59 protein-coding genes (1 of these 59 cut by a window edge) are annotated in these 55576 nt (G+C 60.7%); 50 read left to right on the top strand and 9 right to left on the bottom strand.

Features of this window, described 5'->3' with window-relative positions; all coding sequences use genetic code 11:
* The 21 genes from HZS63_RS11725 to HZS63_RS11625 all read left to right on the top strand — a co-directional run.
* Positions 1-950 carry the 3' portion of a nucleotide sugar dehydrogenase gene (locus HZS63_RS11725; protein WP_180684208.1) on the top strand. It extends 220 nt beyond the left edge of the window, so only the last 950 of its 1170 coding nucleotides appear in the window; the start codon falls outside the window, past its left edge; its stop codon occupies positions 948-950.
* A gap of 15 nt (positions 951-965) precedes the next feature.
* A complete protein-coding gene (locus HZS63_RS11720) occupies positions 966-2411 on the top strand; it encodes a mannose-1-phosphate guanylyltransferase/mannose-6-phosphate isomerase (RefSeq protein WP_180684207.1) in 1446 nt (481 codons plus the stop codon).
* Positions 2398-3234, top strand: a complete 837-nt coding sequence (locus tag HZS63_RS11715) for an ABC transporter permease (protein ID WP_180684206.1) — start codon at positions 2398-2400, stop codon at positions 3232-3234. Before HZS63_RS11720 ends, HZS63_RS11715 begins: the two co-directional genes overlap by 14 nt.
* A 3-nt stretch (positions 3235-3237) precedes the next feature.
* On the top strand, positions 3238-3978 hold the full coding sequence (locus HZS63_RS11710; protein WP_180684205.1) for an ABC transporter ATP-binding protein: 741 nt from the start codon (positions 3238-3240) through the stop codon (positions 3976-3978).
* Entirely contained in the window at positions 3975-4673 is a 699-nt protein-coding gene (locus HZS63_RS11705) for an O-methyltransferase (protein ID WP_180684204.1), read from the top strand. Before HZS63_RS11710 ends, HZS63_RS11705 begins: the two co-directional genes overlap by 4 nt.
* Positions 4673-6043, top strand: coding sequence for a phenylacetate--CoA ligase family protein (locus HZS63_RS11700; protein ID WP_180684220.1), 1371 nt, complete (start codon positions 4673-4675; stop codon positions 6041-6043). The genes HZS63_RS11705 and HZS63_RS11700 overlap by 1 nt, the downstream gene beginning before the upstream one ends.
* The gene (locus HZS63_RS11695) at positions 6040-7602 is read left to right on the top strand and encodes a polysaccharide deacetylase family protein (RefSeq protein WP_219339174.1); all 1563 of its coding nucleotides are present in this window, start codon (positions 6040-6042) and stop codon (positions 7600-7602) included. The genes HZS63_RS11700 and HZS63_RS11695 overlap by 4 nt, the downstream gene beginning before the upstream one ends.
* Positions 7599-8726: a non-hydrolyzing UDP-N-acetylglucosamine 2-epimerase gene (gene wecB / locus HZS63_RS11690; protein ID WP_180684203.1), complete on the top strand. Its 1128-nt coding sequence runs from the start codon at positions 7599-7601 to the stop codon at positions 8724-8726. The genes HZS63_RS11695 and wecB overlap by 4 nt, the downstream gene beginning before the upstream one ends.
* Complete coding sequence (locus tag HZS63_RS11685) at positions 8719-9927, top strand: glycosyltransferase (protein ID WP_180684202.1); 1209 nt, start codon at positions 8719-8721, stop codon at positions 9925-9927. Before wecB ends, HZS63_RS11685 begins: the two co-directional genes overlap by 8 nt.
* A complete protein-coding gene (locus HZS63_RS11680) occupies positions 9924-10928 on the top strand; it encodes a glycosyltransferase family 4 protein (RefSeq protein ID WP_180684201.1) in 1005 nt (334 codons plus the stop codon). The genes HZS63_RS11685 and HZS63_RS11680 overlap by 4 nt, the downstream gene beginning before the upstream one ends.
* Complete coding sequence (locus HZS63_RS11675; RefSeq protein WP_180684200.1) at positions 10925-12337, top strand: class I SAM-dependent methyltransferase; 1413 nt, start codon at positions 10925-10927, stop codon at positions 12335-12337. Before HZS63_RS11680 ends, HZS63_RS11675 begins: the two co-directional genes overlap by 4 nt.
* A gap of 12 nt (positions 12338-12349) precedes the next feature.
* A complete protein-coding gene (locus HZS63_RS11670) occupies positions 12350-13141 on the top strand; it encodes a class I SAM-dependent methyltransferase (protein ID WP_180684199.1) in 792 nt (263 codons plus the stop codon).
* A 221-nt stretch (positions 13142-13362) separates the two neighbouring features.
* Entirely contained in the window at positions 13363-15495 is a 2133-nt protein-coding gene (locus HZS63_RS11665; RefSeq protein ID WP_180684198.1) for a glycosyltransferase, read from the top strand.
* Positions 15492-17072, top strand: coding sequence for a glycosyltransferase (locus tag HZS63_RS11660; RefSeq protein ID WP_180684197.1), 1581 nt, complete (start codon positions 15492-15494; stop codon positions 17070-17072). Before HZS63_RS11665 ends, HZS63_RS11660 begins: the two co-directional genes overlap by 4 nt.
* A gap of 124 nt (positions 17073-17196) precedes the next feature.
* A complete protein-coding gene (locus HZS63_RS11655; protein WP_180684196.1) occupies positions 17197-18330 on the top strand; it encodes a glycosyltransferase in 1134 nt (377 codons plus the stop codon).
* The gene (locus HZS63_RS11650; RefSeq protein ID WP_180684195.1) at positions 18327-19757 is read left to right on the top strand and encodes a phosphomannomutase; all 1431 of its coding nucleotides are present in this window, start codon (positions 18327-18329) and stop codon (positions 19755-19757) included. The genes HZS63_RS11655 and HZS63_RS11650 overlap by 4 nt, the downstream gene beginning before the upstream one ends.
* On the top strand, positions 19754-20563 hold the full coding sequence (locus HZS63_RS11645; protein WP_180684194.1) for an aldose epimerase family protein: 810 nt from the start codon (positions 19754-19756) through the stop codon (positions 20561-20563). Before HZS63_RS11650 ends, HZS63_RS11645 begins: the two co-directional genes overlap by 4 nt.
* Positions 20560-21504: an NAD-dependent epimerase/dehydratase family protein gene (locus HZS63_RS11640; RefSeq protein ID WP_180684193.1), complete on the top strand. Its 945-nt coding sequence runs from the start codon at positions 20560-20562 to the stop codon at positions 21502-21504. Before HZS63_RS11645 ends, HZS63_RS11640 begins: the two co-directional genes overlap by 4 nt.
* Complete coding sequence (locus tag HZS63_RS11635) at positions 21504-22058, top strand: sugar transferase (RefSeq protein ID WP_180684192.1); 555 nt, start codon at positions 21504-21506, stop codon at positions 22056-22058. Before HZS63_RS11640 ends, HZS63_RS11635 begins: the two co-directional genes overlap by 1 nt.
* Before the next feature lie 2 nt (positions 22059-22060).
* Positions 22061-24055: a polysaccharide biosynthesis protein gene (locus tag HZS63_RS11630; RefSeq protein ID WP_180684190.1), complete on the top strand. Its 1995-nt coding sequence runs from the start codon at positions 22061-22063 to the stop codon at positions 24053-24055.
* Complete coding sequence (locus HZS63_RS11625) at positions 24052-24645, top strand: hypothetical protein (protein WP_180684189.1); 594 nt, start codon at positions 24052-24054, stop codon at positions 24643-24645. The genes HZS63_RS11630 and HZS63_RS11625 overlap by 4 nt, the downstream gene beginning before the upstream one ends.
* A gap of 86 nt (positions 24646-24731) precedes the next feature.
* On the opposite strand, the gene HZS63_RS11620 is transcribed toward HZS63_RS11625, so the two are convergent.
* Together HZS63_RS11620 and HZS63_RS14180 are read right to left on the bottom strand one after the other, a co-directional pair.
* Positions 24732-25025, bottom strand: coding sequence for a helix-turn-helix transcriptional regulator (locus tag HZS63_RS11620; RefSeq protein WP_180684188.1), 294 nt, complete (start codon positions 25023-25025; stop codon positions 24732-24734).
* A 75-nt stretch (positions 25026-25100) separates the two neighbouring features.
* Positions 25101-25412, bottom strand: coding sequence for a helix-turn-helix transcriptional regulator (locus tag HZS63_RS14180; RefSeq protein WP_343039988.1), 312 nt, complete (start codon positions 25410-25412; stop codon positions 25101-25103).
* Positions 25413-25587: 175 nt separating this feature from the next.
* Here HZS63_RS14180 and HZS63_RS11610 point away from each other — a divergent pair, with 175 nt between their 5' ends.
* Both HZS63_RS11610 and HZS63_RS11605 read left to right on the top strand, forming a co-directional pair.
* Positions 25588-25869, top strand: coding sequence for a type II toxin-antitoxin system ParD family antitoxin (locus tag HZS63_RS11610; RefSeq protein ID WP_180684187.1), 282 nt, complete (start codon positions 25588-25590; stop codon positions 25867-25869).
* Complete coding sequence (locus HZS63_RS11605) at positions 25866-26219, top strand: type II toxin-antitoxin system RelE/ParE family toxin (protein WP_180684185.1); 354 nt, start codon at positions 25866-25868, stop codon at positions 26217-26219. The genes HZS63_RS11610 and HZS63_RS11605 overlap by 4 nt, the downstream gene beginning before the upstream one ends.
* Before the next feature lie 361 nt (positions 26220-26580).
* Here HZS63_RS11605 and HZS63_RS11600 read toward each other — a convergent pair whose 3' ends face one another.
* Together HZS63_RS11600 and HZS63_RS11595 are read right to left on the bottom strand one after the other, a co-directional pair.
* Positions 26581-27543, bottom strand: coding sequence for a hypothetical protein (locus tag HZS63_RS11600; protein ID WP_180684184.1), 963 nt, complete (start codon positions 27541-27543; stop codon positions 26581-26583).
* 3 nt (positions 27544-27546) lie between these two features.
* Entirely contained in the window at positions 27547-28800 is a 1254-nt protein-coding gene (locus HZS63_RS11595; protein WP_180684183.1) for a hypothetical protein, read from the bottom strand.
* A gap of 244 nt (positions 28801-29044) precedes the next feature.
* Here HZS63_RS11595 and HZS63_RS11590 point away from each other — a divergent pair, with 244 nt between their 5' ends.
* The 5 genes from HZS63_RS11590 (at position 29045) to HZS63_RS11570 (ending at position 33000) form a co-directional block, all read left to right on the top strand.
* Positions 29045-29386, top strand: coding sequence for a helix-turn-helix domain-containing protein (locus tag HZS63_RS11590; protein ID WP_180684182.1), 342 nt, complete (start codon positions 29045-29047; stop codon positions 29384-29386).
* A 4-nt stretch (positions 29387-29390) separates the two neighbouring features.
* Positions 29391-30317 carry an ImmA/IrrE family metallo-endopeptidase gene (locus tag HZS63_RS11585; RefSeq protein WP_246316332.1) on the top strand — a complete coding sequence of 309 codons (927 nt, stop codon included), beginning with the start codon at positions 29391-29393 and terminating at the stop codon, positions 30315-30317.
* Positions 30318-30635: 318 nt separating this feature from the next.
* Positions 30636-31109, top strand: a complete 474-nt coding sequence (locus HZS63_RS11580; RefSeq protein WP_180684181.1) for a DUF2924 domain-containing protein — start codon at positions 30636-30638, stop codon at positions 31107-31109.
* Between the two features lie 29 nt (positions 31110-31138).
* Positions 31139-32536, top strand: a complete 1398-nt coding sequence (locus tag HZS63_RS11575) for a recombinase family protein (protein ID WP_246316338.1) — start codon at positions 31139-31141, stop codon at positions 32534-32536.
* Positions 32533-33000: a hypothetical protein gene (locus HZS63_RS11570; protein WP_104302172.1), complete on the top strand. Its 468-nt coding sequence runs from the start codon at positions 32533-32535 to the stop codon at positions 32998-33000. Before HZS63_RS11575 ends, HZS63_RS11570 begins: the two co-directional genes overlap by 4 nt.
* A gap of 9 nt (positions 33001-33009) precedes the next feature.
* Here the strand turns inward: HZS63_RS11570 and HZS63_RS14155 are convergent, their stop codons facing one another.
* The 3 genes from HZS63_RS14155 to merT are packed head-to-tail and all read right to left on the bottom strand — an operon-like array spanning position 33010 to position 33907.
* Positions 33010-33231: a GDCCVxC domain-containing (seleno)protein gene (locus tag HZS63_RS14155; protein ID WP_082371571.1), complete on the bottom strand. Its 222-nt coding sequence runs from the start codon at positions 33229-33231 to the stop codon at positions 33010-33012.
* Positions 33228-33521 (bottom strand): mercury resistance system periplasmic binding protein MerP, encoded by a 294-nt coding sequence (merP, locus tag HZS63_RS11565; RefSeq protein ID WP_053822775.1) that lies wholly within the window; start codon positions 33519-33521, stop codon positions 33228-33230. Before merP ends, HZS63_RS14155 begins: the two co-directional genes overlap by 4 nt.
* Positions 33522-33532: 11 nt before the next feature.
* On the bottom strand, positions 33533-33907 hold the full coding sequence (merT, locus tag HZS63_RS11560) for a mercuric ion transporter MerT (RefSeq protein ID WP_053822774.1): 375 nt from the start codon (positions 33905-33907) through the stop codon (positions 33533-33535).
* Between the two features lie 41 nt (positions 33908-33948).
* Between merT and merR the strand changes: the two genes are divergently transcribed.
* The 15 genes from merR (at position 33949) to HZS63_RS11485 (ending at position 43256) form a co-directional block, all read left to right on the top strand.
* Positions 33949-34362 (top strand): mercury resistance transcriptional regulator MerR, encoded by a 414-nt coding sequence (gene merR / locus HZS63_RS11555; RefSeq protein ID WP_053822773.1) that lies wholly within the window; start codon positions 33949-33951, stop codon positions 34360-34362.
* A gap of 182 nt (positions 34363-34544) precedes the next feature.
* Complete coding sequence (locus HZS63_RS11550; RefSeq protein WP_028769813.1) at positions 34545-34808, top strand: helix-turn-helix transcriptional regulator; 264 nt, start codon at positions 34545-34547, stop codon at positions 34806-34808.
* A gap of 10 nt (positions 34809-34818) precedes the next feature.
* Positions 34819-35298 (top strand): hypothetical protein, encoded by a 480-nt coding sequence (locus HZS63_RS11545; RefSeq protein WP_180684179.1) that lies wholly within the window; start codon positions 34819-34821, stop codon positions 35296-35298.
* Positions 35299-35301: 3 nt separating this feature from the next.
* Complete coding sequence (locus HZS63_RS11540; RefSeq protein WP_053822770.1) at positions 35302-36075, top strand: BRO-N domain-containing protein; 774 nt, start codon at positions 35302-35304, stop codon at positions 36073-36075.
* Positions 36075-36905 carry an ATP-binding protein gene (locus HZS63_RS11535; RefSeq protein WP_180684178.1) on the top strand — a complete coding sequence of 277 codons (831 nt, stop codon included), beginning with the start codon at positions 36075-36077 and terminating at the stop codon, positions 36903-36905. The genes HZS63_RS11540 and HZS63_RS11535 overlap by 1 nt, the downstream gene beginning before the upstream one ends.
* Before the next feature lie 3 nt (positions 36906-36908).
* Positions 36909-37538 (top strand): hypothetical protein, encoded by a 630-nt coding sequence (locus HZS63_RS11530; protein WP_180684177.1) that lies wholly within the window; start codon positions 36909-36911, stop codon positions 37536-37538.
* 10 nt (positions 37539-37548) lie between these two features.
* Positions 37549-38064, top strand: coding sequence for a DUF6511 domain-containing protein (locus HZS63_RS11525; RefSeq protein ID WP_180684176.1), 516 nt, complete (start codon positions 37549-37551; stop codon positions 38062-38064).
* Positions 38061-38807 carry a hypothetical protein gene (locus HZS63_RS11520; RefSeq protein ID WP_180684175.1) on the top strand — a complete coding sequence of 249 codons (747 nt, stop codon included), beginning with the start codon at positions 38061-38063 and terminating at the stop codon, positions 38805-38807. The genes HZS63_RS11525 and HZS63_RS11520 overlap by 4 nt, the downstream gene beginning before the upstream one ends.
* Complete coding sequence (locus tag HZS63_RS11515; RefSeq protein WP_054284959.1) at positions 38804-39058, top strand: helix-turn-helix domain-containing protein; 255 nt, start codon at positions 38804-38806, stop codon at positions 39056-39058. The genes HZS63_RS11520 and HZS63_RS11515 overlap by 4 nt, the downstream gene beginning before the upstream one ends.
* Complete coding sequence (locus HZS63_RS11510; protein WP_180684174.1) at positions 39042-41324, top strand: phage/plasmid primase, P4 family; 2283 nt, start codon at positions 39042-39044, stop codon at positions 41322-41324. Before HZS63_RS11515 ends, HZS63_RS11510 begins: the two co-directional genes overlap by 17 nt.
* 142 nt (positions 41325-41466) lie before the next feature.
* Positions 41467-41943, top strand: a complete 477-nt coding sequence (locus HZS63_RS11505) for a crossover junction endodeoxyribonuclease RuvC (RefSeq protein ID WP_180684173.1) — start codon at positions 41467-41469, stop codon at positions 41941-41943.
* Between the two features lies 1 nt (position 41944).
* On the top strand, positions 41945-42154 hold the full coding sequence (locus HZS63_RS11500) for a hypothetical protein (RefSeq protein ID WP_054284883.1): 210 nt from the start codon (positions 41945-41947) through the stop codon (positions 42152-42154).
* Positions 42147-42566, top strand: coding sequence for a DUF6362 family protein (locus HZS63_RS11495; protein ID WP_055424140.1), 420 nt, complete (start codon positions 42147-42149; stop codon positions 42564-42566). The genes HZS63_RS11500 and HZS63_RS11495 overlap by 8 nt, the downstream gene beginning before the upstream one ends.
* Positions 42566-42949: a type II toxin-antitoxin system RelE/ParE family toxin gene (locus tag HZS63_RS11490; RefSeq protein WP_180684172.1), complete on the top strand. Its 384-nt coding sequence runs from the start codon at positions 42566-42568 to the stop codon at positions 42947-42949. Before HZS63_RS11495 ends, HZS63_RS11490 begins: the two co-directional genes overlap by 1 nt.
* Positions 42933-43256 (top strand): helix-turn-helix domain-containing protein, encoded by a 324-nt coding sequence (locus HZS63_RS11485; RefSeq protein WP_144327724.1) that lies wholly within the window; start codon positions 42933-42935, stop codon positions 43254-43256. The genes HZS63_RS11490 and HZS63_RS11485 overlap by 17 nt, the downstream gene beginning before the upstream one ends.
* A 389-nt stretch (positions 43257-43645) precedes the next feature.
* Here the strand turns inward: HZS63_RS11485 and HZS63_RS11480 are convergent, their stop codons facing one another.
* Positions 43646-44146 (bottom strand): DUF3489 domain-containing protein, encoded by a 501-nt coding sequence (locus HZS63_RS11480; RefSeq protein ID WP_180684171.1) that lies wholly within the window; start codon positions 44144-44146, stop codon positions 43646-43648.
* Positions 44143-44346 (bottom strand): hypothetical protein, encoded by a 204-nt coding sequence (locus HZS63_RS11475; protein WP_180684170.1) that lies wholly within the window; start codon positions 44344-44346, stop codon positions 44143-44145. Before HZS63_RS11475 ends, HZS63_RS11480 begins: the two co-directional genes overlap by 4 nt.
* A gap of 182 nt (positions 44347-44528) precedes the next feature.
* Between HZS63_RS11475 and HZS63_RS11470 the strand changes: the two genes are divergently transcribed.
* From HZS63_RS11470 to HZS63_RS11440, 7 genes are all read left to right on the top strand, one after another.
* Positions 44529-44735, top strand: a complete 207-nt coding sequence (locus tag HZS63_RS11470) for a helix-turn-helix domain-containing protein (RefSeq protein WP_180684169.1) — start codon at positions 44529-44531, stop codon at positions 44733-44735.
* Between the two features lie 76 nt (positions 44736-44811).
* Positions 44812-47349 carry a site-specific DNA-methyltransferase gene (locus HZS63_RS11465; protein ID WP_180684168.1) on the top strand — a complete coding sequence of 846 codons (2538 nt, stop codon included), beginning with the start codon at positions 44812-44814 and terminating at the stop codon, positions 47347-47349.
* Positions 47346-49868, top strand: a complete 2523-nt coding sequence (locus tag HZS63_RS11460; RefSeq protein ID WP_180684167.1) for a DEAD/DEAH box helicase — start codon at positions 47346-47348, stop codon at positions 49866-49868. Before HZS63_RS11465 ends, HZS63_RS11460 begins: the two co-directional genes overlap by 4 nt.
* Before the next feature lie 15 nt (positions 49869-49883).
* Entirely contained in the window at positions 49884-51608 is a 1725-nt protein-coding gene (locus tag HZS63_RS11455) for a DUF262 domain-containing protein (protein WP_180684166.1), read from the top strand.
* A gap of 109 nt (positions 51609-51717) precedes the next feature.
* On the top strand, positions 51718-52305 hold the full coding sequence (locus HZS63_RS11450; RefSeq protein WP_180684165.1) for a hypothetical protein: 588 nt from the start codon (positions 51718-51720) through the stop codon (positions 52303-52305).
* Positions 52277-53032 carry an AlbA family DNA-binding domain-containing protein gene (locus tag HZS63_RS11445; RefSeq protein ID WP_219339173.1) on the top strand — a complete coding sequence of 252 codons (756 nt, stop codon included), beginning with the start codon at positions 52277-52279 and terminating at the stop codon, positions 53030-53032. Before HZS63_RS11450 ends, HZS63_RS11445 begins: the two co-directional genes overlap by 29 nt.
* 35 nt (positions 53033-53067) lie before the next feature.
* Positions 53068-55434, top strand: a complete 2367-nt coding sequence (locus HZS63_RS11440) for a TOTE conflict system archaeo-eukaryotic primase domain-containing protein (RefSeq protein ID WP_246316330.1) — start codon at positions 53068-53070, stop codon at positions 55432-55434.
* Positions 55435-55576: the final 142 nt, after the last annotated feature.

Raw genomic sequence — 55576 nt, 5'->3', positions numbered from 1 at the left:
CCGAGTTCGTCGTCATCGCCACCCCCACCGACTACGACCCCGAGACCAACACCTTCAACACGAAGTCCGTTGAGGCCGTGGTGCGCGACGTGCTGGCCATCAATCCACAGGCGGTGATGGTGATCAAGTCCACCGTGCCGGTGGGCTATACGGCAAAGCTCAAGGCCGAGCTCGGTTGCGACAAACTCATCTTTTCGCCCGAATTCCTCCGCGAAGGCCGAGCGCTTTACGACAACCTGCACCCCTCGCGCATCATCGTCGGCGAACGCTCGGACCGCGCCGAAACCTTTGCCCATCTGCTCCAGGAAGGCGCGATCAAGCAAGACATCCCCATGCTGTTCACCGACAGCACTGAGGCTGAGGCGATAAAGCTCTTCGCCAACACCTACCTCGCCATGCGCGTGGCCTACTTCAACGAACTCGACACCTACGCCGCCACCCACGGCCTGGATACGCGCCAGATCATCGACGGCGTCTGCCTCGACCCCCGCATCGGTGCCCACTACAACAACCCAAGCTTCGGCTATGGCGGCTACTGCCTACCGAAGGACACCAAGCAGCTTCTCGCCAACTACCGCGATGTGCCGCAAAACCTCATCAACGCCATTGTGGAGGCCAATGCCACTCGCAAAGACTTCATTGCGGACGAGATTCTGCGTCAAAAACCGAAAGTGGTTGGTATCTATCGATTGGTCATGAAAGCCGGTTCTGACAACTATCGCTCCTCTAGCATTCAAGGGGTCATGAAACGTCTCAAGGCCAAAGGTGTTGAAGTTATTGTGTATGAGCCTGTACTTAATGAATCTTGGTTTTTCGGCTCTCGGGTGCAGAATAATTTAGTTCAATTTAAGAATGTGGCAGATCTGATTGTTGCCAATCGAGGCTCTACTGAGTTGAGCGATGTGGCGGGTAAAGTTTTTACTCGCGATGTTTTTGGTTTCGATGAATAGTTCAACGGTAAACTCATGTTAATTCCTGTAATTCTTTCTGGCGGTGCCGGCACTCGCCTTTGGCCGGTATCGCGTGAAGGCCATCCCAAACCCTTCATGAAACTCGCCGACGGTGAGAGCCTGCTGCTCAAAACCTACCAACGCGCAGCCTCCGCTGTAGATGCTTTGGGCAGCGAGAAAGGTGAGTTGATTACTGTCACTAACCGTGACTACTATTTCATGAGCAAAGATGAGCTGGCTGCAGCCCAGTTGGGTGAGCGCCGCCCGGGCATGTTTTTGCTCGAACCTGTTGGCCGTAACACTGCCCCCGCAGTGGCACTGGCCGCTCAACACATAGCGAATAAGTACGGCCCAGATGCATTGATGCTGGTGTTAGCGGCAGACCATCTCATTCAAGACCAGAGCGCATTCAATGCTGCTGTGGCCGATGCCGCAACTTTGGCCCAACATGGCTATTTGGTTACTTTTGGCATCGTGCCTAGTGGCCCAGAGACGGGGTTTGGCTATATCGAAGCTGGTGAAACCATGCAACACGGCCGAAAGGCCATTCGTTTCGTTGAGAAGCCGTCCTTCGAAAAGGCGCAAGCCTACTTGGCAAGCGGCAATTTTTACTGGAATTCCGGCATGTTCTGCTTCCAGGCAGGCCGCCTACTGGAAGAAATAACTCAGCATGCTCCTGACGTGGCTTCCGCTATTGAGGCTTGCTGGCAAGCCGTTACTGCCCAACCCAATGCCGCTGATCAAATGATTGATATCCCGACCCAGATGTTCGCTCAGGTGCCGGATATATCGATTGACTATGCCGTCATGGAGCGGTCCAGCCAAGTGGCTGTTGTTCCTTCTGATTTCGGCTGGAGTGACATCGGTTCCTGGACCGCAGTAAAAGATTTGGTACACCCTGATGACAATCAAAACCGTGCGCTGGGAGAGGTCATCTTTGTCGATAGCCGCAACACCTTTGTGCAGAGCGAAGACAGGCTGGTCGCCACCGTTGGGGTGGACAACCTCATGATCATTGATACGCCCGATGCCTTGCTGGTGGCGCATCCAGATAAATCACAAGACGTAAAAAAGGTGGTAGCCCAGCTGAAATCCAAACTGCACGAAGCCTACAAATTGCATCGCACTGTAGCCCGGCCTTGGGGCACTTATACCGTGCTGGAAGAGGGGCCTCATTTCAAAATCAAGCGCATTGAGGTCAAGCCCGGTGCCAGCCTTAGCTTGCAAATGCACCATCACCGCAGCGAGCATTGGATTGTGGTGAGAGGCATGGCCAAAGTCGTTAATGGCGAACGTGAAATCATGGTGAGCACTAATGAGTCCACATACATCCCGGCAGGCCACAAGCATCGACTCGAAAATCCTGGTGTACTTGATCTGGTAATGATCGAAGTGCAAAGCGGTGAATATCTTGGTGAGGATGACATTGTGCGCTTTCAGGACAATTATGGCCGCGTCTGATATTTCGCGCTCAGATGTTGAGGATCAAAGTGAATCTTGGCATAACCATTCTGGGAAATCGGACATCACGGTTGGGCTGAAAGCAACACATGTCTGGCTTGCCCTTGGCTGGCACGATATACGTCAGCGCTATCGTAGATCGGTCATCGGACCTTTTTGGTTTACGCTGAGCACCCTTATTATGGTGGGTGTCTTGGGTATTCTCTATTCAACGCTGCTTGGACAAGAAATCCACCACTACCTTCCCTACCTTGGCGTAGGACTGGTGGTTTGGCAATACATCAGCACCGTTGTCAATGAAGGTGCAAACACCTTTATTGGTTCCGCCTATCTCATCAAACAGATACGGATGCCGCTCACGATTCACGTGGCGCGTGTAGTGTGGCGCAATTTCGTCGTGCTGATGCATAGCTTGCCCGTTGTATTTTTATTTTTGCTTGCTTTCGGCCACCGTCCTGGGATCAAATTATTTTTGGTCATTCCCGGTCTATTCTTGCTGCTATTGCACGGAGCGTGGATCGGCATTGTGCTTGGCATTCTTTGCGCGCGCTATCGTGATGTTTACCCGATAGTTGGCAACTTGATTCAAGTGGCTTTTTTCTTTACGCCCGTCATGTGGCAAGTGAGTTTACTCAAAGATAAAGCGTGGTTGGCTGAACTAAATCCGCTATATCACATGATCGAAATAGTGCGTGCTCCAATGATCAATTCACACCTAGAACTTGCCTCCTGGCTATGGAGTATCGGCCTGCTGTTAGTCGGTTTTGCTCTCGCTCAATACCTTATGCAGCGCGCGCGCAACCGTGTTCCCTATTGGGTGTAAGTCATGAATGCATTCATTGATTCACGGAGCGTGACAGTCGAGTTCCCTATCTACGAGAACTCCCATCGCTCATTGAAGAAGAAGGTGCTCAACTTGACCACTGGAGGCAAGATCGGCAGCGATGCAGGAAAGCATCCGGTGGTGCGGGCGCTTGACCAGATCACTTTCACCTTTGAGCATGGCGAACGCGTCGGCCTAACTGGGCACAATGGTTCAGGGAAAACTACGCTGTTACGCGTACTTTCAGGAGTATACGCACCAGTTCATGGTTCGCTTGATGTGCGTGGAAAGATTGCCTCTTTACTTGATGTTTCAATGGGCCTTGATCCTGACGCTACTGGTTTTGAGAATATCTATTTACGCGGAATCATGGATGGTCTTAAGCCCTCTGTAATTCGCGACAAGATTGACGACATTGCTGACTTCACTGAATTGGACGAGTATCTTAATCTGCCTGTTCGAACTTATTCTAGTGGCATGATGTTGCGACTGGCCTTTGCCATATCCACAAGTGTGGAGGCCGATATTTTGATTATGGATGAATGGTTGAGCGTTGGTGACGCCCAGTTCAGTGCAAAGGCTGCCGTGCGACTGGAGAAGCTTGTCAGTAAAGCGGGAATTCTAGTTATTGCCTCTCACGATCCTAAGCTCATTGAGCGCGTATGCACCAGAAGAATCCATCTTGAACACGGCAAAATCATGAGTGACGAGAAGGTTGTGCGAGAGGAAGTCGCTGTCGAATGAAGAATATTTTACGGAAAATTCTTCCCAGGCGATTGATATCAGCGGCTCGTATTCTCTTGATCATGCATAGAGAGCATGGTCATGTAAATCGACGCGATGGATTTCCAGTGAACGGTCGTGGCGAGTATCAACCTTGGCTGACTTATCCATTGATTGAATACCTTAAAGGCTTTGATTTTAGTCAGAAGCGTATATTTGAGTTTGGTGCGGGTTCATCTACACTTTTCTGGGCCAGCCGTGCCAAGCACGTAGAAAGCGTCGAGCTCGATCGGCGATGGTTTGATAGCCTTGTCAAAATTGTTCCAGACAATGTGGTGCTCAATCACCAGTCGGATGGAATCTCTTACGCTCAAAAGATTATTGAAGCTGATGGTCAATTCGATGTGATTGTGGTCGATGGTGCTGAGCGCTACCGCTCGGCCGAAGCCGCACTTAAAAAACTGATTCCTGGTGGAATGATTATTCTGGATAACGCTGAGTGGTACCCGAACACGGCGGAGTTGCTTCGAGGTGCTGGTCTGATCGAGGTACGTTTCAGTGGATTTTCTCCAGTGAATGCCTTTACATCGACATCCAGCGTCTTTTTGCATCGCGATTTTTCCTTCCCGCTGGTCACAGATGCGCGACAGCCGCCGGTCGGAGGGGTATCCATCAAAGGGGGTACCCTAGATGATGGCCCCAGGAGTGGCAAATGATTCGTGCAGATCATCCGCTGCTCGAGGTCGCAGAGCACGCCTTTGCCCGGCAGCCTCTACGCATCGTAAAGGGGCTCGTCAGTGCCTATATGGCCTATCCATTGGCCGAGCATCTCGAAAAGCGCAGTGTGCGGCCCAGGCTCGCGCTAATCCGCCATCACTATCGTCTGCCGCTCGAACAGCGAATGGCGGTGGCCAAGGGTCGTCTAGCCGACATACTCCACCATGCCGGTCAGAAGGTTCCGTATTACCGAGATCTGTTTGCCAGCCTAAACTTCGATCCTGAAAAGGTACGGCGCGATCCTGCTTACCTGAACGACCTGCCATACCTAACGAAGGACATCATCCGCGAGCAAGGCGAGCGCATGCTCTCGCAACCCCTGACTCAGGTCCGACATCACGCATGCAAGACAGGCGGATCGACCGGGGTGTCGACGGTCATTTACTACGACCAGCCGGCGGCCGACTACTCTGCGGCGGTTACCTTGTATGCCCGTGAGCGAATCGGAAAGAAGAAATTCAAAACAGAACTGCACTGCGCCTGTCGGTTCCCCGATGTCGCCGTTGCGCAGTGGCCTAGCCGAGAAGACTTCAAATGCTTCGCCATGAACCGTAGCAATGTCTTCTTCGACCGCGTCGACGAAGCGGGGCTCGAAGAGATCTGGCGCACGATCAAGCGCCGTCAGCCCTACCTGTTGCACGAACACCCCTCCACCATTTATGCGCTGGCCTGCCATGTGGAACGCAAGTATGGCGGTGGTAAAGCATTCGAAGTGTTCGAATCTAGCGGAGAACTGCTTCAGCCATACATGCGTGAAAAAATCGAGCAGGTTTTGCGATGCAGGGTGGTGGATCGCTATGGACTCGCCGAGTTTGGCGTCATGGCCTACGAGCTCAATGGCCCACAAGGGGGGCTACAGGTTTTCGAATCAGAAGGATGGCCAGAGCACCGAAGTATCGACGACGGCAACGAGCTCGTGTTCACCGGCTTTCGCAACCAACTGATGCCGCTCATCCGCTATGCCACCGGTGACCGAGCCCGTGTCACCAAGGGGGCAAACGGATTCGTGCTCTCCGATGTAATCGGTCGAATCCATGACGTGGTGCCCATCAATGGCGTGGCGCACCTGACCCACCACATCATGGACATTCTCGATCATCGGGTTGGCGGAATACAGGAATTCCAGATCGACCTTCGCTCGTTGAAACCGATCCTGCGCATCGTTCAGGAGCCGTCGGCCGATACGGAAGAGATACGCCGCCGAATCGAGCATCATTGGCCAAACGCCTTCACGATCGAGTTCGTGACCTTGGCCGACCTGGTGAAGGTTGGGGTCCGTTCTAAGTTTCGTCATGTGGTGACTGCATGATTCATCTAATTGCGAATGCTACTGACGCCCCAACTGTCGCGCTTGTACTGGCAGCGTTGAGACGCTCGGTCAGCCACGGTCTGGCAATTCAAGCATCGCATGCTTCGCTCGATAACGCGTCGATCGTTGTCTGTGTCAATGCCGACGATCGTCTTGGTAATGCGCTTATCGATTGGTTGTATGCCAAGCCGCGCAAGCTGATTGTGTTTGGCAGACTGCCCGCTGCCTTGCATCAGGCATGTGGCGCATCATCTGTATCCTGGCCAGCCAATGCTTCCAGTTGGGCGCGTAGTCCGTCGGCAACTGCTGGCGGATGGGCCCAGAGTGATGGAGAGATTCGCTACCGTGACGCTGCTGCAGGCCTTGGCGCGGCAGGATGGACTAGACCGCTCGAACGATACGATTTCGCCGACGAGTGGAACAACTTGGGCTATGGTGCGATTCGTGCCGATGGGAGCGTTTGGGCGTTGGCCGAGCCTATTCTCTTGCCAGATGCTTCTGTGCTGGCCGACCTACATGTGAACGGCGCGGCTTTACTGACTTACTGTGCACAGTTCGGTGTCGGTGATTCCTCGGTACTCTGGTACAACCGTCCGGTTGGCCCAATCGATTCTTTTGAGTGGCGCCTGGTAGAACGTTTCCTTAGTAACTGGCGTAGCGAAAACTTGCCTTGCTGTCCTGTTATTAGCGAGATTCCCTGGGGCTACGATTCAGCGATTACTACGCGGCTAGATTGTGACGAAGATATCACCTCGGCGCGAGCGTTGTGGGAAGCCTATAGCGAATGGGGCGTTCCCTTGTCGCTGGCAATCCATACCAGCAATCTGGCCGATGACACCCATCAATCCTTCCTGCACGAGTTCTGCGCCAATGGCGGCGCATTGCTCTCACATACGGCAACGCATGCACCCAACTGGGGCGGTAGCTATGAGGCGGCACTAAAGGAAGGGAGTGATTCTCTCGATTTGATCCGAACTGCCACCGGCGTATCGGTTCGCTATGCCGTATCGCCTTTTCATCAGTCCCCTCCTTATGCACTGGCCGGGCTGTGTGATGCCGGCTACTGCGGTTGTATTGGCGGCATCATCCGAAATGACCCAGAGTTTCTTATGGCTCGCGGTGGCGAACTGGCAAATATGCCTAGGGGCTTTATCGGTCACAGCCAGCAGACCATGCTGCACGGCGATTGCATGCTAATCGAGGGCGACCCCCTGCGCATCTTCAAGGCTGCTTACGACCGGGCCTACGAAACCCAAACCCTCTTCGGTTATCTGGACCATCCATTCTCCCCTCGCTATCAGTACGGCTGGATTGACGAAGCCCAGCGGATTGAGGCGCACCGCGGCTTGATTGGCCATATCCGTGCCCGGGCCAATAAGCCCTTGTTCCTGGACGAGATTCAGGCGCTCGATTTTTTGCGGGAGCGAGCCGCCATTCAAATGGCCACGGATGATACGGGTTATCTGTGCCATCGAGGCGAGGCCTCGCGTGGTTTGGTCTTTGGTGTGGAATACAAAGGGCGCTGTGAGCCCCTACTGAGCGGAAAGAGGTTGGGATGAAAGTTCTGGTTGCGTTGGGCACCCGCCCCGAAGTCATCAAGCTGGCCCCGGTCATCGCTGCCCTGCAGCAGCGGGTGGAGGTGAAAGTCTGCGCCAGCGGTCAGCACAGGGAAATGCTCCAACAGGCCCTGGATGCATTTGGTCTGCGCCCCAACCATATGCTCGACACCATGAGCCCGGGGCGTTCCCTAAACATCCTTGCGGCCCGCCTGCTGGAGGGCATGGATGCTGTGCTCGAGCAGGAGCGCCCCGACTGGGTGCTGGTTCAAGGCGATACGACCACGGCCTTCTGCGCGGGGCTCGCCGCTTTCCAGCGTCAGATCCGGGTTGGGCATGTAGAGGCGGGGCTGCGCACCGGCGACTTGAACAGCCCTTTCCCGGAAGAAGCCAATCGCACTTTGTTGGCGCGCATCGCCAGCCTCCACTTTGCACCTACCCGCCTCGCGGCCCGCGCCTTGCGTACAGAAGGGGTGGAGGAATCACGGATACGTGTAACCGGAAATACTGTAGTTGATGCAATCCAGCAGGCGCAGGCTGCTTGGCCCGCTGGCATTCCATCCTCAGTCCCAGCTGAAATCAGGGCTCGGCTTGAGGCCGGGCCAGCAGTGCTGGTCACCTGTCACCGGCGTGAGAACTTCGGCGCCGTGATGGAAGCTTTCTGCAACATGCTGGCCCGTCTCAGTGAGCGTTATTCCGAGCTGCAATGGATCTTCCCCGTGCACCTCAATCCGGCCGTTCGAGAGCCAGTACATCGCCTGCTGGGGGGGCGCCCCAACCTGTTCCTAACCGATCCGGTGGACTACCACACCAGCCTCTACCTCATCCGCCATGCCCAGCTGGTACTCAGTGATTCTGGGGGTATCCAGGAAGAGGCTCCGACCTTCGGTACGCCGGTAGTGGTGATGCGCCAGCACACAGAGCGCATGGAGGGTGTTCATGCTGGCTTTGCCACCCTTGCAGGTCAAGATACTCTGGCTATCGAGGAGGCTGTTAATACTTGGTTAGGGGATGAGCATCACCGCAATAGTCTTCGTGCTAAAGCGAACCCCTATGGCGATGGTCAGGCCTCCGGCCGCATCCTCGCCGCCCTGTTGGGCAAGTCCGTCGAGGAGTTCCATGGCTGAGACCTTGCAGGTACCTCAGAGCTGCATCCTTTTTGCGACCGCGGACTGGGATGAGCCGTACTGGACCAATAAGCAACATTGTGCAAAATCGCTAGCCAAATTGGGCTCACGCGTGCTTTACATTGAGAGTGTGGGACTGCGCAAACCAAGGCCAGGCAGCGGACGCGACTGGCACCGCTTGCTCGACCGCCTTCGCAAGGGGCTGTCATCGCTCGTATTTGGTGCCCCCGAGCGTTCGCCGGGTGTGTTCATTCTCTCGCCCTTGGTGGTGCCCGCCGGTTACCGTCATCCGCTGCTCAGGCGTCTGAACGGTAGCTTGCTTCGGCTGGCGATCCGGCGATCGATGAAACAGCTTGAGCTGGGCAAACCGGTCGTATGGACCTATCACCCCTTCATGCTCGATGCTATCGAGGGCTTGAGCGAGGGTGGCTTGCTGTATCACTGCGTGGATGATCTGGCTGCGGTGCCGGGCGTCGATGCTAAGGCCTATCGCGCTGCCGAGGTCCAACTGCTCAAGCGTGCCAACGTGGTCTTTGTTACGGCCAAGACGCTGATCGAGAAATGTCGCGAGCACAATTCAGATGCGCATTATCTCCCCAATGTTGTCGATGCAGAACACTTCGGCAGGGCCTTTCAGGACGCTCCGCTACCCGCCGATTTGGCAAACATACCCGAGCCGAGGCTTGTCTATCACGGGGTTCTGTCAGACTTCAAGATCGATTTTGAATTGCTATTTGCTTGTGCGCGCAGTCGACCAGCATGGCAGTGGGTGCTCATTGGCGAAGAGCGCGAAGGGCAGCGCAGCGCGTTGGTCGCTGAACTTGCCGCGTTACCTAACGTTCACTTTCTGGGCTATATGCCCTACGAGGTCCTCCCGAACTACCTGCGTGGTATGCAGGTTGGCCTTTTGCCTTCGAAACTGAACGAGTACACACGTGGCATGTTTCCCATGAAGTATTTTGAGTATCTAGCGGCCGGCCTGCCGGTGGTCTCCACCCGCCTGGCCTTTACCGAAAATACCTCGCAGGGACTGGCAATCGGCGATGGCCCCGAGGGATTTGTGCGGGCGATCGAAGCACAACTGGCGGCTGGCAGGCTAACGATGCAGCAGTCGCGCGAGTTCGTAGGTGAGAACACCTGGCAAAGTCGAACACGGAAGATGCTCGAAACTTTGCTCTCTAGACGAAACGCTCAAAAATGAAAGTGCTGTTCGCAACTTATCCGATGGCGTTTCACACCCCCGGTGGCGGTGAAGTTCAGCTACTGGCTTATCGCAAGCACCTGCCTCGCTACGGGGTTGATGTGTCATTGTTTGATCCTTGGGCTCCAAAATTCATGGAGCACGATATCGTCCACTTCTTCTCGTGCGTTGGCGGCTCTGTCCATTTCTGCCGGTTCGTCAAGCAACTCGGGCTCCCTTTGGTGGTTTCATCCAGCCTTTGGATTACAGAACAGACCAGGCATCTGTACCCTATTGACGAGATCTGCGCACAACTGGCCTTGGCGGACCGGATCGTCGCAAACTCTGACATGGAGTGCGAAACTCTCTCCGCGGTCCTCGGATTGCCAAGGGAAAAATTTTCAACGGTTTACAACGGTGTCGAATCATCCTTCTTTGAGGCATCTGATCCAAGACTCTTTCGTGAACATTTCAATATCAACAATCGATTTATTCTGAATGTTGGCAACATCGAGCCCAGAAAAAACCAGTTGGGGCTTGTGCATGCTATGAAAGCTTTCCCGGAGCGGCGACTCGTCTTGATTGGCCATCCGAGAAGCCCTGAATACCTTAAGCAGGTGCTTTCCGAAGGTGGAGAGCAAGTCGTTTACCTTGGACCGCTTGCCCATGATTCACCGTTATTGCGGTCTGCGTACAAGGCGTGCGAATTATTTGTATTGCCCAGTACGCTAGAAACACCGGGTTTGGCCGCGTTAGAAGCCCTCGGACAGAACGCCCGTTTGGTCGTTACGCGCGAGGGCTCTTGCGCAGAGTACTTTGGTGACCGAGCGATCTACATCGATCCAATCTCTGTCAAATCAATTGAGCAGGGAATCAGGCAGGCGCTTGAAGCCAAGCATTTGCATGATGGTGACTGTGTGGACGAGAGGTATAGCTGGGTCAATGTCGTGGAACGCCTAGACGGCGTGTATCGATCTGTATTGGCGAAGGCAAGTTTAAGAACCGAGGTAATCCAAGAATGAATGACATTAACTACGCGACTGGTGCATACGACCCCGAACGAGATCATGAAGGTGAATTCCGCTGGCTTGCAAAACGGGTCGAGATTCAGGTCGCTGGTCTTGAAGGCGTCCTAGTTCTTACTGGCGAATCACCCGTTGCTGGTCTTGCGGTGGTTCAGACTCCGCAAGCGACGATCAATGTTCGGCTGAATCCGGGTCCGATGACTATTCCCATACCAGTCCGCACAAATGGGCATCCTCAAACCGTAATTATTGAGTTTACTCAAGCACTTCATGCACCAGAAGATCCGCGTACATTGAGTTTCAAAGCTCGCACATTGTCCTTCCGACGCCCGGGCCGACAGCCTGATGGTGGTGGCGATGCGGCATTGGTTTCGGGAAAAGGTATCTACGCCGGAGCCGTATCCACAACCTTCGCCCAAGGCTGGCTGAGAATGCATGCGACGATGGCGCAGGATCGACAGTTGAGAATATCGGGCATTCTGGTGCCGCCTATTAACCGACGCGAGCCTGCAGCGCTGACAGCGAACGGTGAAGTGCTGGACAAGATCAGTTATGGTCTCTTCAATCCCGACTATGCTTATCTCGGTAATGTGGCGTTTGAAGGGATTGTCGACCTGACCCGCTTCGAGGGGCAGGAAGGTATCCGTTTCGGCTCGGTCTTCGCAATTGATGGACTGCGTGCAACGCCCGCACATCAGGACTGGTATTGGCCGCTATCCGGTGTCGATGCACCTGTTCCTCAAGCGGAAAACATGCAAAGAATCGGCTCGACTGAGCGCGACTGGTTTCTCTTCTCGGGCGCATCATTTGTAGAGAAACTCGATGAAGTCTTCGGTATCCCGAACCGAAAAAACGTCCATGTGCTGGACTGGGGGTGTGGATGCGGTCGCCTCACTCGACATCTCATTAGCAAAGGCTATGGCCGCATCACGGGCATCGACATCGACCCTGTGAATGCGAATTGGTGTCAAGCTAACCTCCCCGGAGCCGATTTCTCCCTGGTCAGTACCGATATTCCGACGCCACTTCCATCGGGCAGCGTCGACCTCGTTATCGGCCACTCGGTATTTACTCATCTGACAGAAGCGGACCAGTTCCTCTGGCTGTCCGAATTGAACCGCCTCCTCAAGCCGGGGGGGCACGCGCTCGTGACAGTCATGACCAACTTTTCCTCTGCGATCGAGCCGTTCGATGTTGATGCCTACATGGCCTTTCAGCGCGATGGCTTCTTGGATGTGGGCTGGCAGGAGGACGGTGTCGATAGCCAGAAACCGGGGTTCTACCGGCGAATCTTCCATACGGTCGACTATGTATTGCGCCACTGGTCAGCGTACTTCGAAGTGTGTGCAACCCTTGAGGGGTATTCGGATCACCAAAATGCAATCGTATTAAGAAAGTTGCAATGATGCCAAATTGTCATGGATTTTTTTAAACAAGAGGTTTATGAAATGAGAGATACCGATAAAGACTGGAACGAAATTGCTAAAACGGCACCATATTGGGGCGTTCTATCTCACGATGAATTTAGGGAGCCCGATGCTGCTGCATTGGAACGTTTCTTCAAGACAGGTGAAGATGACGTAAATTATTCTTGGCATATTTTTAACAAAATATTTGGTGAATTTTGTCCGAATTCAGCTCTTGATTTTGGGTGTGGCGTAGGGCGATTAATGGTTGCTATGCAAAAGCGCATTGAAAGACTTGTCGGAGTTGATGTGGCAGACGAAATGAGAAGAATTTGCTCTGATAATATGATTGCTGCTGGGGCAACTAATTTTGAGGTGTTAAAAGATATTCCTGAGGATCAAAAGTTTGATTGGGTTAATTCGGTGATTGTTCTTCAACACATCCCGGCCATCCGCGGCTATGAGTTGATAAAAAAACTGTGGGGTCCGACAAAGGAGGGAGGGAGTTTAAGTATTCAGTTTTCTATTTATCATGATTCGACCCATATAAACAAGCTTTTAGAGAAGTCGACTTACTTTACTCACGATGGCGAAAAGGTGAGCATGAATCTCGACTTGGCAAAATTTGATGCGGGTACGATGATGATGTTTGACTATGATCTTGGCTATGTTATGTCTCTGCTAGACCTTGAAGATCGGGCGCCACTTTACATAGAGCATACTAATCATGGTGGTCATCGTGGTGTTTGGTTGTTTGTTCGAAAGCCAGCACCTCATATAACTGTCGAAGAATGCTCACAATAATTCTTGTGCTTGTCATCGCAAGATTAAAGCTTTTGTGCGGCGAACGCTTAACCAAGATTGTATTGGGCCCATGAACATAACTTGTCTTGTGCTCCTTGTATGAGCGGTATTATATTTTTGTTATCTGTGGAAGATTAGATGAGTTATCGAATATGAAAATAATTTCAATGAAAAGACTTCCTCGCGATGATGATGTGCCCGTGTTTGGTTAGGTGAATTGTATGGATTTAGCAATTGTTATTCCATTTATAGAAAAATATGGTGGCGCTGAACGCTACCTGATCGAATGTGTGCGTGTTTGGCAGTCACGCCACGACATTACGATCTACGCTACGAGGATTTCGGAAAAGCTGCTTGCCGAGCACGGCATCGGCCCCGGGGTGAAACGTTGCGAACTGAGCCCATATTTCGAAGGCGAGCATTCGATGTTGCTTAATGCCGTTCTGCTGCCGAAGATTTGGCGGGAGGAGATCGGTCGCCATGATTTGTACCACATGCATCTTTGGCCAACCCACTTGGTAGATCTGCACCCGATGGTCTGGTACCCCCACGAGCCCCTGCGTGTGCTCCACGATCTGCGTTATGAGCAGAATGTCGAACAGGTGGGAAATGATGCGGCACGCAACATCCATATCTATCCCAAATATAACTACGATCGTATCGGTGACTCGCTCTACGAGGCTTACCTGAACTCCATTGATGCCATGGATAAGTCGGTGAGACCTGAACGCATCGTCGCCAACAGCCGCTATACCGCTGACTACTTGGAGGAGGTATACGGTGTCCCGGTGCACGATGTGGTTTATCCCGGCGTTGAGCCAGAGAGCTTCATCGAGTTGCCGACCGACCGGAACCTCTTTGTCACGATTAGTCAGTTGTGGCCGCACAAGCGGGTCAACCTGCTAGTGGAAGCAATTGCTCTGACGGATGACGCGCAATTGTTGGTTATCGGTTCGGGGCCGGAAAAGGAGCGCCTTCAGGAAATTGCAGTCAAGCTCGGTGTTGATGATCGGGTTTTCTTCCTCTCCGGGCTGAGCAATCGTGAGCTTGGGTTGGTGCTGGCTCGCGCCTGCGCATTCCTGTTCTCCCCGATCAAGGAGCCCTTCGGCATCGTGGTCCTCGAGGCCATGGCCGCTGGTTTGCCTGTCATCGCAGTTGATGAGGGCGGGTACGTTGAGGCATGCAAACCGGAGTATTCCTTCCTGGTTCGGCCTTATCCATCCTTGTTCGCCGAAAAGATCCGATACCTGCAGAGTCACCCGGAGGTGGCCAGGAAGATGGGTGAGGCCGGCCGGAAGGCAGCGCCGGAATTTACCTGGAAGCGGGCTGCCGACGAACTTGAAGTTATTCTGATCGACGCCTGGAGCAAGTCGCGCGAGGGCAGGGTTGAGCGCCCCGTGTCTGGTGGTCAGACGATGTTCGGGATTCAGTATTACCTTTGGTTTGGCGAAGGCTTTGGCGCCCCGCACTGGAATGACAATCCCGAAAGTGGGCATGTGTCTGACAAACCAATGATTGGATATTACAGCTCGGTCAAGGGCCAGACCATCGAGAACCATCTGGATCTGTTCGAGCAGATGGGCCTCGATTACGTTATCCTCAACCTGCATCTCGACTTCAAGGGGGTGAATGGGCTCGAGTTGATGGGCATCCAGCATGTCTTTGACATTGCCGCAAAGCGCAAGAGCCCGCTGAAATTTGCCATCCAGCTTGCTCCATATGCCGATGACACGGTGGAGCTGGAGAAAGCGGTGCAAATGATCGCGAAGCTTTACGCTGACCACCCCAATTACCTCAAGCTGGACGACGCGTCGGTGCTGTTCTGGTTCTGGTCGAGCGCCTACGATGGAAACAAGCGATTTGTTTCCATCCTAGCCAAAGCTGCCGAGCGCTTCACGAACATTGCCGTCAGCTTGCGGTTGCCAAACGATACGGATGAAGACAAGCTGACATTTGGTTTCTTCGATGGGTTCGTCCCGTTCTCGCCGCTCGAACTGGCTGAGGAGAAAAACTGGAACCGGGTGTGGAAGGCCGCGTATGACGGGGCCAGGCACGCAGGCATGCGCTACCGTGTAGCTGCCTTGTCGCCTGGGTACGACGACTCGGGATTGACGGCAGCGAACCGAGTCGGCAACCCCTATCGGGTTGTGCCGCGCAAGGATGGCGGTACCTATCGAGCTGGCATGGACTTTGTCGAGTCGCTGACCGACAAGCCCGATCTGGTGATGATCTCGACCTTTAACGAGTTCCATGAGAACACTCACATCGAACCGTCGATGCAAAACGGCATGCGTTACATCGACCTGACGGCGCAGTTTGTAGAACGAATGAAACAAAAGTGGGGACAGTCATGACCGAGAGCGCAGCTTCGATCAACACCGTTGTGTTTGCCGATCCTCTGATTGACCTAACGGCTGGTGGCGCATTTGTATGCGTTCTTTCTACGTCTATACCGATTGCCGATCTCTCGCTTGTGATCGACATCTATGATCTGGACAACCCAGTGCACCCCGAAGGGCACCTGGGCTGGTGGCAGTTTCCACTGGCTCAGCTCGGCGAGCGTGTGTCAGCCCGAGTTTTCGAAGCCGCCAACGGCGTGCTGTGCGAGCTTGAGGGGGCGCAACCGGTTCATCAGTGGGTCAATGACCAGAAAGTCGAGTTCAAGCGGCTAGTGGTCAACGCCGTTTTACGATCGAGTATCACCAATGGCATCGTTTATCTGGATAAGGTGCCCGCATTTAAGGATGCGAGTGATCGGGATTCGTTCCGCCTCGGTTTCAGCCGTGACTGGCAACAGCCCATCTACGCTCCATCGAGCTTCGTCGCACCCGAAGGCGCTACGGTCCGTATTGTCTCGCGCAACGTCTTCCTCAAGGATGCCGTCGGAAACTTCAGCCTTGAGCTGTATCGGGCGCTGAAGCAAAACGACATTCCGGTGGCGCTCTACGCAGAGCAGTTCGATCTTTCGTTGAACGACTTTGTTCGCCGCGTCGATCTGATCACCGAAGAGACCACGCCAAATGACCAACTCTTCTATTTCTCGTCAACTTTTGACCCTGCGCTTGACAAATTACTGCACTTGCCTTTTGCTCGCAAGATTGCTTACTTTCATGGGATCACTCCGCCTGAGCTTCTTCAGGTATTCGACCCGGAACTAAGTATGAACTGCCGGCGGGCTTACAAACAGCTTGGGAGACTGCAGGAGTTCGATTTGCTCGCCACTAACTCCCGCGCATCGGGTGAGTTTTTAACGTCATTCTTTGGCGTCACCGGACGTTTTGGTGTGGATGATATCCGGGTCATCCCGCCCCGGCTGTTGCCTCCCGGAGAGCTGGTGGACTCAGAGGTCATCGAGTCACAAGGCTCAACGCTTTCAGCCGGTGCGCGACTCCTGTACGTAGGTCGTATCAAGAGCCACAAGAAAATCGAAAATCTGCTCGAACTCTTGGCAGCCTATCGGAAACTCGATGGTGCTGCCGAGCTCTGGATTGTCGGGGGTGGCTATGACAAGGCCTATCGAGACTACCTGCGATGGGTGCAGGAGAAGGACCTTGAACTACCGCCTGAATCGGTCAAATGGCTTGGGAGCGTCGATGATGCCCGCCTTGCCGAAATCTACCGAACGGCCAGTGCGTATGTGAACATGAGTGAGCACGAGGGATTCTGCATACCAGTTTTCGAGGCCATGCTCTCTGGACTCCCAGTCTTCACCTTCGGGCTACCCGCCATCCGGGAGGTGTTAGACGGTTCAGGTGTGTATTTCGTCAATAAGGACTACCCTCATCTGGCCCGCTCGATCAAGGCTGTGCTGGACGATCCGGCTCGCCGCTCGTCCATTATTGCGAAGCAACGGATCAGGGCGGCAGAACTGGCGAAAGCGATGGATGGAAGGTCCTTATTCGATCTGCTGGAGCCGGAATTGTCCTGCTAAACGATGCGCGCAGCACTGCGCAACATTTCTGGTTTGAACTTAACCCTCAAGCTTGGCCGAGCGATGGTGGCGCCTTTTCGAAGGCTAACCTATCGCCGCGCTCTCAGCGGGAGTAGCCAACGAATTGACCAAGATTCTTCACGTATACCGCACCTACTTTCCCGATCCGCAAGGTGGCTTGCAGGAAGCCATTCGTCAGATTGCGCTGGCGAGCAAGGCGTTCGGACATGAACCTCGGGTGTTCGCGCTGTCGCCGCATCCGACTCCTGAGCACGTTGAATGCGACGGCATCGCGGTCTGGAGGGCGCGCTCATGGGCGGCACCGGCTTCGTGTGACCTGGGTGGGCCGAAAGCCTTTTCTGCTTTCGCGAAGGCGGCGCGTTGGGCTGATGTCATTCACTACCATTTCCCATGGCCATTCGCAGATGTGCTGGAGTCTGTCGTCAGCCCCACGCGCGCGAAGGTCATGACCTACCATTCGGATGTCGTCCGGCAGCGCGCGCTGGGCCGCGTTTATGCGCCACTAATGCAGGGAATGCTGGGTGGTATGCGTGCGATTGTTGCCACGTCCCCTCCTTACGCCCAAACGAGCCCGGTGCTTGCCGATACGAAGCACCGTAACCGTGTGCGGGTAATACCGCTTGGCATAGATGAGAGCTCCTACCCTCAGTGGGGCGATGATGGTGTGCTACAACGCCTTGGATTGGACCAAGGCGAACCGTTTTTCCTATTCATTGGCGTTTTACGGTACTACAAGGGGCTGCATACCTTGGTGCAGGCGGCTGCTAGCGTGAACGCGAAAGTCGTGATTGCTGGCACTGGGCCGGAGCATGCGGCTTTGCAGGCACAGGTGTGCAATTTCGGGCTGCAGAACGTGGTTTTCGCTGGCCAGATATCGGACGCCGAAAAGGTGGCTCTGCTGCAGCGCTGTCGTGCCTTCGTGCTGCCTTCTCATCTGCGTTCAGAAGCCTTTGGCATGGTGCTGGTCGAGGCCTCGATGTATGGCAAGCCCATGGTGAGCTGCGAGATTGGCACCGGTACGTCGTTTGTGAACCTGGAAGGTGAAACGGGTTTCGTGGTGCCGCCAGAGTCACCAGGGGCCCTTGCTCACGCCATGAATGCCCTGTTGGACGACGGGGAACTTGTAGAAAAATTTGGCCGTGCCGCCAGGCGCCGTTACGAAGCGCTGTTTTCTGGCCCTGCGCTGGGCAAGGCATACACACAGCTCTACCAGGATGTACTGAAAAATCGACCATGAACGAGTCGTTCCTTATTGGTGAGCGTTTCCCCACAGTAACCTTTGGTACCAGCGGTGTGCGCGCCTTGGTGGACGACTTGAACACCGAAGCTGTTTTTGCCTATGTGTACGCATTCATGCAACAGATGCGTGTGGTTCGCGCTGTTCGCGATGGGGCTGCGGTTGCCGTGGGCATGGATTTGCGGCCGAGCAGCCCTTCAATCGCTACCGCGGTGTGTGGCGCGTTGCAGGCGCTAGGGTACCGCGCAGATTTTTTGGGGGCTTTGCCTACGCCCGCCTTGGCACTGCGGTGCCTGACTGGTGGCATGCCCGGCATCATGGTGACGGGCAGTCATATCCCTTTCGACCGCAACGGCATCAAGTTTTACAGCCCGGCGGGCGAGATTCTCAAGGCGGAAGAACAAGCGATCGTGTCTTGCTCGATTCCAGCCCGTGCGCTGGGTAGATTGCTTTCAATGCCGTTGCTGCCCTCAATGGACGTAACGGCCACAGAAGCCTATGTCCGTCGCTACGTTGAGCACTTCGGGGTGCAATGTCTGGCCGGTCTGCGGGTTGGGCTGTACGAGCACAGCGCCGTGGGTCGGGATGTGACCAAGTCCGTCCTGGTTCAACTGGGTGCCGAAGTTGTTTCCCTGGGCAGAAGCGACGATTTTGTACCTGTGGATACCGAGGCCGTTGGCGTGGCCGATCTGGCTCAAGCCCGTAACTGGTGCAAAGCACATCAGCTGGATGCTGTGGTATCCACCGATGGGGATGGTGACCGGCCCTTGGTGTTTGACGAAAACGGTGAGTTTGTGCGCGGTGACCTGCTGGGCTTGCTGTGCGCGCGCCGTTTGGGCATTACCCATTTGGCTGTACCAGTGAGCTGTAATTCCGCCATTGAGCAATGCGGCGCCTTTACGCAGGTGGTGCGCACGCGGATAGGATCGCCCTACGTGATTGCGGCCATGAACGAACTGACTGCCCAGGGCAAAGGGCCAGTGGCAGGTTTTGAGGCCAATGGCGGCTTTTTGTTGGGTTCTGCTGTGCACGGGTTGGCTGCGCTGCCCACCCGCGATGCGTTGTTGCCCATGGTTTCGCTGCTGGCAGAGGCGGTAACGCAGCAAACACGAGTGTCTTCGCTGGTGGCAGCATTGCCACAACGCTTTACCCATAGCGACCGTTTGCAGGCATTTGCCACCGAGCGTTCGCGTGAACTGTTGGCGCAGGTGGCGGTAGAGGAGGGCTTACAGTCGCACATAGCTGGTAAGCACAACCCACCAAAAGTTGTCGATACCACCGATGGGGTGCGCATGACCTTTGCCGATGGCGATATCGTGCATTTGCGTGCCTCGGGTAATGCGCCAGAGCTGCGTTGCTATGCCGAGTCGGCAACCCTGGACAAAGCAAAAGACCTATGCCAACGGGCATTGAGTCAGGTGCAATGACTGCATGCCAATTGACGTGGCAAGCCTTGGGCGCGCAACTGCTGCAGGCTCGCACGGGTGGGGTGGAGCTGCTGTATCTTTCGCCCTGGTACTACACAAAAGCCCAGCGGGCCGCCAGAGGGGGCGTGCCCGTGCTGTTCCCGCAGTTTGCCGAGCGTGGGCCACTCAAAAAACATGGCTGGGCCCGAGATGTGGAATGGGTGCTGACCCACAATGCCTCAGGGGCAGACTCGCATGTGTTGGAGTGGGAATGGACGTGTGGTGGTGCTGGCCAGCCAACCTGGCCACATCAGGCGCATCTGCGCTTGCGTGCCCAGGCCACAGCCAGTGGCCTAGAGATGCAACTCCATGTGCACAACACAGGCACATCGGCATTTGAATGGACGGGTGGTTTGCACCCCTATTGGGTAGTGGGTAACCTGCTGGAATGCCGGTTGACTGGTTTGCAGGGCGTGAGTGTGAGCGACCGCTACAACGCCTCAAGAACCTTCGAAGCCCGGGAGGCTGTTCAGTGCTCTGGGCAGGCATACGAGTCGCTGTACGACACGCCAGGCCCTGTGTGTTTGGAGTTGCCCAGCCACACCGTCAAGCTCAGCATGACCGGGTTTGACCAATGGATGGTATGGAACCCGGGCGCTCATGAGGCCCAAAGACTGACCGATATGCCTGCTGCCGATTGGCAGCGTTTTGTATGCATTGAGCCGGTGCGGGTGAGCAGGCCGTGTCGCTTGCAACCCGGCGGCAGTTTTACCGGCACATTGAAAGCCGAGTGGTGGCCGAATAGCGATGGGATGGGTCGACGGTGAGAATATTTGTCACCGGTGCAAATGGTCTGGTTGGCAGAGCCTTGTGCTCTGTACTTGATCAAACTGAGCATCAAGTCGTCCGAGCTGTTCGCACATCAACTACGCCTTGGGAAGTTCCGGTTGGCGATTTGAATAAAAATACCGATTGGAGCGAAGCCCTGGGCCAAGACACCGATGTTGTCGTTCACCTGGCCGCTCAAGTGCCTTTGACGGACACCGCCGCTGAGGACCAAGCTGACCGGTACACCCAAGCCAACACATTGGGCACGGCCAATCTGGCACGGCGGTGCGCCCAACATGGGGTCAAGCGCTTCATTTTTGTCAGCACGGTCAAGGTGCTGGGTGAAGGCAAGAGCGAGCCCTACCAAGATACGGATTTGGCGGTGCCAGCCGATGCGTACGCCATTTCGAAGTGGGATGCTGAGCAAGCGTTGTGGCAAGTTGCCGCAGAAACGGGTATGGAGGTTGTGATGCTCAGGCCTCCCCTTGTTTACGGCCCTGGCGTCAAAGGCAATTTCCTGCGCCTGATGCAGGCCATTGATAAACGGCGGCCTTTGCCGCTTGGCGCCATTCATAACCAGCGCAGCTTGATCTATCTGGGCAACTTGGTTGATGCCATTCACCGGTGTGTCACTCACCCAAAAGCTGCCGGTAAAGCCTTTCTGGTCAGTGATGGGGATGATGTATCTACCCCCGAGTTGGTTCGCCGGATTGCAGCTTCGTTGGGGCGTCGGCCGTTCCTGTTGCCGGTTCCTGCCTCGTGGATGCAGTGGGCTGGGCGGGTGCTTGGTAAACAGGCCGCTGTTGATCGGCTGCTGGGCTCTCTGTGCGTGGACATCTCACCGCTGCGGGAAGAACTGGATTGGACGCCTCCGTACTCTATGCAGGCGGGGCTCGAAGCCACGGCGCAGTGGTACCGCAAAACCAAGGAAGTCGCGTGATGCTTCGCGTTCTGGATATGGCGCTCGCAGGCCTTGGGCTTTTGGTTTCCTTGCCCTTGATGGCGGTTCTGTTTCTGATCGGTCTGTTTGACACTGGCGCACCCCTGTTCAGGCAGACACGCGTGGGGCGGCACCAAAAGCCATTCACTTTGGTGAAGTTCCGCACCATGCGGCCCGATACCCAATCGGTCGCCACCCACCTAGCCAACCCGGCAGCGGTGACGCCCTTGGGTGCATTTTTGCGCCGTACCAAGCTCGACGAGTTGCCGCAACTGTGGAACGTGCTCAAGGGCGAGATGAGCCTGGTAGGGCCACGGCCCTGCTTGTTCAACCAGACGGAATTGATTGAAGAACGAACTGCGCGAGGGGTCTTTGCCGCCCGCCCTGGCATCACCGGTTTGGCACAGATCAACGGAATAGACATGTCCACCCCGAAGCTGCTTGCAGAAACGGATGCGCGGATGTTGCAGGACTTGGGACTGTCCGCATACTTCACTTACATCATCAAGACGGTCACCGGCGCAGGCCGGGGTGATCGCATCCGGCAGGAATGACGATGAAAAAGCCGCTGTTCAAGTTGGCCGTTCCGGTGCTGGCACTACCAAGACCGGCGAAGCGCTTCGTAGCGCTGATGGTCGATCTCAGTTTGTGCGTGTTGACGGTCTGGCTGGCTTACTACCTGCGCCTGGGTGAATTCATCAGCTTCGCTGGGGCAAGCGAGTGGGCTCAAGGGGCCGTTTGGGCAGGTGTGGCGTCCGTGAGCATTGCGCTACCTATCTTTGTGGTGTCGGGCCTGTACCGCGCCATCTTCCGCTACAGCGGCTGGCCAGCCTTGCTGGCGGTGGCGCGCGCGGTGGGCATTTACGGTTTGCTGTATGCCTCCGTCTTCACCGCCATTGGCGTGGCCGGGGTGCCCCGCACGGTGGGCATCATCCAGCCGATTCTGTTGCTGCTGTTCGTGGGGGCGTCACGTGCGTTGGCCCGGGTCTGGCTGGGTGACCAGTATCTGAGCATTCTCAAGCGTGCTTCACGCCCCAAGGTGCTGATCTATGGCGCAGGCACCACCGGCCGCCAGTTGGCTGCTGCCATGGCCAATAGCCACGAAATGCAGGTGGCCGGGTTCCTGGACGACGACGACCGCCTGCACGGCCACGTGCTGAATGGTCAGCCCATCTACAACCCGGCCGACCTGGACAAACTGGCCACCGCGCTCAACATCAGTGACGTGCTGCTGGCCATGCCCAGCCTGAGCCGAAAGCGCCGCAACGAAATCCTGAGCCAGATCCGTGTGGCGCGCGTGGCGGTGCGCACCTTGCCCAGCGTGACCGACCTGGCCCAGGGCAAGGTCAGCATCTCGGATTTGCGGGAACTGGACATTGACGACCTGCTGGGCCGCGAACCGGTCACGCCCAATCACATCCTGCTGGCTAAGAACATCGTGGGCAAGGTGGTGTTGGTGACGGGCGCTGGCGGCTCCATTGGCAGCGAACTGTGCCGCCAGATTTTGGCGGTGAACCCAGCCAAGCTGCTGCTGATTGAGCAGAGCGAATTTGCCCTCTACGCCATTCACCAGGAGCTGGAAGAGAAACTGGCTGGGCTGGACGGCGCCACGCCCCCCGTTCTGGTGCCCCTGCTGGCCTCGGTACAAGACGACGACCGTATGCGCGAGATCATGTCCACCTGGCACCCGGACACGGTGTACCACACCGCTGCCTACAAGCACGTGCCGCTGGTGGAGCACAACCCGGCCGCAGGCATCAAGAACAACGTGTTGGGCACACTGCGAACCGCCCAGGCTGCCGCAGAAAACGGCGTGAGCGACTTTGTGCTCATCAGCACCGACAAAGCCGTCCGCCCCACCAACGTGATGGGCGCCAGCAAGCGCCTGGCCGAAATGGCGCTACAGGCGCTGGCAGCCACCCAGGCGGGCGCGGGTGGACCAGTCGGAACGGGCGGCACCAAGTTCAGCATGGTGCGCTTTGGTAACGTGCTGGGCTCGTCGGGCTCGGTGGTGCCCAAATTCCGCCAGCAGATCCGCGACGGGGGGCCCATCACCCTCACACACCCAGAAGTGACGCGTTACTTCATGACCATCCCGGAAGCGGCTCAACTGGTGATCCAGGCCGGCGCGATGGCCAAGGGCGGCGACGTGTTCGTGCTCGACATGGGCCAGCCCGTGAAGATCATGGACTTGGCGCGGCGCATGGTCGAACTCTCGGGCCTGACGGTGAAAGACGAGCAACACCCCGAGGGCGACATCGAGATTGCCGTGACCGGCATGCGCCCCGGCGAAAAGCTGTATGAAGAGCTGCTGATCGGCGACAACCCCAAGCCCACCGTGCACGCCCGTATCATGAAGGCCCACGAGGAGTTCATCCCCTGGGCAGAGTTCGAGGTGAAGCTCAACGCCCTGGAGATGGCCCTGAATGTGAACGATGTGGGCGTGATCCGCCTGATGATGCAGCAACTGGTGGCTGGCTACATTCCCAGCGACGACATTGTCGACTGGGTGTACATGGAGCAAGAGGCTGAAGCAAAGGCGACTGCATGAAGACCAATGTTCATCACTTGGTTGGTTGGAAGTTGTTTTGCGCGAAGTGTCGCGAGGGGGAGGACAGGTTTTGCCCGGCAGCTACCAGAAGGCAACTCAACCGCTTTTACGCAAGGTATCGCTTGGCTGCGCACTTTGAAGCCGTGCATGCATATGGGTACAGCGAAAAGGCCTTGCGCGGCTACACCGCTGGACTGCGTTTGCTGGCGGCTTACAGTGCCGCCGAACTGCTTGGCGAAGCCATTGGGAGCAACGTCACATCTTGGAAGATCCCCGATTCCGCCTTGGCGGCAGCGTTGCGAAAAGTCCTGCTTCGACCTTCTGCGGATTCCACAGGACTGTTCGCACAAGAAGGGTTGCGAAAAAAGCTCCAGCTGTTCATGGACGGTGATATTGATATCCGCATTCCTGCCACAGCTTTACGCGTCATGGTGGCCCACGGAAGTTTCACGCCGACAGGAACGGACTCCCTGACAAAGGCGGGTGCCGAAGCGCTACAGCGACTGTCTGATGTTTTACTGCAGGAGTGCGAGCGGCGTTTTGGCGCCTGGCTTCATGAGATGCTTGCGAAGCGTGATGAGGCCGCATGACTCCGTGCGCTTCCGCACCAACCCGCAGGCGTTATTGAGGAAAGTTCGACAGAGTGATAGAGTCCACCGTCAATTACTGCCAGCTACTACACACTACTTTCGATTACTGAGCGTTGCGGGAAGTCAGATGCCAGATGTTGATGGCCATTCCCTTTCAAGGCATCCAGAGGCTCGATTCCAGCCTCAGCTTCATAAGCCAAGATGGCATCCATGGGGTAGCGAACGGCTCGACCGTGGATCTTGATGTACTTGGGTCCGGTCTTTCTGTATCGCCAAAATTGCAATGTGCGGATGCTCATCTTCCAACGTTCGCTCAGTTCGGTTTCGGTGAGCACGGTGGGTGTGCCCTCAATGGGGGAGTTCGGTTTTTCCTCACGCATGTTTGTTCCTCGGTTGACTTGATATCGAATCGGCCAGCAGCCGGTCGTCGCTGGAAGTATTTGACGTGAATGGCGTCAATTTCCGTAGCAGGTATTTGAGGGCGCCTGCAGGCTGCTGAGTGCTTTCGCGAAAACGTCAGCGTTTTGCTGCTGCTTTTTTGCCAGGGGAGGCTGCTGCGGAGGGACTGAGATGTGTGAAGTGCGCGACGGGCGTGTGGGGGTTGTCAGGCCCGCTGCCTCGAAGGCTTCAACGTCAGACAAGCGGTAGCGCACCTGTGACACCAGCTTCAAGTAGGGTGGTCCGGCCCCGATGGACCGCCAGCGCTCCAAAGTAGCCTCCGCAATACACCAGCGCTCGGCCAGCTCTTTCTGGTTCATCAGCTTCATACTTGGCTCCTGTTAGGGCGGGTTCATCCGGGCCCTGATTTAGGCGCTGAACGCACAGAAAGCCAAGCAACAGGATGTGGGTATTTCACAGAAGTCTCGGCTGCCAACACCGATCGATTGACCTGCACCACGGAGATTGGCATAATCTGCCAATGATTCTGGTAAGGAGGTTGATATGCCTACACGCAATGTTGTACTCACCGAGCATCAAGCCTCGCTGGTCGAGCAGTTGGTGACCAGCGGCCGCTACCAAAACGCCAGCGAAGTGCTGCGAGAGGGGCTTCGACTCGTTGAGCAACGCGAGACAGAAGATGCATGCCGCCTCGAGGCGCTCCGCTCTGCCACGCAAGTTGGCCTCGGAGATATTGAAGCGGGTCGATTTAAGACCTTTGACTCCAGGGAGTCTTTACGCTCGCATCTTAAGTTGATCACCGCCAAAGCGATCGCGGCTGCATGAGCTTGGTCTGGCATGTTCGCTTGGCTGAGCAAGCGGAGTTTGATTTGCTCGACATCGCCATATGGACAGCCGAAAATTTCGGCCCTCGTCAGGCGGAGTCCTATGTGGAGAGAGTGACACTTGCCATTGAGTCTTTGCACGATGGCCCAGAAATACTTGGGGCCAAAGCCCGAGATGACGATATCGGGCCAGGGATTCGCACCTTGCATATAGCCCGGGAGGGTAGAAAAGGTCGCCACTTTGTGATCTTCAAGGTGGCGAAGGGGCAGATCATTGATGTGCTACGGATACTGCATGACAGCATGGACCTGGCCCGGCATGTATCGGGCGCTGATGATCAAACGCATTGAGTTGATTTGTCAAAAGCCCACAAATTTCCGCGTGCTTCCGCTACAATAATACCCCACGGTTGAGATGAGTTCGGTTTGACGAGCGACTCCACCACCACCATTCAACGCCCAACCGGCTCCGGTTGGGCGTTTTCGTTTTCAGGTTCCGCGAAACAACGCGGGGCGGCGACCCGTTCTGCGTGTGCTGCCCTTCGTCGCCAGGTCGCGAAGGGCCCACCCGGCTCGACTCTCTTTCGCCCTCTTTTCTCTCGAAATCCGCGCCAACTTCTTTGCGGAAGCGCACGCAAATGGCCTTGTGGCCCAGTGACTTGCACGTGCGTCACTGCCATCGGTTGTCCATCGTGCTTGGATGAGCAAGGCATCAAGCCCGCGCCGCAGTCGCCGCCGCAGCACAGGGCATCGAGTACAGCCCCTGGCGTCCCTGCACCACCACGAGCGCACGATAGGCGAAGAGCGACCCTTCGGCCTCGGGCTTGCCCTTGTCGCGCGCCTTGACCTTGAACACGTCGATGGGCTTGTCACTGTCCAGCCCGGCGCGCCGCATGATCTGTTCGGCGGTGCGGGGCTCTCCCTTGAACGACCACAGTGCGTCGAAGACTGCGGCCTGAGCCTCGGTCAGCCGGATCGGGCCGTGCGGCCAGTCGGGCAGCGTGACCCAGCGGAAATCCGCCGAGAAAGGCCCCTTCACCGGCGTCCTTGGATCGCTGGCCTGCGGAGCAGGTGGCTCACCCGGCATGCCGATGAACGAGATGCCGCCTCCGTAGAAGGCGAAGCGATCCTCCAGCGCCAGCCACTCCACGCCCGGGCCGAAGGGCGCCCCGCGCGTCTCGCGCGGCTTCGGCGTGATGACGCGGATCGCCCCTCCTGCGACCCGCACCCGGTCCAGCAGGGCCGGCTCGCGCCATAGCCGGATCAGATCGCGCGCCAGCAGGACTGGCGAGCACCGGGAATCGCCAAGGCGCCACACGCCATCGCCGAGGGCGTCGATGCCGTCGCGGCTCTCGATCGAAAGCGCCAGCCGCAGCTTTCGGCGCAGCCAGTCCTCGTCCAACCTCAACGCGACCGCGTCGTCGGCCGCGACGGCCACCGGCCCGCACTCGGGGCACTGACAACTACACCCCCGGCGCCCGCCGCCCCAGACCTGCGCCCGGTGCTGGTGGCAGTAGGGGCACAGCACGAATCGCTGGTCCAGGGCCGTGGGCTTCACCGCCTGCCCGAGGGCCGGCAAGGCGGCGACCTCGCGGGGCGAGAGCGCGGCTCGAAGGACGGGCGTGCCGCCCGCGAACAAGCGGCACACCAAGGCCCAGGCGTCGTGCGTGGCCACCGATCAACCCTCGTCGATCGTGGAGGGAAGCGGCTGCGGGCTGGCCGTGTCCGCTTCCGGCGGCGCTTCCTGGGCGTTCAGCGTCTGCCCGGGCTGCAAGATGCCCAGCGAGACCAGGTAGCCCTCCAACTGCGCCTGCAACGCGGCATCGAACTTGTGCAGGTTCAGCCGTCCGCGACGCGTCACCTCGACCGTGACGACCTTGGAACGAGCCTTTCCGGCCTCGGGCGGGTAGTACAGGTTGATGCGTGCCGCCGTGATCAACCAGCCGCGGGCCAGCGGGTCCTCACCAGGGAACTCCTCGCGCAGCAGTTCGGTGACGCAGCGCTGCTCGCTGGAGGCCATCGCCGTGCAATCGAGCTTCAGTGCCGTGCTCGGGCTCAACATCGAGATGGACTTGACCTGCAGCGCCACGAAGCCGTCCGCCACGGCCTGCGGCACATCGAAGCCGAGGCGCAAGACCGACAGGTCCAGCGTCGGCGGCTTGATGCGGTGCGCGTCCACCTTGACGCCCAACAGGTGCTCGGCGAAGGCGTCCACGAGCATCTGGTGGTACTTGGCGCCACCGCGCACGAGGGTGCGAACGACCCCGGTGGCCGCCGCATACTCCAGCACCATGTGGATGTTCGGGTTGCCGACGCGACGGGTGAGATGGGCGCCCTCGAACTCCAGGCGCAGCATGGCCAGATCCTTGACGTGCACCGTCAGCAGGAACACGCCGGGGCGGCGTTCCACCAGGTAAGCCACGCTGCCGTCGCCGCACTGCAGTTCGCGCTGGTAGAAGGCCGAGATGGCCTGGCGCAGCGCGGCCAGAGCGGCATCCGAGGTGTTCGGCCGACGCTTCACGCCGAGGTCGTGCTGCTGGGCTTGCGATCCGTGGCGCTCCAGGTAGTCGAACTCACAGGCCCGCTCGAACAGCGCCGGGTGGTTGGCATACAGCCAGAAGGAGCGGTGGGTATCGCTCCGGCATCCCACCAGGCCCAGCAGCGCGGCGCCGTCCCCGGCGGCGGCCTGGAACATCGCCTGCTTGCCGGCCGGGTCGGCCAACTGGATGCTGGCCATGAGGTTGCCGATCAGACGGTCACGGGCGGCGACGTCGGGCCAGGCCCGAACGGCCTCCACCAGTGCCTGCGAGGTGCGCGGCGTGTCCTCCCAGTCGAAATCGTCGGCCACGGGCAGGCCGTGCGAGGCCAGGAAAGCGCTGAGCGTCGTGTCCACCGGCAGTTCGAGCAGCACGTCGACGAAGGTCTTCTTCATCTTCTCGGTCCTTTCCGCAAGAGGTGTCGAGGGCTGCGGACCGAGGGGGCTGGTTCGCGGGCCGGCGACCGGGTTACCGAACGGCGATCTCGCCAGAGTAAAGCAGCGAGATACAGCGCGATTGTGTCCCGCCCCATTCCGCCTGTCAATCATCGCGGCACGTCTGGCGCTAATTGGTATCTCGTGGCTATACTTGCGGTCTGGTTTTCTACACTGACAGTCGATTCGAGACGGGGACATCGCCATGGCTTCGGCGTTTGGATCACGCCTGCGGCGCTTGCGCGAGGCAAAGAAACTGACCCTGCAGCAGGTCGCCGACGCGGTCGGCTGCACCAAGGCCTACATCTGGGAACTGGAGATGAAGGAGGGGCAGCGCCCTTCGGCCGAGCGCGTGTATGCCCTGGCGAAGGTCCTGGGCGTCACCGTCGAGGACCTCATGGAGGACCAGCCTCGCGAGGTGCCAGCGGCCAGCCCGGAGGATGTCCAGTTCTTCCGTGAGTACGCCGGGATGACCGACGAGGACAAGCAGATCTACCGCGACACCCTCGAACTGGTGTTCCGCAAGCGCAGCAAGGGCGAGAGCTAGCAGCATGAGCGCCCCGGCCCTCAATGGTTTCACCGCTGCCGCCACCGTTCTGAAGTGGCTGCGGGCCTGGCACGCCGGCGACATGCCCGAGGCCATCGACCTTGATGTCGTCAGGCAGATGCTGCCGACCACGCCGTACGGCACCGGGGTCCGGGAAATCAAGCAGCCGATGCCGCTCGACATCAGCGGCTTTGAAGGCAGTCTGGTGCGCAATCCTCATGACGCCGCCGAGTGGGGCATCCTCTACAACGGCCGCGCGAGCCCCGAACGCCGCCGCTTCACCATCGCTCACGAGCTCGGGCACTTCATCCTGCACCGCGACCGGCAGCCGCGTTTCAACTGCGACAAGGAGAGCGTCTACTCGGGCCACGAGACCATGCGCCTGATCGAGCGCGAGGCCGACGACTTCGCCAGCAATTTGCTGATGCCCGGCGATCGGCTGCGCGAGTGGATCTTGAATCGACGCATCGATCTGCACGTCCTCAGTGGCATTGCAAAGCGCTTCCAGGTCTCCTTCGAGGCGCTGTGCATCCGCTTCATCAAGTTCACCCCGCAGCGCGCCATCTTGGTCTACTGGGACAACGGCTACGCGAAGTACGAATGGCGCAGCAGCAGCGCCGTGAGAACCCGGGCGCGCATCCGGCGCACCGGCGATCCGCAAGAGCCCTTACCCGGCACGCTCGCCGCTGACGCGAGCGTCGAGCAGGCATGGGACGGCGTCGAGATGTCCGCCGCGATCTGGTGCCCCGAGGAGGCACCCTACATGAAGCTGCGCGAGTTCAAGCACAGCTACGCCTCGAGAGATCGCGTCCTGACCCTGCTGCTGTTGGAAAGTGCCGAGCCGCGCGCTTGGGATCGGTCGTGGCAGGATGGCGAAAGCTTCGACAGCTACGACCGGTTCGTCTCGACAGGCCAGCACCAGGTGCGATGACGCAGGGCGCCGTAGCCCGCGCATCCCCGCCCAAACCCGTTACGCGAAGTGCCCTCGATTCCTAGCATGAGCGGCGTTTTCCATCAAAACGCCGACCATGCACGAACCCGAACCCTTCGTCCTGGCTCCCGAGGCCGATCGGCCTCGGCACGCGCACCAAGAGGTCGTCGATCTGCTGGCCTGCGCCCTGCTGCGGCTGCGCGCGCGCCCCTTTCCGCCATCTGGCCATCCCGCCACCGACAGCGACTCGGTTGGCCTTGGCTTGTGCGGTCCACAGCGCGTGAATGCGAACCCCGATCACGCACGAGGAGTTCGCCGATGACGACACACGCAAGCCCTGCAGACCCGACCACCGTCGCCGCCCGCGTCGCGCAGTTGCCCCACCTGCCGATGGACAGCCTCTGGGCGCTGTGGGACGAGTACTTCGAGGAGCGGCCCAAGCATCACCACCGCACGTGGCTGGAGAGCCGGCTCGCCTACAGGATCCAGGAGCGCGCCTTTGGCGGGTTGAAGCCCGCGACCCGCCGCAAGCTCGAGGAGATCGGTGAGACGGGCATCCTGCCGCGCCAGCTTCGCCACGACGCGAATCGGCTGCTGCCGGGCACCGTGCTCACACGGATCTTCGACGACGTCGAGCACCGGGTGCTGGTGCGCGGGCCCAATGACTTCGAGTATCAGGGGCAGCGGTTCAAGAGCCTGACGGCGATTGCCCGCCACATCACCGGCACGCCTTGGTCGGGCCCCGCGTTCTTCGGCCTCAAGACCAAGGACGGACGGAAGGAGCCGGTATGAGATCACAACGCTCCGTGCCCTCGTCGACCATGCCGACTCCTGGTCCCGTCACGCCATCGAGGCGCTGCGCGGTCTACACGCGCAAGTCCACCGACGAGGGACTGGACCAGGAGTACAACAGCCTGGAGGCCCAACGCGACGCGGGACGGGCCTTCATCGCCAGCCAACGCCACGAGGGCTGGATCGCCGTCGAGGAGGGTTATGACGACGGCGGCTACTCCGGCGGCAATCTCGACCGCCCTGCGCTCAAGCGGCTGCTCGCCGACATCGAGGCCGGCAGGATCGACATCGTGGTCGTCTACAAGATCGACCGATTGACGCGAAGCCTCGCCGACTTCGCCAAGCTGGTGGAGGTGTTCGACCGCAACGGCGTCTCCTTCGTCTCGGTCACGCAGCAGTTCAACACCACCACCTCGATGGGGCGGCTCACGCTCAACATCCTGCTGTCCTTCGCGCAGTTCGAGCGCGAGGTCACCGGCGAGCGCATCCGCGACAAGATCGCCGCCTCCAAGGCCAAGGGCATGTGGATGGGCGGCATGCCGCCGCTGGGCTACGACGTCGTCGATCGCAAGCTCGTCGTCAACGAGCGCGAGGCAGCCCTCGTGCGTGACATCTTCCGGCGCTACGCCGAGCATGGCTCGGCTGCGCGACTGGTGCGGGAGATGGCGGTCGAGGGGCACACCACCAAGGCCTGGGTGACCCAAGGCGGGCGCCGGCGCACGGGCCGACCCATCGACCAGCAATACATCTTCGCGTTGCTGCGCAACCGCATCTACCTGGGTGAGATCCGCAACCACGGCACGTGGTATCCCGGCCAACACGAAGCGATCGTGCCACGAGACCTGTGGGACGCCGCGCACGCTTTCATCGCGCGCCGCAAGCAGGCGCCGCGCGAGCACCGCGCCAAGCATCCGGCGCTGCTCGCGGGGCTGCTGTTCGCGCCCGACGGCCAGCGCATGCTGCACACCTTCGTCAAGAAGAAGAGCGGACGCACCTACCGCTACTACGTCCCCTACCTGCACAAGCGCCGCAACGCGGGCGCGAGCCTGGCGCCGGACGCCCCGGACGTCGGCCACCTGCCCGCGGCCGAGATCGAGAACGCGGTGCTGACGCAGATCCACACGGCGCTCTCGGCGCCGGAGGTGCTGATCGGCACCTGGCGGGCGTGCCAGCGCCACCCGGCCGGTGCCGCCCTCGATGAGGCGCAGGTGGTGGTGGCGATGCGACGCATCGGCGACGTGTGGGCGCAGTTGTTCCCGGCCGAGCAGCAACGCATCGCGCGGCTGCTGATCGAGCGGGTCCAACTGCATGAGCACGGACTCGACATCCTCTGGCGCGAGGACGGCTGGCTGGGATTGGGGCCCGAGATCGGCGCGCATCCGCTGGTCGAGGAATCCAGCGCACAGACCGAGGAAACACCGGCATGAGCACCACGACGAACCCGCGCAAGCGCGCTATCCGCGTCGAGGTCGGAACCGATGCCCGCAGCTACGTCAGCGATGGCCAGCGCGTCACGCTGGTGCCGCTGACGATCAAGCGCCGCCAGAACCGCAAGCTCCTGATCCCGCCGACGCCCGAGTCCGCCGCTGCGACCGCGGGCGGCCTGGATGCGCCGATGATCAAGACGCTCGGCAAGGCCTTCTACTGGAAGCGGCTGCTCGAGGAGGGGCGCTATCCCACGACGACCGACCTGGCCCGCGCCCTGAAGTTGGAGCCCGGCTGGGTGGCCGAGGTGCTGCGCCTGACCCTCTTGGCCCCCGACATCGTCGAGGCCATCCTGGACGGACGCCAGCCCCGGCATCTGAATCTGCACACGCTGCGTGGCCGCCAAGACCTGCTGCCTCGCGACTGGGGCGAGCAGCGTCGGCTGCTGGGCTTTCCTTCAGCTTGAGACTGGCGCTCAGCTGGCGCAACAACTACCTCTGCCACGCTCCTGGATTGGTGGGCACGGCACAGTGCCGTAGGAGCAATAGACGCAGCAGTCCCCGGGCTTGGGCTTGAGTATGGCGTGGCAGGCCTCGCACTCATAGAACCACTGGCAGGCATCGGTAGGCATGGTCTCGGTCTTGGTGTGACCGCACTCCGGACAAGTCAACGTCGATTCCAGAACGACGGCAGTCACTTCACGCTCCCGACCACCGTCGAGGGGTAGCCAGCATCCTGGGTCGCCCGCGTCAGCGCCTCTACATTCGCCCGCGCGTCGTCGAACGTCACGGTCGCCTGTCGTTTGTCGAGGTTCACGTCCGTCTTGGCCACGCCCGGCACCTTGCCGAGCGCCTTCTTGACCGTAATCGGGCAGGCGGCGCAGTTCATGCCCGGCACTGACAGGGTGACGGTCTTTGTCGCGGCGATGACTGGCACGCTCACGATCAGGGCGAGCGTCAGCATCGGAAAACCAAGCAATCTCTTCATAAAACCTCCGTTCAGTAAAACCAGGGCGCGACCAGCGGGAAGCCGAGCGCCACGATCACCAGGGCGACCACGATCCCGAACAGCAGCTCGTAGCCGCGCCGAACCGACGGCACCGCGCAGGCCTGTCCGGGTTCGCACGCCGGGGCTTTCGCCCATATGCGTCGCCCGGCGAGGAACAACGCGACGAGGGCCGCGCCGATGAAGATCGGGCGGTAGGGTTCGAGGGCCGTCAGGTTGCTGATCCATGCCCCTGAGAAGCCCAGCGTGATCAGCACCAATGGCCCGAGGCAGCAGGTCGATGCGAGGATGGCCGAGACGAATCCGGCCGCGAGCGCCGCACGGCCGCCTCCGGTACTGCCTTGCGCAGTTGGGGTGTCTGGTTTCATGGAGTAAGCTTACTTCCGTACTTAAGTACGGAGTCAAGACCATGAACAGCACGCCCGAGATCGAGGCGATGACGATCGGCGCGCTGGCGCGCGCGGCTGGCGTCAATGTCGAAACCATCCGCTTCTACCAGCGCAAGGGGCTGTTGCCCGAACCAGATCGGCCGCAGGGAAGTATCCGCCGTTACGGCGCCGACGAGCTTGGCCGCGTCCGCTTCATCAAGTCGGCACAGCGGCTGGGCTTCAGTCTCGACGAGGTGTCCGAACTGCTCAAGCTCGAGGACGGATCGCACTGCGCCGAGGCGCGTGCGCAGGCTCAGCGCAAACTCGTTGACGTTCGCGAACGACTGGCTGACCTGCAGCGCATCGAAGCGGCGCTGTCCGAGCTCGTGCAGCGCTGCAATGCCATTCGCGGCCGGGTGCGCTGCCCCTTGATCGCCGCCTTGCAGGCGGAGTGACGCACAGCCGTCCTTGACTGATCCTCGACCATGACGGCGGGCCTTGTGCCCGCCGTTTTCGTATCGGCGAGAACTTTGGCGAACCCGAAGTTCCCGCGTGGTTCGCCATTCGGTCCCTCCAAGGTTCGCCACCCGAAGCCTGCAATGACACCTGTTCCTCAACAGCGTCATAGGAGGCTTCCATGCCGACAACGGCAAGCACCATCCCCCGGTCGCCGGTCGATGCGATCAACAGCCTGTCTCCCGGCGACCGTCGGGTCCTCAACGAGAACGAGCTCGCGCAGCGCTGGGGCCTGAGCCCCAAGACCCTGCAGCGCTGGCGCAGCGAAGGGCGGGGCCCGCGCTACCTGAAGCTGTCCAAGCGCGTCAGCTACCCCCTGGAGTCGGTCATCGAGTTCGAGCGTGGCGCCCTGCACGACTCGACCTCCGAGCGCGCGGCGCGCTGAAGGGGGTGCGATGAGCGATTTGACCCTCTACCCCGCCGACATCGCCGCGATGTCCGTCGGCCAGCTCACCGCGCTTCCGCCCGCCCAGAAGGCGCAGATCAGCCGCCACCTGGACGAAGCGCTCGCCTGGCTCAAGCAGGCCCGCGCAAAGTTCGACGCTGCGCTGGAGGCCGCCTACGGCGAGCAGGCCCGTGCTGCCCGCCTCGAGGCGGGCAAGGACTTCGGCGTCGTGCACCTGAAGGACGGGCTGCTTCGCGTGACGGTCGATGTCCCGAAGCGCGTGTCCTGGGACCAGGCGCAACTGGCCGCCATCGCCCGGCGCATCGCCGCCGCCGGCGAGAAGGTCGAGGACTACCTGGACGTCGAGTACTCCGTCTCGGAATCGCGCTTCTCCAACTGGCCGCCGGCACTGCGCGCCGGGTTCGATGCCGCCCGCACCGTCAAGCCCGGCAAGCCCACGTTCCGGCTGGCCCTCGTCTCGGAGGAGTGATCCATGAGCACCGAACTGATCCCGTTTGATTTCGAAGGCCGTCCGGTCCGGGTCGTCACGGATGCCCAAGGCGAACCGTGGTTCGTCGCGGTGGATGTGTGCGCGGTTCTTGAACTGCCGAACACCACCCGCGCCCTGGCGCGACTGGACCCTGACGAGCAAGCCCTGATCTCGATTCAGGGCATCTCGCGCGGCAATGACCAGGTCAACGTCGTCAACGAGCCCGGGCTGTACAGCCTGGTCCTCGGCAGCCGCAAGCGCGAGGCCAAGCGCTTCAAGCGCTGGGTCACCCACGAGGTGCTGCCGGCGATCCGCAAGACGGGCAGCTACACGGCGCCAAGTGCACGCCCGACCCTGCCGGCACCCACCCAGGACCGCATCGCCGCTCTGCTGCTGATCGGCGAGGCCGTGGCCAAGGTGCCGGGGGTCAAACCCGGCATCGCGATGGCGGCCACGCTCTCCTGCATCCAGGAGAACACGGGCCTGGCGGTCGAGACGCTGCGCCGCGCCCTTCCTGCCCGGGACACTGCGGCGAACGAGGCGATCTGCTCGCTCAACGCCACCCAGCTCGGCAGGCTGCTCGGCCTGTCGGCCAAGGCCATCAACCAGCGCCTGGCCCACCACGGCCTGCAGTTGCGCAACGAGCGGGACGAGTGGGAACTGACCGAAGCCGGCGAGGCTTGGGCCGAAGCCATGCCGTACTCGCGCAACGGGCACAGCGGCTACCAGATCCTCTGGAACCCGGCGGTCGCGGAGCGGCTGAAGGAGGTGGCGTGATGGCCCTCCCCATCATCACCGCCGATCAGCGGCTGCGCGAGAAGCAGGGCGTGAAGCTCGTGCTTCTAGGCAAGAGCGGCATCGGCAAGACCAGCCAGTTGAAGACCCTGCCCGAAGCCTCGACCCTGTTCGTCGACCTCGAGGCCGGGGATCTGGCCGTCAAGGACTGGCGCGGCGACTGCGTGCGCCCGAGCACCTGGCCGGAGTTCCGCGATCTCGTGGTGTTCCTGGCCGGCCCGAACCCGGCGTTGCCGGCGGATGCGCCGTACTCCGAGGCGCATTACCGGCATGTGTGCGAGCGCTACGGCGATCCCGCGCAACTGGCCAAGTACGACACCTACTTCGTCGACTCGATCACGGTACTCGCGCGCCTGGCGCTCGTCTGGGCCAAGACCCAGCCGCAAGCCTACAGCGAGCGCACCGGCAAGCCCGACACCCGGGGCGCCTACGGCCTGCTCGGTTCGGAACTCATCGGGGCGCTGACCCACCTGCAGCACGCGCGCGGCAAGCACGTCGTGTTCGTGGCCATCCTCGACGAGCGCCTGGACGACTTCAACCGCAAGGTCTTCGTGCCGCAGATCGAGGGCGCCAAGACCGCCGCGGAACTGCCCGGCATCGTCGACGAGGTGGTCACCTTGGCGGAGATCAAGGCCGAGGACGGATCAATCTACCGCGCCTTCGTCTGCCACACGGTGAACCCCTACGGCGTCCCGGCCAAGGACCGCTCCGGCCAGCTCGAGTTGCTGGAGCCGCCGAACCTGCGCGCGCTGATCGACAAGTGCGCCGCCGCCACCCGCCTTCCGCCATCCGCCACTGCATCCCAGGAGTAAGCCATGACCGATTGGTGCGATTTCAACGACGCCGAACAACAGCAAAGCTTCGAGCTCATCCCCAAAGGCACGCTTGCCCGCGTGCGCATGACGATCAAGCCCGGGGGCTTTGATGACCCGGCGCAGGGCTGGACGGGCGGCTGGGCCACCCAGAGCTTCGAGACGGGTTCCGTCTATCTCGCCGCCGAGTTCGTGGTGCTGGAGGGCGAGTACGCCCGGCGCAAGCTCTGGAGCAACATCGGCCTGCATTCCCCGAAGGGCCCGGCCTGGGGTCAGATGGGCCGCAGCTTCGTGCGCGCGATCCTCAACAGCGCCCGCAATGTCCATCCCCAGGACATGAGCCCGCAGGCCGCCGCCGCGCGGCGCATCCAGGGCTTCCACGAGCTCGACGGCATCGAGTTCCTCGCCCGCATCGACATCGAGAAGGACGGCCGCGGCGAGTTGAAGAACGTCATCCGAAACGCCGTCGAGCCCGACCACCCGGACTACGTCCGCCTGATGGGCGTGCCGCCGAAGGCCCCCGGTACCGGCAACGGTGGCGCCCCGGCGGCGGTCGCCCCGCCCCGTGCGATCCCCACGCCGCCCGCCCCGCAACGCCCCGCCGTGCCGGGCAAGCCGGCCTGGGCGCAGTGAGAGGAGGGGCATGAAGTGCTGGGTCTGCAAACGACAGGCGCGCGGCTACGGCCACACGGACCTTCGGCATCCGGTGGGCGACGCCCGGCGCTATCCGATCGACTGGGTGTTCTGCTCGCGGCGTTGCCAGGAGGCGTTTCACGCGCTCTACGGCCAGTGGCTGCGGGTGCAGGAAGGACACACGTCCAAGACGGAGGTGGCCATGATCGATCCGTCTGACGTCGAACTGGCCGCGATGAAGAAGTGCCTCAAGGCCTTCGGCGCGGCGGCAGAACGCATCGGCTTCGACAAGCCGCTGGGCGACTACTCCGAGGCCGAGGCGCTCCAGGTGATCGACGCCATCGTCACCTGCTACACGGAGGCGATGGTCGAGCACCACGAAGCGACCAAGTACCCGCCGGTGCGGGGCTTGAAAGACCCGGTGTCCGACCCCTTCGCCGACCTCGAGGACGATCTGCCGTGGGAGGAGCCGAAGGCTCAAGCGCAGACGGCACGCACGGCAGCACCCAAGGAGGCGCGGCGATGATGGACTTCAACGCCTCCAAGAGCCTGTCGGGTCAGATCACGGCGCTGATCGATGCCGGGCTGCAGCAGTCTCGCGCGGCGCAGCCTCGCCGCACGTACCTGGGCGCCTCGCGCCTCGGGGCCGCCTGCGAGCGCGCGCTGCAGTACGAGGTCGCCGACGCCCCGGTCGATCCGGGTCGCGAGACCGACGGTCGGATGCTGCGCGTGTTCGAACGCGGCCACGTGATCGAGGACTGCATGGTCGGATGGCTGCGCGCGGCGGGCTTCGATCTGCGCACGCGCACCGACGCGGGCGAGCCCTTCGGCTTCTCGGCGCTCGACGGGCGCCTGCAGGGCCACGTCGATGGCGTGCTCGTCGCCGGGCCCGACCTCGGCTTTGGGGCCGGCTATCCCGCGCTGTGGGAGAACAAGTGCCTGGGCGCCAAATCGTGGCGCGAGTTGGAGAAGCACCGGCTTGCGTCTGCCCGCCCGGTCTACGCCGCGCAAGTGGCGCTCTACCAGGCCTATCTCGAACTGCACGCGCACCCGGCCCTGTTCACGGCGGTGAACGCCGACACCATGGAGATCCACGCCGAGCTGGTGCCGTTCGATGCGGCGTTGGCGCAGCGCATGTCCGACCGGGCCGTGAAGGTCATCACGGCCACCGAGGCGGGCGAACTGCTGCCGCGCGCCTTCTCCGAGCCCACCCATGTCGAGTGCCGGATGTGCCCGTGGCAGGACCGGTGCTGGAGGGCTGCGGCATGAACGAGACACCGCTGCACCCGGTGCTCGGGGAGCGCCTGATCGACGCACGCGAGGCGGCACTGGCGCTCAATCTGCCGCACTACTGGCTCACGCACGCGAAGGAGCGCCGGCGTCTGCGCCTGCCGCACTACCGGGTGGGCAAGCTGCTGCGTTTCAAGCTCTCCGAACTGATGGCGTGGATGGAGGAACGTCAAGCCCTGCTCACGGCCGACGCAGGGCACGAGGAGGAGTCGGATGCTGGACTTCAATGACACCGCACCCGCGCCCGAGATCCCGGCGTCCGAACGCCGCGAGGCCGTGCGCGCCGCGCTGCTCGCGAGGCTGGAGTCGGTGCTGTTCACCCTGTTCCCCGCTGGAAAGAAGCGCCGCGGCAAGTTCGTCATCGGCGACGTGCTCGGCAGCCCGGGGGACAGCCTGGAGGTCGTGCTCATTGGGGACAAGGCGGGGCTTTGGACCGACCGTGCCGAAGGCTCCGGCGGCGATGTGTTCCACCTGATCGGCGCTCACTTCGGCGTGGACGTGCAGGGCGACTTCGCCCGCGTCCTCGATCTGGCCGAGGACCTCGTCGGCCGAGCGCCCACGGCGCCGCCGCGCAAGGCGGCCAAGAAGACCCCGATCGACGATCTCGGCCCGGCCACCGCCAAGTGGGACTACCTCGACGCACAAGGGCAGCTCATCGCCGTCGTCTACCGCTACGACCCGCCCGGGCGCAAGAAGGAGTTCCGGCCCTGGGACGCCAAACGGCGCAAGATGGCACCGCCCGAGCCGCGGCCGCTGTACAACCAGCCGGGGATCAAGGAGGCCGCCCAGGTCGTGCTGGTCGAGGGCGAGAAGTGCGCCCAGGCCTTGATCGAGACTGGGATCGTGGCCACCACCGCGATGCACGGCGCCAACGCCCCGGTGGACAAGACCGACTGGTCGCCGCTGGCGGGCAAGGCCGTCTTGGTCTGGCCTGACCGCGACAAACCCGGCTGGGAGTACGCCGTGCAGGCGGCCCAGGCGATTCTGTCGGCGGGCGCGAAGTCCTGCCACATCCTCTACCCGCCCGAGGAAGCGGCGGACGGCTGGGACGCGGCGGACGCCGTGATGGAGGGCTTCGACGTCGCGGCCTTCCTCGCCCACGGTCCGCGTGTGCAGGTGCATGACATTGCGGACCCCGGCGAGCCGGTGATCGGCGCGGATGAATCGGTGTGGGGCACCGAAGATGCCCTGGCGCTGGCCTTCACCCGGCGCTACCACCGCGACTGGCGCTACGTGGCGGCCTGGGGCCGCTGGTTGGTGTGGGATGGCCGGCGTTGGCGCAACGAGGAGACGCTGGCGGCCACCGACTTGATCCGCGGTGTCTGCCGACACGCGGCCCTCCAGGCCGACAACCCCAAGCTGGCGGCCAAGCTGGCCACCTCCGGCACCGTCGGCGGCGTCGAACGCCTGGCTCGCGCAGACCGACGCCACGCCGCGACCACCGCCGAGTGGGACGCCGATCCCTGGCTGCTCAACACCCCAGGCGGCGTGGTCGACCTCAGGACGGGGCGCATGCGCGCACACGACCGCGCCGACCGCATGACCAAGATCACCACCGCCACGCCCGGCGGCGACTGCCCGACCTGGCGGCGCTTCCTTGCCGAAGTCACCGGCGGCGACGCGGACCTGCAAGCCTATTTGCAGCGCGTCAGCGGCTACTGCTTGACCGGCTCGACCCAGGAGCATGCGCTGTTCTTCCTCTATGGCACCGGCGCCAACGGCAAGTCGGTGTTCGTGAACACCCTGGCCACGATCCTCGGCGACTACGCCGCCAGCGCGCCGATGGACACCTTCATGGAGACGCGCAGCGACCGGCATCCAACCGACATGGCGGGCCTGCGCGGGGCGCGCTTCGTCTCCTCCATCGAGACCGAGCAAGGGCGGCGCTGGGCCGAATCCAAGGTCAAGAGCCTCACGGGCGGCGACAAGATCTCCGCGCGCTTCATGCGGCAGGACTTCTTCGAGTTCTGGCCGCAGTTCAAGCTTTTCGTCGCTGGCAACCACAAGCCCGCCATCCGCAACATCGACGAGGCGATGAAGCGGCGGCTGCACCTGATCCCCTTCACGATCACCGTGCCGCCCGAGCGGCGCGACAAACACCTGCAGCAGAAGTTGCTGGCCGAGCGGGACGGCATCCTGGCCTGGGCGCTGGAAGGGTGCCTGGCCTGGCAGCGCCTGGGCCGGCTCGATCCGCCGCCGCAGGTCGTGGCCGCCACCGAGGAGTACTTCGAAGCCGAGGACGCGCTGGGCCGCTGGCTGGAGGAGCGCTGCGTGCGCGAGGCCAATGCCAAGTCACTGACCGCCGAACTGTTCACCGACTGGAAGCAGTGGGCGGAGGCCGCCGGCGAGTTCGTCGGCTCACAGCGCCGCTTCTCCGACCTCTTGATCACCCGCGGCGTCGAGAAATGGCGCAACGCCGCCGGCATCCGGGGCTTCCGTGGCGTGGGTCTCAAGCACCCGATGCAGCCCGCCTACACCCCCTATGCCGACGACTGAACACCCGTGACCACCGACAGGACTGACGCATCTGACGCTGTCCATCGTAAGTCTCTACGCGCGCGCGCGTGCGCGCGCCTCACGGGAACTATCGATATCGTGCGTCGGATGCGTCAGTCCCCACCGAACGAGGACTGACACCATGCACACCACGATCCTGGCCCTGGACCTGGGCACCACCACCGGCTGGGCGCTGCGCGACCGCACGGGCCGAATCACCAGCGGCACCGAATCCTTCAAGCCCCGACGCTTCGAAGGCGGCGGCATGCGTTTCCTGCGCTTCAAGCGCTGGATCACCGAACTGAAGGCCCACGCCGACGGGATCGACGCGCTGGTCTTCGAGGAAGTGCGCCGCCACGTCTCGACCGATGCGGCCCACGCCTACGGCGGGTTCCTCGCCACGCTCACGGCCTGGTGCGAGCACCACGGCATTCCCTACCAGGGCGTGCCGGTGGGCACGATCAAGAAGCACGCCACCGGCTCTGGCCGCGCCGGTAAGGACGCGGTGATGGCGGCCGTGCGTCGCCGGGGTCACGCCCCGGCGGACGACAACGAGGCCGACGCCTTGGCGCTGTTGCTCTGGGCCCTCCCGCTCCACGACGCGGCGCAGGAGGCGTGAGATGGACATCCCGACCCCTCGCTACCGCTGCCCGCTGGGGCGCCTGCAGCCCGAGCCGATGGACGTGGAAGCCGTCAAGCGCCGCGGCTGGCGCGAGCAACGCCTGCTCGTCGTCTCCCTGGAGGACGACCGGCTCGATGGGATGGAACGCGAGCTGATCCGCCGAATCGGCGAGCGGCTCTACGGCGCACGGGAGGCGCGCCATGGCTGAGTGGACCGTCGAGCGGGTGGCCGAACGCTTCCGGGAGGCGGCCATCACCGCCCACCGCCTGCCGCCCGTGCGCGTGCAGGGCTACTTCAACACCTGGCCCGCGATCCGCCGCATGCCCTGGGAGACGCTGGGGGCCGAGCCGACGATCCGGCGCTTCCCGCCCAGCCCCGAGGCCATCGAGCGCATGCTCGAGACCATGCGCTGGGTCTTGTGGCTGGAGGAAGAGGAACGGCATCTCGTGTGGATGCGCGCCGAGCGCCACCGCTGGCGCGACATCTGCGCCCGCTTCGGCTGCGACCGGACCACCGCCTGGCGGCGGTGGCAGCGGGCGCTCTCGATCGTGGCCGACCGTCTGAACGGAGAGCAAGGAACTTCTCGACACATGGTGCCACTAAGTGGCATACTTCACTAATGAGAAGAGTCTTCAAGACGCGCCACTTCGCTCGTTGGATGCGCAAGACCGAACTGACAGACGCCGGGTTGTGTCAAGCGGTCGAGGAGATGGCCGCGGGCCTCATCGATGCCGACCTGGGCGGTGGCGTGGTGAAAAAGCGCGTGGGCTTGGGCAACCGCGGCAAGCGTGGTGGCGCGCGCACCCTGATTGCCACCAACAAGGGCGATCGCTGGTTCTTCGTCTACGGCTTCGAGAAAAACGAGCGGGCCAACATCGATGACGAGGAACTGGAGGCGCTGCGGGATCTGGCCGCCGATCTGCTGACCCTTCCCGCGCGCCAGTTGTATGACTCCGTTGCCGACGGAACATTGCAGGAGATTTGCCATGACAAACGAGCCTAAGTCCAAGAGTCGCCTGCTGCAGGCCGTTCATGAGACGGCGCGCGACCTGCATCGCCTGGGCTTCATCGACAAGCGCAAGATGCGCCAGTACGACGCGCTGTGCCTGGAGCCGGTGCATGAATACGACGCTGAGAAAGTGCGCGCCTTGCGCGAACGCCTGCACTTGAGTCAGGCCGTGCTGGCATCGGTCCTCAACACCAGCGTCTCGACCGTGCGCAAGTGGGAAGTGGGCGACAAGAAGCCCAGCGGTCCCTCGCAGAAGCTGCTCGACCTCATCGAACGCAAGGGGCTGGAGGCGGTGCTCTGATGGGGTAGCTCTTCCAAACCCATGCGCAACGTTGATGAACGCAGGGCGCGCTGACAGACAGTTTCGGACTGGATGCAAATCCGGGGTCGTTCAGGGGTGCAACAAAGCAGGCCGATCAGGGGTAGTATCTCGGCTAAGGTCTGGACAGCGGTGACGGTCGAGGAAGCCGCCCGGCCATTCACGGGTCCTTCCTGGCCGAAAGCCAATACGGGGGGCGCGAGCGCGGCGCTTCGCCACCGTCAGGGTGCAAACCGAGGTTTGCAGGGTTTGCGGTTTGCAGGCCAGCGCTGCCGCCACGGCCAGCGACCGGAAGGACGGCCAGGGTACGCATGTTGTGCGTACCCCAAGGGCCGGACCTGAACTCCGACCCCTTGCGGCGCGGCTGACCGTCAGCCGATCCGGTACACCCGCTCTCCGGCTGCGTTGTGCGTCAGCACCACGTTCAGGCCCAGGCGCTTGCGCAGCAGGCCCGAGATCGCGCCGCGCACGGAATGCGGCTGCCAGCCGGTCGCCAGCATCAGTTGCAGACTGGTTGCCCCCTGCGGGCGGCGCAGCGCTAGCACCAGCGCGGCGAGTTTGGTGCCAGGGCGCACCGGGATGCCCTCCAGAAGTTGGAGGCCGTCGGTGGTGTCGCACTTCGCGACGCCATCCGGCGGCACAGGCCGCTGTTGGCCGATGGCCGCGTAGCCCGCGTCGGTCAGCACGTGGTAGCCGTCGGCGGGCTCGATCCAGCCACGATCGAGCAGCGCAGTCAGCACCTTGACCCGTGCGCCACCGCGCAGCGTCTCAGGCGGAATCACTTGTCCATCGGCGCGGTGGGCGGCAGTGCGTAGCAGCAGGGCTTGAGTCGGGGTGAGCTTGGGCAGGGTTTCCATCGCGGCCTCCGTCACTCGGACCGACCGTCGAAGATGGCGAGCAGGTCGTCGAGCGCCTGCTCCACCCGCCCGAGGTCGCCAACGTGGCCCCAGTGGATGGCGTCAGGGTCGTGGCCGAAGTGGTTGTCGGTCAGTTGGCGCAGCCGGGCTACCTTGATGTGGATGGCTGCGGTGCGGGCGAGATAGGTGTCGATGGCAGTGGTCTTGGTGTTCATCGTGGGGCTCCTTGATTGGTGGATCACGCCACCATTCACGCGCTGAACGATCAAGAAGCCAAGAAAAAGATGATGCCCACGGCATCGAACCCTCGTCTGGTGGCCTTCAACCTGATAAATTGCAGTCTTTGCGATTCAAACCGACTTTATGCCGCCCCAACCGCTGCTGCCGGAGCCCTGCCATGACCGCTGAACCGTGGGTGTCCGTGGACCAGATTGCCGAGCATCTGGGTGTCACGCGCGACTCGGTCTACCGCTGGATCGACCGCAAAGGCCTGCCAGCGCACCGCGTGGGTCGGTTGTGGAAGTTCCAGGTTTCCGAGGTGGACGACTGGGTGCGCGCCGGTGGTGCCGATGAGCATGCGGCTCCGGAAGAAAAGGGCTCGTGATGACCGGCCCCGTCGAATTGCTGAATGAACACGAGTCTGCAGCCCGTGAGGGCTGGTAGGCCAAAAGGAGGGAAGTTTGTCCGCCATTGATACCCTGATCGCCCAAATCAGCGATCCCCGCCTGCGCGAGCGCCTCACTGCCGAGTGGAACAACGCGAAGAAAGAAAAGAAATTCGGCCTGGTGTTTGAAGATCACCTGCCGGAGTTGTTGCCGCTGCACGGTGCCAAGCCGCGCAAGGGCGATCTGGTGTGTCGCCGTCAGGGCGCACTGAAAGATGTGTGGCAAATCCAGTCCATCCACGCGGGCGTGGCCACCTGCGTCAAGCCCAGCAACGAGGCCCACCCCAGCGAACCCACCCGCGCAGCGGCAGAGCCGGTGCAGTTCCCGGTGGATGAACTGCTGGTGGTGCGGGAGTTTGGCGAGCCCATCTTCCCCGCGCTGGTGCCCGTGGATGCCGTGCAAAACGGCCCGGCAGATGCCCCCTGGCACACGCTGATCGAGGCCGATAACTACCACGCGCTGCAGTTGCTGGATTACCTGTATGCCGGCAAGGTGGATTGCATCTACATCGACCCGCCCTACAACACCGGCGCGCGCGACTGGAAATACAACAACGACTACGTGGACGGCAACGACCAGTGGCGGCACAGCAAGTGGCTGGCCTTCATGGAAAAGCGGCTGAGGCTGGCCAAGCGCCTGCTCAAGCCGGATACCGGGGTGCTGATCGTGACGATTGATGAGCACGAAGTGCATCACCTCGGGATGCTGCTGGAGCGGGAGTTTCCGGAGGCATACCGGCAGATGGTGACCATCGTCATCAACCAAAAAGGCGTGGCGCAAGGCCGCCTGTCCCGCGCCGAGGAATACGCGCTGTTCTGCTTCAACCCCGGCGTCACATTGGCCGCACACCACGACGATCTGCTTTCGCCCGACCGCGGGGATTCCAAGCGCTTTCAAACGCCGCGATGGGAGCGGTTGTTGCGAGGTGGTACCAACTCACGGCGCGAAGATCGGTATGGATTGTTTTTCCCGATCATGGTTGATCCGGAGAAGCGCAAGATCGTCGAGATTGGCGATCCTTTGCCGCCCGATCAACAACCTGACCTGAGTAATCTGTCTGATCGCCGCACGGCATGGCCCTTGCGTACTGACGGTACGCTCGGTAACTGGCGGGTCAGCCCACCGACCTTGCGCCAGCTGCTGGCCAAAGGCTACGTAAAGCTGGGCGGCTTTGATGAGGCACGGGGAACCTGGACCATTCTGTACCTTGGGCAAAAGGCACAAAACCAGATCGAAGCAGGCGTTATCGAGATCGTTGACCGGCACGAAGTGACTGGCGAAGTGACGGTGCGTTACACCGAAAGCCAGCAGCGCTCCATCAAAACGGTGTGGCACCGCGCCACCCACGATGCAGGTAACTATGGTTCGAGCTTGCTGCGCGGGATTCTGGGTGAAGGTGGGAAATTCTCTTTCCCGAAGTCGCTCTACGCCACGCGGGATGCCGTGGCAGCCATTGTCCGCGACCGCCCCAACGCCCTGATCGTGGATTTTTTCGCAGGCAGTGGCACTACGCTCAACGCCGTCAACCTGCTCAATGCCACCGATGGCGGGTCACGCCGCTGCATTTTGGTCACCAACAACGAAGTCTCCGCCGAGGAGGCGGCCGCACTGAGCGCACGCGGCCTGCAACCCGGCGATGCAGAGTGGGAGGCCCAAGGCATCTGCCGTTCGGTGACCTGGCCGCGCAGCAAGTACACCATTCTTGGTCGCCGTGACGATGGCTCGGTGCTGACCGGTGAGTACCTGACCGGCAAGACGGTGGAGCGCGAGAAAGCGCGCAGCTTCACGCAGATCGGTTTTGTCGATCCTTTGCAGCTCGACACACTGCCCAAGAAGAAGCAGTTGGTGGCGCTGATCGACGGCTTGCCGCAAACGCTGGTGAAGGACCCGTGCCCCTTCATCGTGTCGGAAGACCACAAGGCCAGCGTGCTGTTTGACCCAGCAGCCGCAGAAGATTGGCTGGAGGCACTCGACGGACAAGAGCACATCACCGACTTTTACATCGTCACGCCCGTCAAGCGTGTGTTCGACCAGTTGAAGGCGCAGGTGGTGGAGCTGCTCGGGCCGCTGCTGGTGCCCGAAGAAGAAAAGCGCCCGATGAGCGCGGGCTTTGCCGCTAACCTTGCCTACTTCAAGCTGGATTTTCTGGAGAAGGAGCGCGTGTCGTTGCGCCGCGCCTTCCGCGAGATCCTGCCGCTGCTGTGGCTGAAGGCGGGCGCCGTGGGGCCGCGGCCCGAATTGAAACGCGGCGAGCCGGAGCCGGTGCTGTTTGCGCCGGAGGGCAGCAATTTCGTGGTGCTGCTGGATGAAACCCGCATGGGCCGCTTGCTGAAGTCGCTGGAAGGCCGCACCGGCTTGTCGCAGGTGTTCATCGTCACCGACGCGGACGAATCCTTCAAAACCATGGCGCAGGACGTGCGCGAGGTGGCGGCCAAGGCCAACCCCGGCTTGGCGGTGGTGCAGTTGTACCGCGATTACCTGCTCAATTTCATGATCAACAAGAACCAGGACCGCGCTGCCGGTCACACCGATACCCAGGGAGCGCGGGCATGAAGGTCACCCTGTTCGATTTTCAGAAAGACGCGCTGGGCAAACTGCGTGAAGCGCTGGTCAGTGCCCGAAAAAACGTATCGCCCGATAACCAGCAAGTCGTGGCCTTCTCGGCGGCCACGGGCAGCGGCAAGACCATCATGATGACGGCGCTGTTCGAGGCGATTCTGGATGAGCCCGATGACCAGTTGGCCTGGCCGCTCGATTGGGTGCCGCAACCCGATGCCGTGATCTTGTGGGTGTCGGACATGCCCGAGCTCAACGAGCAGACCAAGCTCAAGATCGAGAGCAAATCGGACAAGGTGTACCGGGTTAATCAGCTCATCACCATTGATGCGCATTTCGACGCGCCCCGGCTGGATGGCGGGCGCATCTATTTCATCAACACGCAGAAGCTGGCCGTCAATCAGCCGCTGACCAATCGTGGCGACGGACGGCAGCATCTGATTTGGGAAACGCTGACCAACACGGCACGGGCGATTCCCGATCGCTTTTATGTGGTGATCGACGAGGCGCACCGCGGCATGACCTCGGGCAAGGGTGCGCAGGCTGCGCAGACCCTGATGCAGCGCTTCTTGTTGGGTTACCCCGAGGTTGGCCTGGTCAAGATGCCGATGGTGATTGGGGTGTCGGCCACGCCCAAACGATTCCTGGATTTGATCGCCAACGCTGAGCACACCGTGACCACGCACAAGGTGGCCGTGCCTGCTGAGGAGGTGCGCAAGTCTGGCCTGCTGAAAGACCGCATCCTGATTCATCACCCGGAAGCCGCCACCACGGCTGAGATGGCGCTTTTGGAAGAGGCGGCACGGCGGTGGGGGCAGATGACGGCCGCCTGGGGCGCGTACTGCCATGAAGAAAAAGAGCAAACCATCTGGCCGGTACTGGTGGTTCAGGTTGAGAACGGCTCAGAACGGCAACTGACCAAGACGGATCTTGGCGCAGCACTGACCGTGATCGAGAGTGCCATTGGCCGTCGCCTGAACGAAGGCGAGGTTGCCCATGCGATGCACGACACGGGTGACCTGGACGTGGGCGGCCGCCGGGTGCGCAAGGTCGAAGCCTCGCGGATTGATGCGGACAAAAACATCGGTGTGGTGTTCTTCAAGACCAGCCTGTCCACCGGCTGGGATTGCCCGCGCGCCGAAGTGATGATGTCGTTCCGCCGTGCGGAGGACCACACCTACATCGCCCAGTTGCTGGGCCGGATGGTGCGCACGCCGCTGGCACGCCGCATCGAGAAGGATGCGGCGCTCAACGATGTGCATCTGTTTTTGCCCTACTTCGATACGGGGGCCGTGGAAAGCGTGGTGGCCTCGCTGCACAACGCGGAAGATGTGCCGCCCGCCGAAACCGGCTCCAGCCGCAATTTGGTGGTGCTCAAGCGGCGCGAAGGCTGCGAGTCCATCTTTGCGGCACTCGACGAATTGATCACGTACCGTGTGAATGCCGCTCGGGCGCAAAGCCCACTGCGCCGGTATATGGCCATTTCACGCAGTCTGACCATCGATGAGATTGATGACGATGCCTGGGGCCGGGCCAAGCAGCAGATCGTTGAGTGGATGGGGCAGCGCATTGCAGCGATCAAGGCGGCAGGCCAGTTTGACGCGGCGACCAAAGCGATCACGCAGGTTGGCCTGCGGACCTTGGCTGTCAATAACGGCACTGGCGTAGCTGAGCCGACTGCGGACTATCACATTGATGCCTCGGACGTGGACATTGATCGGCTGTTCGAAGAGGCTGGGCGCGCCTTCAGTCACGGTTTGCAGATGGAGTATTGGCGCGCCCACGCGGATCGTGATGCGCTGGAAGTCAAGGTTGAGGCCATCGTTCTGGCTCGCAACGCGGCAGAAATGGCCGTGCTGGAATCCCAGGCAGAGGCCGCATTCGATGGTCTTTACGACCAGCACAAGAAGGCCATCTACAAACTCAAGGAGCAGCGGCGCGTCAATTACGAGAAGCTGCGGCTGGCGACGGCCAAGCCCAACGAGGTGCCATGGCAATTACCGGCATCCATCGACTTCAAGCGACTGCCGACTGATCCCCTCTGGGAGCGCCATCTGTATGTGGAAGGCAACGGCCAGTTCCGTGCCGAATTGGGCTCCTGGGAGGCCGGGGTGTTGAAGGAAGAACTGGCCAAGCCTGAAGTGGTCGGCTGGTTGCGTAACCTGCCCAAGAAGCCGTGGTCGCTGGAAATTCCATATGAGACAGGTGGCGACGTTCGGCCGATGTTTCCGGATCTGGTCGTGGTGCGCAAGGCCGGTACTGGCTTCGTTATCGACATTTTGGAACCCCACGATCCCAGCCTGGCTGACAACTTTGAGAAAGCGGTCGGTCTGGCAAAGTTTGCGGAAAAGCACGGCGGGTTATTCGGGCGCATCCAACTGATCCGCAAACAGTCTTCGGCTGGTGGCGAGCATTTCGTGCGCCTGGAAATCAACCAGGCCGCCACGATCAAGAAGCTGCTGCTGATCAACAGCAATCCGCTGCTTGATGATCTGTTTGCTGCTGCATCCAGGTAATCCCAGGGAGTGGAAATGAGTTCAAGTAAAAAGGGGCAAATCGAGAGCGCCAAAATTGTCATCGGTGAGGTGTTCTCACGTTTCTGGTTCCGCATCCCGGATTACCAGCGTGCTTACGTCTGGGGCAAGGATGAAATTTCCGAGCTGATCGACGATGTGAACTACGCCAGCGAGCACAACCCGGAAGGGCAGTATTTCCTAGGCTCGATGGTCTTGCGCAAAGCTACTCGCATCACCGATGGTGTGAGCTTTGAGGAGTACGAACTGCTGGATGGTCAGCAGCGCCTGACGACGCTGATGCTGATGTTGGCGTGCATTCGTGACCGGGTGGTGGACGACAAACTCAAGGGCGCTTGCCGGGAGATGCTGTTCCAAGAAGAGAACAAGTGGAAGAAGATTCCCGGTCGCAATCGCATCGTCTATGACATTCGCGATAACGTTGGTGCCTTTATCGAGCGCTACATCAAGACAGACGACGGGTCGCGCAGTATGGACTTGTCTGGCATCGCTGCCAGCAAGAACCTGTCACTTGCAAACATGGCTGCAGGCATGCAGACCATTCACGCCAGTTTTGATGACACAGGCCGCTTCCCGACAGCCGCAGACTTTGATCGCTTTGTCGGATATTTGCTGAACAACGCCCTGTTCATCTACGTGTCGACGGAGGATCTGGACGACGCTTTCCGCCTCTTCACCATCCTTAATGACCGCGGTATCCCCCTGTCAAACAGCGACATCCTCAAGGCCAAAAACCTTGGCGCCATCAGCAAGGACAGTGAGCGCACCAAATGGGCCGAATACTGGGAGGAGGTCGAGGGCGAGATGGGTCGTGATGAATTCGACCGATTCCTATCCCTGGTGCGCACGATCTACGTGAAAGATAAGGCGCGCGAAGGTCTGCTCAAGGAATTCGACGAGCGCATCTACGGTGCCAAACCACCGTTGCTGGCGCTGGGCACTGACAGTTTTGAGGCTGTCAAAGCCTACAAGGACGCTTTCGACGAGGCAATCCAGTTTGATGGCCTGCCAACCAGCCTTGGCAACGCGTACCGCAACCGCATCAACGTGATGCGCCGTGGCTTGCCTGCCACCGATTGGATTCCACCGGTGCTGGCCTGGTATCGCAAATTCAAGGCTCAGAAACTGCTCGACCTGATCGAGCGCATCGATAACAAATTTTCGGCCGACTGGATTGTGCAGCTGACACCAACCCAGCGGATCAGCAACATGAACGAGGTGCTCAAGGCCATCGAGTCAGCCAGGACTCCAGACGAGGTCTTGGCCAGCAGGGTTTTCGATTTCGACTCTAAGCAGCTGATGGATCTGCTCGACGGTGCGATCTATGGGCGGCGCTTTGCCAGGTATGTGCTGTTGCGTTTGGAATATCTGCTGGCCAGTCATGCCGCACCCTTGAACTTGCCCGACGAGATCAGCGTCGAGCACATTCTGCCGCAGACACCGGGCAAAGCCAGCCAATGGCTCAAGGATTTCACCGATGCGCAGCGTGAGGTATGGCTTCACCGGCTCGGCAACCTGATGCTTCTGTCACGACGTAAGAACACGTCGCTGGGCAACCTGGACTTTGCCGACAAACGAGTGCGCTACTTTGAGGACCGAGTCGAAAGTTTGCCAAACTCCCAACGTCTCTTGGCTTTGGGAGCTTTCACGCTGAGTGACCTGGAGTCTCGACACCAAGACTTGCTGAACCGTCTGGCTGGATCGTATGGGGTAAAACCATGACATTTCGGCGAATGCGTGAGGATGACATCATCGCTCGTTTATTGGCAACCGAATGCCTGCCGGCAACCATTAAGGCGTGCTTAATGGTTCGGACCAAGGACTGATTCGCATGGCAACGAAGAAAACCACCAGAGCCACGCCCAGTTGGAGCGACGTCAAAACCAAGCTGGCCGATTTCGACCGCGCCGGTTTGCTGGGGCTGGTGCAAGACCTGTACGCCGCCAGCAAGGACAACAAGGCGTTTTTGCACGCTCGTTTTGGGCTGGGCGACGACCCGCTGGAGCCCTTCAAGGATGTAATCATCCGATGGATCAACCCGCCTGACTTTCGCAACCCGATCTCGGTCAGCAAGGCCAAGAAGGCCATCAGCGATTACAAGAAGGCACTGGGCCAGCCAGAGGGATTGGCCGAACTCACGGTGTTTTACTGCGAGGAAGTGTTCGATTTTCTGGCCGGTTGCGGCATGGACGATGAAGGCTTTTATGACGCACTGGTGCGGATGTTCGAACAGGCGCTGAAATATGTGCTGGCACTTCCCAAGGGGCAGCAGGCGGCATTTCTAGCGAGGCTCGACCGGGTGCGTCAGTTGGGGCAAAACGTCGGTTGGGGTGTGGGCGATGGTTTCGACCATTTCTGGTCGGAAGCCGGCTTAGCGGGGGGAAAAGAGTATGAGCAAGCTCCCGATCAATCTCCATGATCTGCTGCGCCAACGCACGGTCGAGGGTGAGCGCATCGAGTACAAGGCCGGGTGGAATCCGGACCCGATCATCCGTACCGTGTGCGCCTTCGCCAACGACTTCGAAAACCTCGGCGGCGGTTATGTGGTGATCGGGCAGGATTGTGATGCCAATGGTCAACCGGTGTTTCCGCCGGTGGGGCTAGCCGATAACCAGCTCGACAAGATTCAGCAGGAATTGTTGGCCGCCTGCCAGTTGATCCAGCCGCCGTACTTCCCGGTATTGAGCATAGAGGAAGTCGAGGGGCGCAAGCTGATCGTGCTGTGGGCACCGGGCGGGCAGAACCGGCCTTACAAAGCGCCGGAAGCCATTACGGCGAAGCACAAGGTCTGGAAGTACTTCATCCGCAGGTACAGCAGCACGGTCGAGGCCAAGGGCGAAACCGAGCAAGACTTGTTGAGCCTGGCGGCCAAGGTGTCATTCGATGACCGCTACAACCAGTCGGCACGAATCGATGATCTGTCGAAGCCCTTGATGCAGGCCTTTTTGCAGGAGGTGGGCAGCACGCTGGCAGAGGATGCGCCCGGGCTGTCGGTCGAGGCCTTGGCCCGGCAGATGAATGTGGCGGGCGGACCCACCGAATCACCGTGGCCCAAGAACGTGGGCTTGCTTTTTTCGGCGGGACATCAAAAGCTGGCGATTGCCCGGACGGATGGACCATCCGAGGCGCAACTTCAAGTGGCATGACATGTTTTGCATCGATCCGGTAGACGCCGCAATTCATGAGCGCCGGCACGATGGCCGACAGCGATGAACTTTCGGCGTTGCGCGCCGAGAACTCCCGTCTGATCGCACTGCTCGAGTCGCACGGCATCGAGTGGCGTGCGCGTCAGCAGCCCACTCCGCCGCCTGTGGAGTCATCGAGACTGTCCACCGACGAAAAGGTCGCGCTCTTCCGGCGCCTGTTCCGCGGCCGCACCGACGTGTTCCCCGTTCGATGGGAAAGCAAGACCACCGGCAAGTCGGGCTACGCGCCAGCCTGCGCGAATGAGTGGCGCGCCGGCGTGTGCGAGAAGCCACGCATCAAATGCGGCGATTGCGCCAATCGCATGCTCATCCCGCTGTCGGACGCCGTGATCTACAAGCACCTGGCCGGCGATCACACGGTCGGGGTGTATCCCCTGTTGGAGGACGACAGCTGCTACTTCCTGGCTGTCGACTTTGACGAGGCCGAATGGCGGGATGATGCACAGGCATTCATGCAGTCGTGCGCAGAGCTTGGTGTGCCGGCGGCGCTGGAGATTTCGCGCTCCGGTCAGGGGGCTCACGTCTGGGTGTTCTTTGCCGACCGGGTGGCGGCGCGCGATGCCCGCCGCCTGGGCACGGCCATCGTCAGTCATACCTGCGCGCGCACGCGGCAGCTCCGCCTCACGTCTTACGACCGGCTGTTCCCGAACCAGGACACGATGCCCAAAGGTGGGTTCGGCAATCTGATCGCCTTGCCCTTGCAGAAGGGTCCGAGGGAAAGGGGCTTCAGCGTGTTCGTCGACGCCGAGCTGCGCCCATACCCGGACCAATGGGCATTCCTGGCCTCCATCCAGCCGATGGCCGCGCACGACATCGAGCCGACCATCCTGCGTGCCACGGGTGGCGTCCATCCGCTGGACGTCACCTTCATCGACGACGAAGACCTGGCCACGCCGTGGAAACGCGAGAGCACTTCGACCAAGAAGCTGCCCGGGCCGATGCCAAAGTCACTAAGCGTGACGCTGGCCAACCTGATCTATTTCGAGAAGGCCAAACTGCCGCAGGCGCTGGCCAACCGCCTGATCCGGCTGGCAGCGTTCCAGAACCCCGAGTTCTACAAGGCGCAGGCGATGCGGATGTCGGTGTGGGACAAACCGCGTGTCATCGGCTGCGCCGAGAACTACCCCCAGCACATCGCGTTACCCCGAGGGTGTCTGGATGCCGCCCTGTCACTGCTGCGTGAAAACGGCATCGTCTGCGACCTGAGAGACGAACGCGTTGCCGGCCAGCCGCTGGACGTGTCTTTCGTCGGCAGTCTGCGTCCCGACCAGGAAGCCGCCGTCGCGGCGATGCTGCCCTTTGATGCCGGGGTGCTGTGCGCACCGACCGCCTTCGGCAAGACGGTGACGGCCGCCGCGATGATCGCGCGCCGGGGCGTCAATACCTTGGTGCTGGTTCATCGAACCGAACTGCTCAAGCAGTGGCAGGAGCGGCTGCAGGCGTTTCTGGGCGTCGGCAAGGGTATGGTCGGCACCATTGGCGGCGGCAAGGCCAAGCCCACCGGCAGGATCGACATCGCCGTGATGCAGTCCTTGTCTCGCCAGGGCGAGGTGAACCCGCTGGTCGAGGACTACGGCCACGTGATCGTCGACGAGTGCCACCACGTCGGCGCCGTCTCCTTCGACGCGATCCTCAAGCGAACCAAGGCGAAGTACGTGCTGGGCCTGACGGCGACTCCGATCCGACGCGACGGGCAGCAGCCAATCATCTTCATGCAGTGCGGGCCGATCCGCCACAAGGCGGCTACCCCGGCCGGGGCGCCGCACGACCTGGAGGTCGTGCCGCGCTCGCGCCATGCGTGGATCGATCTCCCGCCAGATGCCGGCATCCAAGACGTCTTCCGTCATCTCGCCAGCGATCAGGCCAGGACCGAGGCCATCGCCGCCGAGGTGCGCGATGCTTGGGCGCAAGGTCGGAAGGTGCTGGTCCTGACCGAACGCACGGAACACCTCGACGCCATCGAGGCGGCCCTCGGCAGCCTGGAGCCGGCGCCCTCCGTGCTGCATGGCCGGATGTCCAAGAAGCAGCGCGCAGACCTCATCGCCCGGCTTGACGCGCTGCCGCCCGACGCGCCCCGAGTTCTCCTGGCCACCGGCAGGCTGGTCGGCGAGGGCTTCGACCACCCGCCGCTGGACACACTGGTGCTCGCCATGCCGGTGTCCTGGAAGGGCACGCTTCAGCAGTACGCCGGGCGTCTGCACCGGGAGCACGCCAGCAAGACCGACGTGCGGATCATCGACTTTGTGGACACCGGTCACCCGGCGCTGCTGCGGATGTGGGATAAGCGCCAACGTGGCTACCGGGCGATGGGGTATCGGATCGGCAATGAAGATTCGGAGTGAGGCGTGAATTCGCTAGTGCCCGCAGTAACCCGCGCCATCGCTCATCAGCTCGGGAGGCCAGCCAGCACGCGGTCAACCGTCCGCCACCAACACCCAAGGGCCAACCGGAACGGTTGGCCCTTTTTCTTGTGCGCCCAGCATG

The sequence above is a fragment of the Tepidicella baoligensis genome (genome assembly GCF_013432195.1).
In the GTDB taxonomy this organism is placed as follows: domain Bacteria; phylum Pseudomonadota; class Gammaproteobacteria; order Burkholderiales; family Burkholderiaceae_C; genus Tepidicella; species Tepidicella baoligensis.
The sequence above is the reverse complement of the archived record's forward strand: the minus strand, read 5'-3'. Positions and strand labels throughout refer to the sequence as shown.

What these genes read in the sequence shown, in the direction of transcription:
- HZS63_RS11650 (WP_180684195.1), top strand. Translation starts at nt 18,327, where the DNA reads ATGAACGAGTCGTTCCTTATTGGTGAGCGTTTCCCCACAGTAACCTTT.
- merP (WP_053822775.1), bottom strand. Translation starts at nt 33,521, where the DNA reads ATGAAGAGATTGCTTGGTTTTCCGATGCTGACGCTCGCCCTGATCGTG.
- HZS63_RS11710 (WP_180684205.1), top strand. Translation starts at nt 3,238, where the DNA reads ATGAATGCATTCATTGATTCACGGAGCGTGACAGTCGAGTTCCCTATC.
- HZS63_RS11455 (WP_180684166.1), top strand. Translation starts at nt 49,884, where the DNA reads ATGAGTTCAAGTAAAAAGGGGCAAATCGAGAGCGCCAAAATTGTCATC.
- HZS63_RS11680 (WP_180684201.1), top strand. Translation starts at nt 9,924, where the DNA reads ATGAAAGTGCTGTTCGCAACTTATCCGATGGCGTTTCACACCCCCGGT.
- HZS63_RS11675 (WP_180684200.1), top strand. Translation starts at nt 10,925, where the DNA reads ATGAATGACATTAACTACGCGACTGGTGCATACGACCCCGAACGAGAT.
- HZS63_RS11490 (WP_180684172.1), top strand. Translation starts at nt 42,566, where the DNA reads ATGAGAAGAGTCTTCAAGACGCGCCACTTCGCTCGTTGGATGCGCAAG.
- HZS63_RS11695 (WP_219339174.1), top strand. Translation starts at nt 6,040, where the DNA reads ATGATTCATCTAATTGCGAATGCTACTGACGCCCCAACTGTCGCGCTT.
- HZS63_RS11630 (WP_180684190.1), top strand. Translation starts at nt 22,061, where the DNA reads ATGAAAAAGCCGCTGTTCAAGTTGGCCGTTCCGGTGCTGGCACTACCA.
- HZS63_RS11595 (WP_180684183.1), bottom strand. Translation starts at nt 28,800, where the DNA reads ATGAAGAAGACCTTCGTCGACGTGCTGCTCGAACTGCCGGTGGACACG.
- HZS63_RS11550 (WP_028769813.1), top strand. Translation starts at nt 34,545, where the DNA reads ATGCCGACAACGGCAAGCACCATCCCCCGGTCGCCGGTCGATGCGATC.
- HZS63_RS11470 (WP_180684169.1), top strand. Translation starts at nt 44,529, where the DNA reads ATGACCGCTGAACCGTGGGTGTCCGTGGACCAGATTGCCGAGCATCTG.
- HZS63_RS11525 (WP_180684176.1), top strand. Translation starts at nt 37,549, where the DNA reads ATGAAGTGCTGGGTCTGCAAACGACAGGCGCGCGGCTACGGCCACACG.
- HZS63_RS11445 (WP_219339173.1), top strand. Translation starts at nt 52,277, where the DNA reads ATGAGCAAGCTCCCGATCAATCTCCATGATCTGCTGCGCCAACGCACG.
- HZS63_RS11440 (WP_246316330.1), top strand. Translation starts at nt 53,068, where the DNA reads ATGAGCGCCGGCACGATGGCCGACAGCGATGAACTTTCGGCGTTGCGC.
- HZS63_RS11715 (WP_180684206.1), top strand. Translation starts at nt 2,398, where the DNA reads ATGGCCGCGTCTGATATTTCGCGCTCAGATGTTGAGGATCAAAGTGAA.
- HZS63_RS11705 (WP_180684204.1), top strand. Translation starts at nt 3,975, where the DNA reads ATGAAGAATATTTTACGGAAAATTCTTCCCAGGCGATTGATATCAGCG.
- HZS63_RS11570 (WP_104302172.1), top strand. Translation starts at nt 32,533, where the DNA reads ATGAGCACCACGACGAACCCGCGCAAGCGCGCTATCCGCGTCGAGGTC.
- HZS63_RS11660 (WP_180684197.1), top strand. Translation starts at nt 15,492, where the DNA reads ATGACCGAGAGCGCAGCTTCGATCAACACCGTTGTGTTTGCCGATCCT.
- HZS63_RS11665 (WP_180684198.1), top strand. Translation starts at nt 13,363, where the DNA reads ATGGATTTAGCAATTGTTATTCCATTTATAGAAAAATATGGTGGCGCT.
- HZS63_RS11505 (WP_180684173.1), top strand. Translation starts at nt 41,467, where the DNA reads ATGCACACCACGATCCTGGCCCTGGACCTGGGCACCACCACCGGCTGG.
- HZS63_RS11520 (WP_180684175.1), top strand. Translation starts at nt 38,061, where the DNA reads ATGATGGACTTCAACGCCTCCAAGAGCCTGTCGGGTCAGATCACGGCG.
- HZS63_RS11670 (WP_180684199.1), top strand. Translation starts at nt 12,350, where the DNA reads ATGGATTTTTTTAAACAAGAGGTTTATGAAATGAGAGATACCGATAAA.
- HZS63_RS11485 (WP_144327724.1), top strand. Translation starts at nt 42,933, where the DNA reads ATGACAAACGAGCCTAAGTCCAAGAGTCGCCTGCTGCAGGCCGTTCAT.
- HZS63_RS11635 (WP_180684192.1), top strand. Translation starts at nt 21,504, where the DNA reads ATGCTTCGCGTTCTGGATATGGCGCTCGCAGGCCTTGGGCTTTTGGTT.
- HZS63_RS11530 (WP_180684177.1), top strand. Translation starts at nt 36,909, where the DNA reads ATGACCGATTGGTGCGATTTCAACGACGCCGAACAACAGCAAAGCTTC.
- HZS63_RS11540 (WP_053822770.1), top strand. Translation starts at nt 35,302, where the DNA reads ATGAGCACCGAACTGATCCCGTTTGATTTCGAAGGCCGTCCGGTCCGG.
- HZS63_RS14180 (WP_343039988.1), bottom strand. Translation starts at nt 25,412, where the DNA reads ATGAAGCTGATGAACCAGAAAGAGCTGGCCGAGCGCTGGTGTATTGCG.
- HZS63_RS11625 (WP_180684189.1), top strand. Translation starts at nt 24,052, where the DNA reads ATGAAGACCAATGTTCATCACTTGGTTGGTTGGAAGTTGTTTTGCGCG.
- HZS63_RS11575 (WP_246316338.1), top strand. Translation starts at nt 31,139, where the DNA reads ATGCCGACTCCTGGTCCCGTCACGCCATCGAGGCGCTGCGCGGTCTAC.
- HZS63_RS11585 (WP_246316332.1), top strand. Translation starts at nt 29,391, where the DNA reads ATGAGCGCCCCGGCCCTCAATGGTTTCACCGCTGCCGCCACCGTTCTG.
- merR (WP_053822773.1), top strand. Translation starts at nt 33,949, where the DNA reads ATGAACAGCACGCCCGAGATCGAGGCGATGACGATCGGCGCGCTGGCG.
- wecB (WP_180684203.1), top strand. Translation starts at nt 7,599, where the DNA reads ATGAAAGTTCTGGTTGCGTTGGGCACCCGCCCCGAAGTCATCAAGCTG.
- HZS63_RS11500 (WP_054284883.1), top strand. Translation starts at nt 41,945, where the DNA reads ATGGACATCCCGACCCCTCGCTACCGCTGCCCGCTGGGGCGCCTGCAG.
- HZS63_RS11510 (WP_180684174.1), top strand. Translation starts at nt 39,042, where the DNA reads ATGCTGGACTTCAATGACACCGCACCCGCGCCCGAGATCCCGGCGTCC.
- HZS63_RS11580 (WP_180684181.1), top strand. Translation starts at nt 30,636, where the DNA reads ATGACGACACACGCAAGCCCTGCAGACCCGACCACCGTCGCCGCCCGC.
- HZS63_RS11515 (WP_054284959.1), top strand. Translation starts at nt 38,804, where the DNA reads ATGAACGAGACACCGCTGCACCCGGTGCTCGGGGAGCGCCTGATCGAC.
- HZS63_RS11535 (WP_180684178.1), top strand. Translation starts at nt 36,075, where the DNA reads ATGGCCCTCCCCATCATCACCGCCGATCAGCGGCTGCGCGAGAAGCAG.
- HZS63_RS11495 (WP_055424140.1), top strand. Translation starts at nt 42,147, where the DNA reads ATGGCTGAGTGGACCGTCGAGCGGGTGGCCGAACGCTTCCGGGAGGCG.
- HZS63_RS11590 (WP_180684182.1), top strand. Translation starts at nt 29,045, where the DNA reads ATGGCTTCGGCGTTTGGATCACGCCTGCGGCGCTTGCGCGAGGCAAAG.
- HZS63_RS11545 (WP_180684179.1), top strand. Translation starts at nt 34,819, where the DNA reads ATGAGCGATTTGACCCTCTACCCCGCCGACATCGCCGCGATGTCCGTC.
- merT (WP_053822774.1), bottom strand. Translation starts at nt 33,907, where the DNA reads ATGAAACCAGACACCCCAACTGCGCAAGGCAGTACCGGAGGCGGCCGT.
- HZS63_RS11685 (WP_180684202.1), top strand. Translation starts at nt 8,719, where the DNA reads ATGGCTGAGACCTTGCAGGTACCTCAGAGCTGCATCCTTTTTGCGACC.
- HZS63_RS11645 (WP_180684194.1), top strand. Translation starts at nt 19,754, where the DNA reads ATGACTGCATGCCAATTGACGTGGCAAGCCTTGGGCGCGCAACTGCTG.
- HZS63_RS11460 (WP_180684167.1), top strand. Translation starts at nt 47,346, where the DNA reads ATGAAGGTCACCCTGTTCGATTTTCAGAAAGACGCGCTGGGCAAACTG.
- HZS63_RS11720 (WP_180684207.1), top strand. Translation starts at nt 966, where the DNA reads ATGTTAATTCCTGTAATTCTTTCTGGCGGTGCCGGCACTCGCCTTTGG.
- HZS63_RS11620 (WP_180684188.1), bottom strand. Translation starts at nt 25,025, where the DNA reads ATGCGTGAGGAAAAACCGAACTCCCCCATTGAGGGCACACCCACCGTG.
- HZS63_RS11605 (WP_180684185.1), top strand. Translation starts at nt 25,866, where the DNA reads ATGAGCTTGGTCTGGCATGTTCGCTTGGCTGAGCAAGCGGAGTTTGAT.
- HZS63_RS11475 (WP_180684170.1), bottom strand. Translation starts at nt 44,346, where the DNA reads ATGAACACCAAGACCACTGCCATCGACACCTATCTCGCCCGCACCGCA.
- HZS63_RS11450 (WP_180684165.1), top strand. Translation starts at nt 51,718, where the DNA reads ATGGCAACGAAGAAAACCACCAGAGCCACGCCCAGTTGGAGCGACGTC.
- HZS63_RS11610 (WP_180684187.1), top strand. Translation starts at nt 25,588, where the DNA reads ATGCCTACACGCAATGTTGTACTCACCGAGCATCAAGCCTCGCTGGTC.